The sequence below is a fragment of the Vibrio sp. B1FLJ16 genome (assembly GCF_905175385.1).
Taxonomy (GTDB): Bacteria; Pseudomonadota; Gammaproteobacteria; order Enterobacterales; family Vibrionaceae; genus Vibrio.
In genome coordinates this window covers 2364531-2422201 of sequence record NZ_HG992749.1, presented here as the reverse complement: position 1 = coordinate 2422201, position 57671 = coordinate 2364531, and the positions used below count along the sequence as shown (strand labels likewise).

Below are 57671 nucleotides of genomic sequence, written 5' to 3'. Positions count from 1 at the left end.
CGCCAATTTCTGCAAAAGCGCTATCTCACACACTGCTTATGTTTGATGCTTTCTATGACGTAGAAGAGAAAGCAAAAGCAGGCAATACTTTTGCACAACAAGTTTTACAATCTTGGGCTGATGCGGAATGGTTCCTGTCTAAGCCTCAGCTGCAAGAAAAAATCACTCTGACTGTATTTAAGGTTACTGGTGAAACTAACACCGATGACCTGTCTCCGGCACCAGATGCATGGTCTCGCCCTGATATCCCAGTTCACGCTCTTGCAATGCTTAAGAACGAGCGTGAAGGCATTAACCCAGATCAGCCTGGTAGTATCGGTCCGATCAAACAGATCGAAGAACTGCAATCTAAAGGTCATCAGCTGGTTTATGTCGGTGACGTAGTAGGTACAGGTTCTTCTCGTAAATCTGCAACTAACTCAGTGCTTTGGTTCATGGGTGATGACATCCCTAATGTACCAAACAAACGTGCTGGCGGTTACGTACTGGGTGGTAAGATTGCTCCTATCTTCTTTAATACAATGGAAGATGCAGGCGCACTGCCAATCGAAGTTGACGTATCTAAGCTGAACATGGGCGACGTGATTGATGTTTACCCGTTCGAAGGCAAAGTATGTAACCACGAAACCGGTGAAACTCTGGCTGAGTTCAAACTAAAAACAGACGTACTGATCGACGAAGTACGTGCTGGTGGTCGTATCCCACTGATCATCGGTCGCGGTCTGACTGACAAAGCTCGCCAATCGCTGGGTCTGGAAGCTACTGATATCTTCCGTAAGCCTGGTGACGTTGCTGATACAGGCAAAGGTTACTCGCTTGCTCAGAAGATGGTTGGTAAAGCGTGTGGCGTAGAAGGTGTTCGTCCGGGCACTTACTGTGAGCCTAAGATGACTACGGTAGGTTCTCAGGATACAACGGGTCCTATGACGCGTGATGAGCTGAAAGACCTTGCGTGTCTTGGCTTCTCAGCAGACCTTGTTATGCAGTCTTTCTGTCATACATCGGCATACCCTAAACCAGTTGATGTGAACACTCACCACACATTACCTGATTTCATCATGAACCGTGGCGGTGTTTCTCTGCGTCCTGGTGACGGTGTTATCCACTCGTGGCTAAACCGTATGCTTCTGCCTGATACTGTTGGTACAGGTGGCGACTCGCATACTCGTTTCCCTCTAGGCATTTCATTCCCAGCAGGTTCTGGTCTTGTTGCATTCGCAGCGGCTACAGGTGTTATGCCTCTGGATATGCCTGAGTCAATCCTGGTTCGTTTTAAAGGTGAAATGCAGCCTGGTATCACACTACGTGACCTGGTACATGCAATCCCTTACTACGGCATCAAGCAAGGCCTACTAACGGTTGAGAAAGCAGGTAAGATCAACGAATTCTCTGGTCGCGTTCTAGAGATCGAAGGTGTTGAGCACCTAACGGTTGAGCAAGCGTTTGAACTTTCTGATGCGTCAGCAGAACGTTCAGCGGCTGGCTGTACTGTTAAGCTGTCTCAAGAGTCGATCGAAGAGTACCTGAACTCGAACATCACTATGCTTAAATGGATGATCTCTGAAGGTTACGGCGACCGTCGTACCATCGAGCGTCGTATCACTGCAATGCAAGAGTGGTTAGATAATCCAGAGCTTATGGAAGCTGATTCGGACGCAGAATATGCGCACGTTATCGAGATTGATCTGGCGGAAATTAACGAGCCAATCTTATGTGCTCCTAATGACCCAGATGATGCTCGTCTGCTTTCAGAAGTGCAGGGTACGAAAATCGATGAAGTCTTCATCGGTTCATGTATGACCAACATCGGTCACTTCCGCGCAGCAGGTAAACTGCTTGAGCAGTGGGGTGGTCAGCTAGATACACGTCTATGGGTGGCTCCGCCAACTAAGATGGACCGCGATCAGCTAACGGAAGAAGGCTACTACGGTATCTACGGCCGTGCTGGTGTTCGTATCGAAACTCCGGGATGTTCACTGTGTATGGGTAACCAGGCTCGTGTAGCTGACAAAGCGACAGTAATGTCGACGTCAACGCGTAACTTCCCGAACCGTCTGGGTACAGGTGCGAACGTTTACCTGTCTTCTGCAGAGCTTGCGGCAGTCGGTGCAATCCTGGGTCGTATTCCGACTAAAGAAGAGTACTTGGAGTACGCAGCGAAGATCAACGCGACAGCAGCGGATACATACCGTTACCTGAACTTCCACAAGATGGATCAGTACACTAAGAAAGCGGATACGGTTATCTTCCAAGAGCCTGCATAAGTAGCATTCGATAAATGCACCAATAGAAAGCACCTCCGATGAGGTGCTTTTTTTATGGCTATCTACCGCGCTCTACCCTGAGCTCAGGTTATTCTGCAAGTCGTTTGGAGGATCACGGGTTCATTCGCTATACTCCGCACCAAATTGATACGAAAAGGCTATCTCGATGGAATTTGAATTCATCCGCAATACTTTGATGGGCGAGTATTACGTCAAATGCAGTATGGGGCATGAGATTGTAGGGCGCTGGCTTCAAGAAGAAATTGGTAAAGACCCTGCAAAAATTCATCTGGTTGAAGCCTTGATTGAACAGTCTTTTTCTTCGCCTTCTCAAGAGCATAGCTTAACTGGTACAGAAATCAGTGTGTCTATTCATGGTGATGAAGTATTAGTGCAGGAAAACATCCTGGCACACAGTTATGACTTAGAGCTGGAGAGTGAGTTTGATTTCTACGATTCGGAGAGTACTGCAAGTTGCGGTATCGAGGATTTCGTGACCCTTATAGAGCAATGGAAAGATTTTTTGAACATTTGATGCACAGTTTTGGGTAAGTAACCTTCACTTGCTTTAAATTTGTGAAAGGGGCGCACTGTAATGGTGCGCCTTTTTGGTTTTTAGAGTTTGATTTTAAGTATTGTTATTAAAAATCAATAACTTAAAAACTTGGCACGTAGATTGGATTATTAGAAGCGTATCAGGATGAATGGAATGCTTCGGAGATAATTTAATGAAAATAATCAATGCCATTATAAAGCCGTTTAAGTTAGACGATGTTCGTGAGGCGTTAGCTGACGTCGGCATCGAAGGAATGACAGTATCAGAAGTTAAAGGTTTTGGTCGCCAGAAAGGTCATACCGAACTGTACCGCGGAGCTGAGTACCAGGTTGATTTTCTGCCAAAAGTGAAAATCGAAATTGCTACTCACGCTGACAATGTGGAGCGCGTAGTAGAAGCTATCACTAAAGCGGCACAAACCGGAAAAATCGGTGACGGTAAGATTTTTGTATACGACCTGAGCCAAGCTGTGCGTATCCGTACTGGTGAGATGGACGCAGAAGCACTTTAAGTATTCAAAGGATTGGAGACATTATTATGGAACTAGCAACAACTGTAACGGAGTTGCGTTATGCACTTGACACCTTTTTCTTCCTCATTTCCGGTGCATTGGTTATGTGGATGGCAGCTGGCTTTGCCATGCTCGAAGCAGGTCTAGTGCGCTCAAAAAACACAACAGAAATTTTAACTAAAAACTTCTGTCTATACGCGATTGCCTGCACCATGTACTTGGTTGTAGGTTACCACATCATGTACGTTGATAACGCTGAAGGCGGTTGGCTGCCATCATTTGGTGGTCTGATTGGCTCACAAGCGGAAGGCGCAGACCACTCGCTAGAGTCAGACTTCTTTTTCCAGGTTGTGTTCGTTGCAACAGCAATGTCTGTAGTTTCGGGCGCAGTTGCAGAACGTATGAAGCTTTGGTCATTCCTAGTGTTCTCAGCAGTTCTGACAGCATTCATCTACCCGATGGAAGGCTACTGGACATGGGGCGGCGGCTTCCTTTCAGAAGCAGGTTTCAGTGACTTTGCTGGTTCAGGTATCGTACATATGGCCGGTGCTTCTGCAGCACTAGCAGGTGTTCTGCTTCTTGGTGCCCGTAAAGGTAAATACGGTAAAAATGGTGAAATCCACCCAATCCCAGGTTCAAACATGCCGCTTGCTACACTTGGTACGTTTATCCTTTGGTTCGGCTGGTTTGGTTTCAACGGTGGTTCTCAGCTGATGGTTTCTGATTTTGAGAACGCGACAGCAGTAGGTCAAATCTTCCTTAACACCAATGCAGCAGCAGCAGCGGGTTCAATCGCAGCGCTACTAGTGTGTAAGACTACTTGGGGTAAAGCTGACCTGACTATGATCCTGAACGGTGCTTTGGCTGGTCTGGTTGCTATCACTGCGGATCCACTATCTCCATCACCACTATGGTCTGTTGCAATCGGTGCAGTTTCTGGTGCAATCGTTGTATTCAGCATCATCGGTCTGGACAAGCTTAAGATTGATGATCCAGTAGGTGCGATTTCTGTACACGGTGTGTGTGGTTTCTTTGGCCTGATGGTTGTGCCTCTAAGCAACAGCGATGCGACATTCGGTGCTCAGCTTCTTGGTGCTGCTGTTATCTTTGCTTGGGTATTTGGTGCAAGCCTGGTTGTTTGGGGCATTCTGAAAGCAACAGTTGGTATCCGAGTAAGCGAAGAAGAAGAGCTGGAAGGTATGGATATGCATGATTGTGGCGTAGGCGCTTACCCAGAGTTCGTAACTGCGAAATAATATCCCATGTAGCATATTGTTACATTCTCGCTAACAAAAACCTGCTATTGATAGCAGGTTTTTTTGTATTGGTCGTTGTCTTACCATTGAAGATACATATAATAATGCAACTGATAAACGTTATCATTAATTCTGGTAAAGGATTCAACAATGAAAAAACTGTTCGCTCTTTCAGCACTTGCTTGCTCAACTTTAGCCCCTACAGCAATGGCTGCTGAAGAAGTAAACGTCTACTCTTACCGTCAACCGTTCTTAGTAGAACCTATGTTTGACGAGTTTACTAAAGAAACTGGCATTAAAGTAAACGTGAAGTTTGCTAAAACAGGCATCGCAGAAAAACTGGCTCAGGAAGGTGAATACAGCCCAGCAGACGTTCTGCTGACAACTGATATTAGCCGTCTTGCAGAACTTACTAACAAAGGCCTGGTTCAGAAAGTAGACAGCAAAATCATTGAAGAAAACGTACCTGCTCAATACCAGGACAAAGAAAATGAATGGTTTGCACTGACGCTACGTACGCGCAGTGTCTACTCTTCTCGCGACCGCGTTGGTAAGCTAGGCGCTGATTTTAACTATGCAGATCTGGCTAAGCCAGAGTACAAAGGCAAGATTTGTACGCGTAGCGGTAAGCATCCTTACAACGTTTCTCTAGTGTCATCAATGATTGCTCACTACGGTGAAGCGGAAACCAAGCAGTGGCTGGAGGGTGTCAAAGCGAACCTGGCTCGTAAACCACAAGGTAACGACCGTGGGCAAGTGAAAGCGATTAAAGAAGGTCTGTGTGACGTTTCTTTAGGTAACAGCTACTACCTGGGTAAAATGGTTAATGATAAAGAGCAGAAAGCCTGGGCTGATGCGGTTTATATTAACTTCCCTAACCAGGAAACCACGGGTACTCACGTGAACATTTCTGGTATGGCGATGGCAAAATACGCGCCAAATAAAGAAAATGCGCTGAAGCTGATGGAATTCCTGACAGGTGATGTTGCTCAGAAAATGTACGCTGAGATAAACTTCGAATATCCGGTTAAAGAAGGTGTGAAGCGTTCTGAACTGGTGGAATCTTGGGGCGACTTTAAAGCGGATACACTTTCACTGGATGATATCGCATCTCACCATGAAGCTGCGATTAAGCTGATTGATGAAGTGAAATTTGACCTTTAATCCCTTGTGGGGGTATAACAGTACCCCCATTTGATTAAAGGATATGAGATGTATTTGCAGCCGCATCTATATTTCATGCAGCCTTGCAGTAATTAGGCAATGAAAGACAAACATTCTTCATGGAAAACCAGTAGTGGAGTGATAACTTTATTACTGGTTTTGCCGATCTTAGCGATCTTCTACACCGCAATTGGTGAAACGGATGAGCTGTTTGCCCACCTGATGGCAACGGTTATGCCGACCTATATCTTTAATACTGTCGCGCTTACGGTTGGTGTGATGGTGTTGTCTTTAATCTTTGGTATTCCGTGTGCATGGTTAATGGCCATGTGTAAACTGCCGTCGGAAAAGTGGTTGCAGTGGGCTTTGGTGCTGCCTCTGGCGATGCCTGGGTATATCATCGGCTATATTTTTACCGACTGGTTTGATTTTGCCGGACCGATACAAATTTTCTTACGTGAGATAACCGGATGGGGACCAAGAGAATACTGGTTCCCTGATATCCGTACATTATCTGGTGCGACATTTGTACTTTCTCTCGTTTTATATCCGTACGTGTATCTCCTTTGCCGCGCTGCATTTATGGAGCAGAACGTTTCGCTGCTACAAAGTGCCCGCCTGCTGAAGTGCTCTCCGTGGGAAAGTTTCTGGCGTATTTCGTTGCCGTTAGTGCGTCCGTCTATAGCTGTTGGTCTGTCGCTTGTCGCGATGGAGACTATTGGTGATTTTGGTACTGTCAGTTACTTTGCAGTTAATACTCTGACGACCGCGGTCTATGATACCTGGCTTGGTTATTCCAACCTTAATGCTGCCGCTAAGATTTCTGCGATCATGCTGGTGATCGTTGTATTGCTGCTGAGCACAGAACGATACAGTCGCAGAAAGCAGAAGTTGTTTCAGAGCCAGTTTAATAGCCATGAAGACTTTCGTTATGAGTTGACGGGGTGGAAAAAATGGGCCGCATTGATCTGGTGCTGGGGATTGGTTTTAATCGCATTCATTCTGCCATTGATGCAATTGATTGATTATTCGATTACTTACTTCTCTCAAAGCTGGACGCCTCAGTTCCGTGAATATGCCTGGAACAGTTTGGTTGTATCTGTCATTGCTGCCATCATCGGTGTCGCTGTAGCGCTGGTCGTGAACTTTACCAACCGGGTGAGTGGTAGACCTAGTACACTGGCATTCATGCGCTTATCGTCAATGGGTTATGCTGTTCCGGGGACGGTACTGGCAATTGGTGTCATGGTAGCGGTTTTGTTCATGGATCACAGAGTGAATGATATTGCGAAAGCGATGGAGTGGGGAAGGCCTGGGTTGATTTTCTCTGGCTCAATGTTTGCGTTGATTTTCGCCATGGTGGTGCGTTTCTCCGCGGTAGCAATTGGTAGTATCGAGAGTAACTTAAACAAAATCTCTCCTTCGCTGGATATGGCATCTCGTACGATGGGTTGTACGCCGAATGTGATGCTGTGGCGTGTGCATTTCCCCCTGGTTAAACGTGGTGCGCTTATTGCTGCGCTGCTGGTGTTCATTGAGTCAATGAAAGAGCTCAACGCCGCATTGTTGCTTCGTCCATTCAACTTTGAAACCCTTGCTACTTATGTTTATAACTTCGCCTCGGATGAGCATTTAGAATTGGCAGCTTTGCCTGCTGTACTGTTAGTTCTTGTCGGACTAATTCCGCTTGTTGTCGTTAACCGTTCACTGGAGCAAAATCACTGATGAGCTGCGCATTATCAATTAGAAATTTGACCTGCCAATATGATGATCAGACCGTTTTAGAATCTTTGTCATTAGAGGTCGAGCAAGGTCAGATAGTGTGTTTGCTAGGCGCCAGTGGTTGTGGCAAAACTACTTTGCTAAAAGCCGTTGCGGGTCTGTTACCCCTGTCTTCCGGTCAAATGAGCCTGAACTGCGTGACGATTGATGACGGTGAAAACTGGTTACCACCTGAGCAACGTAATATCGGTATGATTTTCCAGGATTATGCCTTGTTTCCTCACTTAACGGTTGCTGAGAACATCGCTTTTGGCCTTAAGAATGAAACCGCTCAGCAGAAGCTTTTTAAAGTCGAAGAGATGCTGGGATTAGTGCACCTGAAAGGTTATGGAGAGCGTTACCCGCATCAGCTTTCTGGTGGCCAGCAACAACGTGTAGCGATCGCACGTTCGCTCGCTTACAAGCCGGATCTGCTATTGCTTGATGAACCCTTCTCCAACATTGATACCCAAGTTCGCCACGAACTGATTCGTGAGATTCGAAAGATCTTTAAGCAACAGGGTGTAACGGCAATCTTTGTTACTCACAGCAGGGAAGAAGCTTTTGCTTTTGCGGACAAGATGGCAGTGATGAATCATGGTGTTATCGAGCAATATGGCACTGCTTCAGAATTGTATTACCGACCATCGAGTAAGTTTGTTGCTGATTTCTTAGGTGGCGGTAGCTATCTGGCTGCTACGCGAGTTTCAGAATCTGAGTTCGAAACTCATTTAGGTGTGGTAGAAGCGAGTGCGCAGCAGGATATTCAGATACAAGCTGATTGTGCTTTGTTGCTGAGGCCACAGCATATACAAATTCAGGCAGATCAGGATAGTGCGGTGAAAGTGTTAGAGCAGCACTTTATGGGAGATCACTGTCGCTATGTTATTGATGTCAATGGTGATCGTTTGTTAGCGACCTCTTCACAAGCTTTGAACATTGGTGATAGTGTTGCAGTAAGCGTGGATACGCAGGGCGTGCTGGCTTTCGCTTAAATTGATCTGTACCAAGGCATGTGTACCGAAAGAAAAAATGTACAGAAAGGAAAAAGGCCCGGCGGTGATGCCGGGCAAGTGTCCTTCGTCCTTAGCTTAACTTAGTCAGAATAACCAAGCTTTCGCCGACGTGCTTGAAGCGGGCACAAGGTCAGTTATAAAGACAGGAAGTCTTTGAACTGCTGAAGAACACGTTCCGCATTGTCTTTGTCTTGCATCTCTGCAAAAATACGTAGTAGAGGCTCAGTGCCTGAGAAGCGAGCGATGATCCAGCCCCCATTCCTGAAGTAGACTTTTGCGCCATCATCGTAGCTGACTTTTTCAATCTCAAATTCGAACCTAGGAAGCTGCTTCTCAACATATATCTTGTTGAACAAGGCTTCTTTTTGCGCAGGTTTGAATTTGCAATCGCCTTCTGCCATATAGGCGTAGCCGTACTTACCGTAAATTTCATCTAACAGTTCAGATAGCTTTTTACCGGTAACAGAAATCATCTCTACCAGCAGGCTGGAAGCGAAAACACCATCTTTGCCTTTAATGTGGCCGCGAATAGTCAAACCACCAGAGCTTTCACCGCCGATAAGAGAATCATCGGCTTCCATTTGTGAGCTGATGTGCTTAAAGCCTACCGGAACCTCAAAGCATTTTTCACCATGATCTTCTGCAATCTTATCTAGCAGATGTGTCGTTGCGATGTTACGTACTACAGAGCCTTTCCAGCCTTTGTATTTGAGTAAGTAGTAGTACAGTAAGATCAGTACTTCATTTGGATGAATAAAGTTACCTTTTTCATCAATGATACCTAAGCGGTCGGCATCACCATCGGTACCGATACCAATGTCATAACCTTCCTGAGCGACGAGGTGCATCAGACGGTAAAGTGTGGCGGCACTCGGTGAGGGCATTAAGCCACCAAAGTCCGGGTTTTTGCCATCATTAATCACGTCTACTTCACAGCGGCCGTTAATCAAGACCGTTTGCAGCGCATTTTTTGCTACCCCAAACATAGGGTCGATAAGTACGCGAAGGTTGGCTTTTTTGATTGCTTCTATATCGACAAAGTTAATAATCGAATCAACGAATTCGTTCATCGGATTAATAACCTGAATAAGCTGATCTTCAACAGCCTGATCAAAGTCGATGCTTTTGACATCGTTTGCCGTGAGTGTCGCGATTTGCGTTTCAATCTTCTGAGTAATGATTTCATCAGCGTCACGACCGCCTTCGATAAAGACTTTGACTCCATTGTAGTCCGCAGGGTTGTGTGAAGCGGTAATACAAGCAGAGTAAGCACAGTTCATCTCTTTCGCCTGGAACATGACGATTGGTGTCGGAACGAACTTATCTATGAAGCTGACAACCACACCGTTGGCAGCCAAAACTTCAGCAAACCAGCGACCAGCCTTGTCAGAAAGGAAGCGGCGGTCGTAGCCGATAACAAAGCCACGCTCTGCTACAGATTCAGCATTAGTGATGTTTGCAACCGCTTGAGCAACCAGACGTACATTCTCTTTGGTGAACTCTTCACCTATAAATGCACGCCAGCCGCCTGTACCAAATTTGATCATAATTTGATCCTCAATAAGAGCGGCAATACGCCGCATCTCAAAATATTTATAATGAAAATCTGTTGCTAGCGAATCCACTACAGTGACTCTAGGTGAGCAAATGCAGTGGACTTATGTAAAATGGATTAACCCAAAGTACCTTACCCTAGAGTAACAATGACTTCGTTAACTGAACCTTCAGCTTGCACAGGTACTGATGCCTCATTAACCGCTTCACCGTTAAGAGTGATAGATTTCACCCCTTTGCTGACAGAATTCGGGTTAACTACTTTGATGTTGTAGGTAGCACCCAGCCACTGACGAGTTACTTCAAATCCAGGCCAGTCGGTCGGGATACACGGGTCGATAGTCAGGCCATCGAAACCAGTACGTACACCAAGAATGAAGTTCGTTACTGCGAAGTAAGCCCAGCCAGAGGTACCTGTCAGCCATGGGTGATTTGCACGACCATGATCCTGGTGGTCACGCCCCATGATGAACTGAACGTAGGAGTATGGTTCAGCGATACGTTTTTCGATGATGTCGTTCTGGTTGTACGGGTTTAGCGCGTCGTAGAACTTCATTGCACGATCACCACGGCCCAGCTTCGCTTCTGCTACCCAAGCCCATGGGTTTGGATGAGAGAAAATAGCGCCATTTTCTTTAACGCCCTGGTATACGCGAGTTACGAAACCAATGTCGTCGTTTGGTGTTGCAAAAGAAGGTGAGTTCAGGTGCAGGCCGTATTCAGAGAACAGGTTCTCATCGACAGCATCCATTGCTTTCTCACCGCGTTCCTGAGATACCGCGCCAGAAAGGACTGCCAGAGTATTTGACTCAAGATGCACACGGCCTTCTTTCTGTTGTGCAGTACCGATCTTGTCGCCGTTCTTCGTTAGACCACGGATGTACCAGCCGCCTTCTTCATCCCACAAGTGCGTTTCACACGCTTCGCGAACGTTAGCCGCCATAGCCGTGTACTTCTCTACGTCGGCATCTCTACCCAGGTATTTCGCCAGATCGATGAACTCTTGCAGTGCCCAAAAATGCAGGAATGACACCATTGAAGATTCGCCACCACCTAAGTTCAGGCAGTCGTTCCAGTCGGCACGTAGGCCTTTACAGATACCGGTCTGACCTACGTACTCTGCAGAGAAGTCTAACGCTGCTTTCATATGGTCATATACAGTTGCGTCACCGCCATCTGCGTATGGAATCACTTCTTCAAAGAAACTGTGTTCGCCGGTTTCCATCACGTATTTACAGATGGTTGGTACTAACCATAGATGGTCATCAGAACAAGTATCTTCGATGCCATGGATCTTGTCTTCATCTGAAGGTGTTGGAACAACGGTTGGTGATTTAGATGGTTTAACATCTGCTTTCTCAGGATCGAACCAGTCTGGATCGAACAGGTGTAGACCATAACCTGCTTTCACTTGACCGCGTAGAAGATCAACGATACGTTTGCGCGTCATTTTCGGGTTAGCGTGAGGTACTGAAATTGCGTCTTGCGCCGTATCGCGGTAGCCAAGACCTGTACGACCGCCAACTTCGATAAAGGAGGCAAAGCGAGACCAAACTACACAAGTTTCTGCTTGGTATAGCGTCCAAGTGTTGATCATGGTATCCAGACCTTCATTTGGTGATTTCACCTGGAATTTTCCACAACGCTCATCCCAGTGTGCTTTAATACCCGCGAATGCGTTATCCACTTCTGCCAGGTTCTGGTATTTAGCACGCAGACGTTCGCCGTTACCTTTACCGATACCGAGGATGTAAGCGAAACGTACTTCTTCACCCGGTTGAATAGTGAACTGCTTGTGTAGAGAACCACAGTGGTTGTAACAAGTTTGCGCACTGTTGAAGCATTTCCCTTGCTCAACGGCTAGTGGGTTTGCTTCATCACGGTACAGACCCAGGAAGCTGTCACGCTGACCATCGTATGAATCTGGATCGAACGTAGATGCCAGGTAATAGAAGCCTTCGAAGTCATTAGTGTTGTAGTACAGATCGTATTCAATCACGCCATCTTTGTACGCCGTTCCTGCTGAATAGAGTGACATCTGATGGTTTTGGTTGTCTGACTGAATATGGCTGAATGAGAACTCAACAAATGAGAACGCACTGATAGTTCGTGGTTTGTCTGAAGTGTTTTTAATCACCACATCCCAAACTTCCGCGTCTTCGCCTTTTGGTACGAATAGCGTTTTAGTTGCTGAGATGCCGCTGTACTCACACTTAAACTTAGAGTAAGACAGACCGTGACGAACTTCATAGCTAGCTTCATCTAAGCTCTTAGCGACTGGCTGCCATGAGATTGACCAGTAGTCTCCCGTTTCATCATCACGAAGATAAACGTAGTGTCCAGGGCGATCGAAAGTTGCATTTGGACGAAACTTAGTAACACGGTTGTATTCTGGAGAGTTGTAGAACGAGTAGCCACCAGCGTTATTTGAAATAACTGTACAGAACTTTTCCGTACCTAGGTAGTTAGTCCAAGGTGCTGGTACATCTGGGCGAGTAATGACGTATTCACGATTCTCGTTATCGAAATAGCCGTATTTCATTTGTGTATTTCCTTTTTACAAAGCTGCCCTAGCAGCCAAAATTTAAAAATTATTGAAAGCTCAGCGTGTGGTGTATGGCGCTACGTTACTTCCATGGTTTACGGTAATTCACGCCTTGCAACTCGAGCAGAGGAAGGTGTCCTTTCAGGCGTGATAAATAGTCGGTCCAGTCCCGGTGTGGTTTATCGGTCCAGCAAGCTTCTGCTATTGCGGTCAGGCGCGGGAATACCATGTATTCCAGACGTGACCGGTTGTTGACAATTTCGCACCAAAGGGCGGCCTGAATGCCCCAGATACGTTTTCTTATCGGGTCATCATCTGCCACTTGTGAGAGTGGTTCATAGTTGTAGGCCGTTTCCAGTGGTATTGGGTTTGCCCAGTCCACTCCTGGCTCTTCTGGCGCGTAATCCTGGGTCATATCTAGGTAAGTGGTTTGCGCTGGTTGAAGTACCACATCAAAGCCCTGACGTGCGCAGTTTAGAGCTGCGTCTTCACTCAACCAGGAGTAAATAACCGTATCTTTACTCACTTTGTCGCCATGCTGAGCTTCCTCCCAACCGAGCATGCGCTTGCCAAGCTTGCGAAGTTTGTCTTCCGCGTAACGTAAAAAGTGGCCTTGCAGCTCTTTGTAATCGTTGTAGCCCAACTGCTCCATCAGGGTCTGGCAGGCGGGACTTTTCGACCATACGCCGTGTGGCACTTCATCTGCTCCGATATGTAAATAAGGGGCAGGGAAGAGTTCAGCAACTTCTTCCAGTACTTTATCGAGAAACTCGTAGCTGCCCGGAAGGGCTGGGTTAAGTACATTATCGCTATAGTGCTGAATACTGCGGTATTCGGTCGTGTCATCTTTGTCCACTAACAAATGTGGTAGTGACTTGATGGCGGCACGACAGTGACCCGGAACATCAATTTCTGGTATGACGGTGATGCCACGCTGTGATGCGTAGGCCACCACTTCTTTAATTTCTTCCTGGGTATAGAAGCCACCATAGCGCTGAGAAAAGTGTGTGTACTGAGGCTCAATGGTTTCATCTAATCCACGCCATGCGCCGATGTCTGTCAGCTCGGGCAGTGACTTTATTTCTATACGCCATCCTTCATCATCAGTGAGATGCCAGTGGAATGCATTGAGCTTGTAGTGGGCTAACTGGTTAATAAGACGCTTTACCTGCTCTACAGAGTGAAAATGGCGAGCACAATCGAGCATCATTCCGCGATAGCGGAAGCGAGGACGATCTTTAATCGAGCAGCAAGCGACTTCCATAGCATCACCTTGAGCACTTCTCTTGATAAGTTGCAGCAAGCTGGCACAGGCGTGAATAAAGCCTGATGATGAACCTGCTTCGATTTTAATCGATGCTTCGGTCACTTTTAGTTTGTATGCACCTTCATCTAGCGTCGGGTTGCCTTTGAAGATGATCTGACTGTTATTGGCAGTAGAAATCTCAAACTGGTGAATGCGCTGAAGTTCCTCGATCAACCATTCTTTGGCTGAACCTGCTAAATCCGAGTAAACGGAAATACCGGCTTTTTCAGTCAGCGTGAAGTAATTGTCATCCACTTCAATGAAGTTAGGTTTTGGTAGTAATGGTTGTGGGTGAGCATTACTAGACGGAATTTCACTGCGCTCGCGGTAAGGTGACGCCAGGACAATAGGTGTTACATCAACCTCAGCGCGTTGGGCGTTTCCGTTGAGGACAAACTCAACCAGAGCTTCATTAAAGCCGTCGGAGTAGTAGCGGAATGGGTTTGAGCCAATACTGAACTCACAGTAAAAGTTGTGATTTGCTGCTAATACCATGCCTTCGGGTTTTAAAGTACAAAAGCTGCCCACTTGTTTAAGCAGGCCATGGGATACACTGTCGGGCAGAGTGTATCGGTCAAAAGCAAAAGTAAGTTGCCAATCGTGAAGATCCTGATCACTTAGATTATGAAAAGTCAGGCCAAATCGGCAGTTTTGTTTTTGTTCTGATAGAACAACAAGGTCAAGACGATATTCCATATCTACTCCTACTTTACCGTTAACGAGTAAAGGTTGTGCTCCGGTTTTCCGGCGAACATGATCGCGCCGTCAATCGCGTCAAACTGAGGCTCGACGATCCACTGCTGAACGGGTGGAGAAAGCCAGTGCAAAATACGTTCGGCAATACTGCCCATCAGGCAAATGCGCGTAGCGCCACGTTTGTTTAATGCCACAAGAAACATTTCTATGTCGGAGGCGGTCTGTTTCAGCATTTCAATCGCCAGTTCATCGCCTCGTTGTGCATATTGAAAGATTGCTGGAGAAAACTGCCCGTAATCTCGGGGCAGGGCTTGTTTGGACCAAGCCACCACGTTGTCTACGTCGTTTTCGAAATGTGCCATTACGTATTCGGCAAGTGGCGTTTTTTCTCGGATGCCATCTTGTGCCAACAGAACCTGCTGTATCAGGTGTAGGCCCATTACTGCTCCACTGCCTTGATCTGAGATAGGAAACTCCCGGCCGCCCACCACATGCTGTTCAAGCCCTTTCAGGTAGATACCGCAGGAGCCGGTTCCTGCAATCATGATTGCGCCGTCTTTACCGTTATGCGCGCCAAGACAAGCACCGTACGCGTCGGTATTTAACGTCATGCTGGCAAACGGGTGGAGAAGAGACATAAATGCTTGCCAGGATGCTTTGTGCTCAGCACCTGCCAATGCAAGGCCTACGTGCATGGATGAAAAGTCTTGCTGAGACAAGCCACCTTGCCCTGCCGCTAAAGTAATGGCGTCGATTATTGAAGCCATTGCAGTTTCAGCACCCAACATGATGTTGGCACTGCCGGTTTTGGCTTCACCCAGAAAATTACCTTGAGCGTCTTTAATGCGGGCGCGGCAGGAGGTGCCACCACCATCGATACCTACAAAATACATACCCATGACTACTGCTCCTTCATTTCTTGAGCTATCGCTACACTTGAGCAGTGTTGCGCCTGGCTCATGATAGCGAGTAAGTACCAGGCACCATGGGGGATCCATTGTTCTCCCCAGCGCCAGTTTTGCAGCATGTCGTCTTTTTGTGCTGGTGGATTGAAGGCAATGTCTTCTTCATCTTCGAAGCCGCCTGTAATGCCATTGCACACACCACCTTTAGCATTGAAAAAACCATACTGCGGCAGATAATCCGGGTTATTATGACCGTGTCCGTCTAGCATGCACATATCGTAAGGGTTGAGGCCAACGATCCAGTTGAGTGCGTTTTGTGCAAAATGCAGCAGCTGTTGTTGTGTCTCAGGTGACTTAATATAGGGCATAGCCAGGAACGCCATTGATGCTAAAGAGCCCAAGCGTGCGTTCTCACCTTGCCACCAGTAGCCTGATTCATTGTTATGCGCAACAAAGAACGCTTCACGCTTGGCCTCATCGATTCCCTTGACGTACTGACGAGGGTAACCAAATGGGTTGGTGGTGTTATTGGTGATCGCTAACTCAAATTCACAGGCCAGACTGACAACCTGGCTGATGGACTCAACTAATTCTGCGTCGTCTTCAATGGACAGATACTCACACAGCGCAATAACCGGTAATCCTGCTTCTGCTGCATGGAAATAAGGTCGGCTGCCATCCCGGTTAGCAGACCAGTAGTATTCGATATTTTCATCGCTCATCTGGCGATTGGCTAAGCGAGCTGCCCATTGGCGGCTTTCTTCCAGATAACGGGGTTCTTTAGTGGTTTTAAACAGTTCAGTAGTCGCTAACAGAGCACAGTATTCATCAATGATGTTTTCTTCTCCGTCATTGAGATATTGCTCGTTGTACTCTTTCAGGTGCCAGTAGCCGTTCTCTGCAGCATTCAGGTATTTCTGCTGATCGAACTCACCATGAACGTCTAAGCGAGATGCTGCCGCGAGTGAGGCAATTGCGACACCGCCGCCTTGCCTGAAGCCTGCTTGATAGTCATCGAACTTATGTCCGAGTTGCGTTTCGTACGCACAAATTTCTCGCTGAGCGGTATCTTTACTCCATTTATCAAACACGGTCATGTAAAAGAAACCTTGTTCGTTTTGCATACGAACAAGAAAATCTGCGCCAAACAGCGCTTCTTCAACAAGACGTGTACGTGTGAACGCAGCGATACTTTCGCTGTCCTCAAGTAAAGAAAGTCCCTTAAGCATATTCCAGACGACCATCGGTGTTTGCTGAGGGTTCAGGTAGTTGGCGTAAGAGAGGTGGCTCAAATATTTGCTGACATCACCCGAGGCGTCGTACCAGCCGCCGTGAACATCGGCAGTTTGGTCGGAATTTAAGATTGGGGCTTGGCGATCACTCTGATCAAAAATGCCACCACAACGCTGAGATTTAAAGTAATGGATCACATCAGACAGGGTTCGGTCCAGCAACAGTTGCTCACCGATTTCGAACTGGGATGAACACACATCTTTAAATTGAAGATAATAGTGGCCCGGAGTGACAACCGAAGAGAAGTCAATGAGATAGAAATAGCCCTGATGCCAGTTTGCTACTTTACCTTGCTCTTGTAACTTAAATGTCGCTACTGTTTGCGCGCTTTCAGCACATATTAATAAAACACTGTCATCTGACAAATGAGGTTGTTCGGTCTGGATGACCGCTTTTTTCTGGCCCAGACGCTCATAACCAATGTGATTGGTGAGTAGCAGCATTCAATGTCTCCGCGAAACAAAAAAGATAGAAATGGGTCAGTTTTAACCTGACCCTTATGTGTAATGGCGTTTGTGGTTAGTCTTCAAATAGGTAACAACGAACAAAGTGGTTGTCTGAGAGCTGGGTAATACCAGGTAACTGCTGACGACATTTGTCTGTTGCATGTACGCATCGGCCTGCGAATGGACAACCAACTGAGTCCGGAGTCCAAAGCGGTATCTCTCCTTTGTTACCTTTTAGTTTCTCGTGAATCGATTTCGATGGATCCGGAACCGCAGACACGAGCAGCTGGGTGTACGGGTGTTGAGGATCATGAATGATTTCCTCTGTGTCGCCCCATTCAACCATGTGACCAACGTACATCACTGCTAAGTCTTCTGCGATGTAACGTGCTGTAGCGATATCGTGGGTGATGTACAGCAGAGACATTTGTTTTTCGAACTTCATCTCTTCCATCAGGTTGAGAACACCTGCACGAATCGATACATCCAGCATGGAAGTCGGTTCGTCAGCCAGGACCACTTCTGCCCCAACCGCGATGTTACGAGCGAGGTTGACACGCTGCCGCTGACCACCAGAAAGCTGGTGAGGGAATTTTTGTGCGGTCTCTTTCGGTGGAATAAGACCTACTTGTTCCAGTAAGTCATACACGCGTTCTTCCAGCTCTTTCTTGTTGCCTGGCGATACTTTCTTATGAATGAGCAGTGGTCGCGCAATGTGGTGAAAGATATTGTGTGTTGGGTTTAGCGAACCAAAAGGGTCCTGCCAGACCATTTGTACGCCTTCACGGTAAGTCATCAGATCGTGTTTAGATTTGATGTCTTGAATATCGCGACCCTTGTATTCGATGATGCCATCAGACGGGGCATACATTTTTGCGATCATTTTCGCAGTCGTAGATTTACCTGAACCAGATTCACCAACGACAGACAAACCGCGGCTTTTATACATTTTGAACGATACGTCATTAATCGCACGCATCTTAGACTGCTTGATAGAGTTGCTATTTAGCGGGAAGTCCTTAACGACATTTTTACCCTCAATCAGCAGTTCACCGAGTTGTTTGCTCATAATTCTCTCCAGTGTAATTTTGTTCGTAGCTAGCGTGATTTCGGGTTGTTAAACCTTAGCTTGAGCAATGGTTTCGCCGTACAAATGGCAGTTTGAGAAACGACCTGGTTCAATCTGGCGCAACTGAGTCGGCACTTTTGTACAAGCTTCATGGACACGATCACAGCGAGCCTGGAAACGACAGCCTTGCGGAATCTCAAGCAAGTTCAGCGGATTGCCCGGGATGCCTGTCAGCTTTGTTTTTGGACCAGTGAGCGGAGGGAAAGAGCTACCCAAACCTTTTGTGTATGGGTGGTAAGGGCTTTGCAGAATTTCTTTCGAAGGTGCAACTTCAATCAGTTCCCCTGAGTACATGATTCCGATGCGGTCAGAGAATTCCACCATCAATGACAAGTCGTGGGTAATGAACAAGATTGAAAATCCGAACTCTTCTTTTAGAGCATAAATCTTTTGCAGGATTTCACGCTGAACAACTACGTCGAGTGCTGTTGTTGGTTCATCCATAATGATCATCTTTGGATTCAGCGCCAGAGCGATCGCAATAACTAAACGCTGACGCATTCCGCCTGAGAACTGGTGCGGATAGTCATTAAGTCGACTCGGGTGGATATCAACAATTTCCAGAAGACCTTCAGCGCGGCGTTTTGCCTGTTCGCGAGTCATGTTGGTATGGCGCATGATAACGTCGCAGAACTGCTCTTCCATAGTGAGTACAGGGTTAAGTGCGTTCATCGCACTCTGGAACACCATAGACATCTCACTCCAGCGGAAAGCCTGCATACGGTCATCACTGTATTTAAGAATGTCTTCACCATTGAAGATAACTTCGCCACCGGTAATGAATGCTGGCGGCTTATGTAAACGCATCAGGGAGAAAGCAACGGTTGATTTACCACAGCCAGACTCTCCAGCCAGGCCAAATACTTCGCCCGGTGCAATATCAAAGCTGACGTTATTACAGGCGCGGACATCGCCCGCATCGGTAATGTAATCTACGCATAGGTTACGGATAGAAATTAGTGGTGCAGTCATGATTATTTATCTCCGCTCACTAGTGCATTTTGTGTTGCCAGTTCAGGCTCACGTTCTTTCTTGTCTTTCGCTGCTAGCTTTTTCCAGCGCTTCATACCTTTATGAGAGCGAAGTTGCGGGTTAGCAATTTCGTCTACGGCGAAGTTAAGCAGAGCAAGACCTGTCACGAGTACTGTTAGTGCGATACAAGGTGCTAACACTTCCCACCATGCGCCAATCAGCATTGCTGAAGAGGTCTGAACGTTGTAAAGCATGATGCCCCAACTGATGGTATTAGCGTCGCCTAGACCCAGGAACGAAATGACAGCTTCGGTGTTGATAGCCAGCATTACCGAGCCGATAAAGCTTGCGCCAACGATAGGGATAAGGTTTGGTAAAATCTCAACAAATATGATGCGGAATGAAGATTCACCCAGCACTTCAGCTGCTTTTACGAACTCTTTTTCACGCAGTGCCATGGTTTGAGAACGTACAACTCGAGCCCCCCATGCCCAGGACGTACCTGCAATGATTAAGGCGATAGTGAGAGGTCCGGCTTCGCCGATAAATGCAGCGAGTACGAATAGCAACGGATATTGAGGAATGACCAGCATGATGTTCATGGCGGCACTTAAGATGTCATCGACTTTGCCACCAAAGTAACCGGCAGAAATACCGATAACTGTCGCTAAGAAGCAGACGATGATACCTGCGCCAAAGCCAACACCAAGAGATACACGGGCACCGTAAGCGACTTGTGACCAAATATCACGACCCATACGGCTAGTACCTAGTACGTGATCAGCTTTTTTAGACATGATTAACGTACGACGGTCATCAGCTAGATTTTTTGCAACCCAGCCATCAGGGTTGTTTTGTGCTTGTTTTACGACAAAGCTCGGGTATTCATGCGGATTACCCGTCCGTTTGTCTGGGGCGTGTTTTGTAATTAGGGGGGCAGCTACCGCGACGAAAATAAATAGCGTAACAATAGCTAAACCAATACGTGCGAAGGCGTTACCTAAGATTAGTTTAAATAAGTTTTTCATGATTATTTGCCTCCCTTACGTAGGCGAGGGTCTAGAATCATGTACAGCATGTCAGCCATTAGGTTGAAGCAAAGCATGAACATCGTCATGATGATTAGCTGACCTTGCAGTACCTGATAGTCTCGAGCGTGGATAGCGTTCAATAGCACTGTACCCAAACCAGGGTAGTTGAAAATCATTTCAATGATTAGCTGACCGCCAATTGCCATACCCAGTGACATTGAAAGGGCGGTTACACTTGGAAGCAGTGCATTTCGGGCTGCGTAGTTGAATACCACTCGGTTTTCACTCAGGCCTTTACCTTTCGCCATCGTGATGTAGTCCTCAGCCAACAGGTTGATCATGTTGTTACGCATGTTGACAAGGAAGCCACCAATTTGAACGATAGTTGCACAGAAAAGCGGTAGTACTGCGTGGTAGCCTACGTCTTTAATGAACTCCCAGTTCGTCCAGTCTGGTATCGTACCCGGCGTGTAAGCGTAACCAGATGGGAACCACTTCAAGCCGATTGCAAAGGTAAAGAGCGCTAGCATTGCAATAACCATTTGCGGAATAGCTTGAACGATCAGGGTTCCTGGCGTAACAAAAGCATCGTATTTGCTGCCACGTTTCCAGGCTGCAAAAATCCCCAGGACTGATGCGATAGAGAAAGAAAGTACAACCGCAGTGCCGGCAAGGAATAGTGACCAACCAAAGGCACTACCAAGCAACGAGTTTACAGAAAGCGGGTAGAACTGAATTGAAGTTCCGAGTTCCCAGCTAAGAATGTTCTTAATGTAAGACAGGTATTGAATGTAAATAGGACCATCAACAAATCCCAGCAGCTCTTTCATTGCTGCAATTCGTTCTGGTGTTACCTGTACTGAAGCGTTGGCAAACATCATGGTAACCGGGTCACCAGGCATTGCTCGCGGAATAATAAAGTTTAACGTCGCTGCAACTAAGAGCGCGACAAGATAGAACGACAAACGTCTTAAAAAATAACCCATAACTCACACCTTACTCACCCAGATATTTTTCTCTGTTTCTGGTTCCAGGTCGCCCCTAGCGAAATTTAGAGCGAAAAATCCCCTGACGACGTGCGCCATATATTGGTTCCGTTATGAGGGGATTTTATAGGCGGCATACGGAATGCATGCCGCTAGAAATGAACTTCTACTTATTTAACTGGTTTTAGGTCCAGTACGTGTAGTAGACGCTCAGGGATGCCAGCCCAAATGTTTGGACGACCCTTAGGATTTTCTTCGTTCCACCAACCAGTGAATCGAGTTGTGTTGTATTGGTACATGTAAGCACCAGACAGCACTGGGATGGTTACTTGGTCTGCTGCGATGATCTTCTGAATACCATGAGCGATTGCTAGCTGTTCTTGCTTATCAGCTGTCTTGTAGAAGCTGTTAAGTAGTTTGTCTAGCTGGTCATTTTTGTAGAAGTGCATTGCGAAACGAGGCATACCGTCACCAGACTGTAGCTTCGAGTTGTAAGCGCTGTCCCAGTACAAGTGTGGATCTGCACCGTGGAAGTAGTTGGTGTACGCTACGTCGTAAGTACCTTCTAGCATTGCTTGGTTGTATACCGAGAAATCTGGTGTACGAGCACGTGCTTTGATACCAACTTCAGCTAGCTGCTCAACTGCAAGTTGTACTGTGTTGTTAAAGTCTGTCCAACCGTTTGGAGACTGAATCAGAAGCTCAAAAGACTTACCTGATGGAGTGTCAACAAAACCGTCTTTGTTCACGTCTTTAAAGCCCGCTTTAGCTAGAAGGTCTTTAGCACCTTCAACGTTGTACGTGTTGAAACCTTTGTACTTGTTGTGTGTTGCTTCGTCAGACCAAGCTTCAAATGCGTAACCTAGACCTGATGCGAAGTCATTCACCGTGCCGCCACCGTAGAAAGCGATGTCGATGATAGTTTGACGGTCAAGAGCCATAGAGAACGCGCGACGGAAGTCTACGTTAGTTAGAGCTTCGTTTTTCGCTGCATCCGGGTTTTTGAAGTTCACTACGAACGCCTGAGTACCTGCTGGCGGGTACCAGTAGTGGTGGTTAGGGCTCGCAGCTGCGTACGTACGGTCAATGTCAGGTACGAATGAAGACGTCCAGTCCATCTCGCCGTTTACAACTTTACCCAGGAACTGGTCGTTGTTCGCGATTTGAGGAACTCGCAGACAGTCAACGTCCAGGTTGTCAGCATCCCAGTAATTCGGGTTTTGACATTGGATGTAAAGTTGAGGAGTGAAAGTGTCGATTACTGTGAAAGGACCTGAACCTACAGGGTTTTCGTTAGTAAATGTTGATGGGTCTTTCACTTTGCTCCATACGTGCTTAGGTACAACCGGTACTTTAGCAATTTCGTAAGGAACGTTTGAGTTTGCTTCGGCTAAGCGGAACTTAACTTGGTAGTTGTTAACTTTCTCTACGCCAGTAACCCAAGAGTTGATACCTGATTGGTCTAGTTCAGGCTTCTCTTTTACCAGGTTGAAAGAGTAAACAACATCGTCAGCAGTAAACGCTTGACCGTCAGACCATTTCACGCCTTTACGAATGTCGAAAGTTACGCTCATCAGGTCGTCAGCCATTTGGAAGTTTTCTGCTAGACGAAATACAGGTGTGTTACCGTGCATTTCGTTGAAAACAACAAGCGGCTCGTAGATAAAGTCGGTTGTTGTGTGCAGGTTAGTAGCACCCAAGAAAGGGTTAAAGTTACGAACAAAAGTCGTAAACTCTTTAGGGTGGATAGTCAGTTCACTGCGTTCAGCCGCAGTAGCTACCGATGCAAAACCTGTAGTAGCGGTAGCAATAATTGCTGTTGCTAGTGCTGTTTTTTTAATATTGGCAAGCATAGCTGTTCCTTACTGTTTGCTTCATTTCACTAAATGGAATTGAATGTCATCAATTGATAAACACTCGCCAAGACCTACCTCTTAGTTTTTCGCAACTTATGCTATTCGCATAACCTCACGCTAAGAGTGGCCTGTAGGCCTTTGGCAGGACTAAGAAAACACCTTATCCATAAAATAATCAAACTCGCATCCCGTCAAAAACGTTAAAAAGACCTTTCTCTACGTTATAAACGTCATTTTGTCTGCTTTTAAGGCAGTTTTGTTAGAAAAGTTAATGTTGATATGTGTCGCAGAGTGTGTCCTTATGAAATTTATGGGTTAGTAGTTGCTAACCATTTATGCCTCGTTCGTAGAGGGGTTTTATGGCGTTGTGTGGTTCGGCGATCTGGCTCACACGAGTAAAGTATGTTAATTCTTCAGATGAAATTTAATCTGCCGTTCTGTTGTGATTGAGTTCGCAATCTGTGTCAATTGTTTGTCAACTTACTGTTGCTTAGTGAATTGGCTCAGGTTTTCATCACTAGTTTATTACTCTTTGACATCCTTTTTTTATGATGAGAATGAAGTGTCGGTTTGCGCTTTCGCAAGTGAAATGATGACCGAAGTTTCAAAGGTTGTTTCTTTGCGACTGACTTATCTTTGAATAGTGCATTGAAACTCTGGCACACAAGACGAGTAAGTATTAACAAGAAAAGCTACGGGGTTAGTGGTTCTTGATTCTGAGGAAGATGGAGCCAAAGGCGATTAGAGTGGCAAAGGAAAATTATTTTCTTTGTATTGCTTAAAGGTCAACAGATCCTAACATTTGTGCGAACAACTACCTGGCTATAGCAAAGAGCCCCGCTCAGGCGGGGCTCATATTATTTAGTAATAACTTTTTGTATTTATTCTTAGCTGGTTAGCAACCTTTGTAACTTGTCGCGCTGAGCTTCAATATAAGCGCGTTCCGGGCTTTGCTCTTTGCAATGTTCGAGAATGTATTCGATTGAACTCAGAACCGTTCTCCAGCGCGGTGTTTTAGGCAATGTCTCGATTCTCATGTACTTATCTAAAGTACGTGTTTGTAGGGTGCTCCGGTCAAGGTACACCCGCCACAGGCCACTTTGTTCAGCAAAGGCAAACTTACTTTCTCCGGTTGCGGACTCCCAGTATTCAAGAGCGTGCGTCATTACATCTACCAACACCTCGCGCATCAGATCCTGCTTGTCTTTTTTGTTGCCTAGTGCTTTGTCTGCTAAACGAGTGAACTCGCCCCCCAGTTCTTTCAGTTTCTGCAGCTGATCTCGGTCACCGTCGAATGCGTAACTTGAAAGAACTTCTACCGCAGTTTCCAGGTTATGTATACGAGCGGTGTTCGCGCCACCGCCGACATTAAAGATGTACATAACGTCCAGACCGGATCCTTCAGGTAACTTAAGAATATCCGCTTCAATATTCTGACGAATATCCTCAATGTAAATATCAATTTTTCCGCAGTAATGTGGCTGCTTGACAGTCAGATATTTAGGCGCAATCAGTTCATCGGCAGAAGAGCGTTTTATTTGCTCTAAACTGCGCTTGAATAGCTTGCATGCGGCTTCGTTGGCAAATCGGATTCGCTGGTCTTCGCGTAAGCAGATTATGGCTTCAGGTGCTGACTCCAGTTGTTCGAGCAGGCGGCCCTGAGTTTCGAGCAGGCTTGCTTCTACTTGTGCTCGTTGACGAAGTTCAGATTCGAGTAACTTGTTTTCGATATGGCGCATTTCCGCTTTGCTTGCGGTTAAATGTGCCTGAATTCGCGCCGCGAGTTCTTGTTTGTTAAACGGCTTGGATAGGTAATCATTTGCTCCGGCTTCGAACCCTCTGACGCGATCTTCGGTCTGGCTCAGCGCGGTCAGCATGATGATTGGCAGTTCAGCATGGTCATAGGTCTGGCGCAATTCGCTACACACCTGATAGCCACTCATCCCCGGCATCATAATATCAAGTAGCAGAAGCTCTGGTTTCTCCTGTTCAATGAGTTCCAGTGTTTCAGGCCCGTCTGAAGCCGTGCGGACCCGGTAGCCTTCCAGGCGTAAAAAGCTTTCAAGTACGCGAAGGTTTACCGGCTCATCGTCGGCTACATACAGAAGCGGGCCGTCCGGGTTTTCAGGCAAAGACAGATCATCTGTATTGTTTATGTTGATTTCAGGTATCTGGAAATGGCCACGGGCAGCTAGAGTCTTCGAGGCCACGACCTCTTCTTCACTGGCCAGCGGAAGCGTGAAACTAAAGGTGGTACCTACCATTGGTTGACTGCTGACATACAGTGAACCACCCATCAGCTCAATTAACTGGCGGCTGATAGACAGGCCTAATCCAGCACCCTGGCGGTAGCGAGTCTCATCTTGTCCGGCCTGAATTAAGGGCTCGAAGATGTGTTCAAGGTGTTCTGCGGGGATACCCTGACCGGTATCGACGACCTGAACCCGGACATATTCGTCAACCACACTGGCAGAAATGACAATTTTTCCCTCTGAAGTGTATTTGATTGCGTTACCGATCAGGTTGTAAAGAACCTGCTCAAGCCGTTGTGGATCTGCGGATACCGCTTTTAGATCATTAGGCACCTGGTTAATTATGCGGATGGTTTTATTGCCGAGCAGATGGCTCGATAGCTCAAGCACCAGTTGCGTAGAGCTTGCCAGACTGACAGCGGATTTTTGTATGTCCATGCTGCCATAGCGCATTTTGTGGTAATCCAGCAAGTCATCAACAAGATTGGCCAAGCGCTGACCACTTTTAATAATGATATCAAGCTGGTACTTTTGGCTCGCAGGAACGGCACCATTCGCACCGGAGATTAAAGTCTCTGCAATACCGACCATGCCATGTAAAGGTGTTCTTAGCTCATGGGAGGTCGTTGCCAGAAACTCATCTTTGAGTTTATCGGCAAGTTGCAGCTCCTCATTCTGTTTCTGAATCAGGCGGATATTACTTTCCAGCTCTTCGTTTTGCTTCTTGATGGTCTGGATTTTTTCACGAATTGATCGTTGCATACGCTCAAAGCTAATAGCTAATCGTCCAATTTCGTCTTTACGTTCGGTATTGAATCTTGTTTCGTCAAGATCACCGGCAGATACCCGCTCTGCAGCCCAGGTTAATTTCAGTAACGGAGAAGTGATGAAGTTAGATAAGTAATGAGAGGCAATGACCACCAGAATAAATGCCGTCAACATCGCAATGACGAACAGTTTTTCTAACTGATGAATACGAGAAAAGGCTTCTTTTTCTGGTAGCTGAACCACCAGAGCCCAGTTCATTCCACGAGCTTTAATTGGCGAGTAGGCGGCAATGATCTTTTCACCTAATCCATTTGAATATGTCCCTACGCTCTTGTTTCCTGAAAGTGCCTGCTCAATAACCTCCAGGCTGTTTTGGATATTATCTTGTTTGGTGTTAATCGTTCTGGGCTTATGATCGCTTCCGACGAGCAAAGTTTCGATGGAGGATTCCCGGTTCTGATCGGCAATCAGTTTAGTGATGCCATTACTCGGCAAGCTGAACATGGCATAGCTATGCAGGTAGCCTTGCTGAACGATCGGCGCTCCTAACCAAGCGACTTGTTTACCATTTTCCAGCTCAAAATCTGAGACAATTACAGGCGTGTAGTCCTCATTCACTTTACGGCGTTCAGTTACATCTTCAGACAAACGCTGAAACGCTTTGCCCAGCGCTGAATCTTTATATCGGCCAGATAGGAGGTTAGTACCGTAATTGTCGTCTTTCTTGATCGAATAGGTCACATTGCCGTTGATATCGACCAGCAAAATATCTCTGAAGTCCGAGCGTTTGAGCAGTTCTGTATAAGACCAGTGATAGCGTTTGTGTAATAGCCGGTAACGTTCACTACCGACAAAGTTGGAAGACTCCGGCAAAATTGATGTTTTTATTTGGTCGCCGCTGCCTTCAATATAGCGTTGCTGTGCATTTTCACGAGACTCCTCAATATCGTTGCCTAAGCGGTTAAATGCATTGACCAGACCGTAAAAACGTCCGCCACTGGCGTAGGCTAATTCAGAGCGTACAAAGCCCATTACTTCAGTTTCCCGAGCTTCGAAGTAATCAGCAATTTGTTGTTGTTTAGTCTCTCGCACAGAAAGCAGGTGTGATGTGCTCTGTTCTTGCAGATCCTGGCTGTGAGCGTGCAGGAAGAAAATTGCGGTAATGGTTAAAGGCGTGAGACTGACGACAAGAAACGCAGTCATCAGCGTACTTTGAAGGCGCTTAAACTTCTGTTTTTTGTAGAATTTGAACATGAATAAGATAGCAACTCGTCAAGGGCAGCAGAATGCGGCTGCCAGGGTTCTCGTTAAAAACGGATAAGAAGGAAAACTCGGTAAAATGACAAATTTAACGAGTTTTTTTTCATTGACAAGAAAGTTCATTGCAAAGCGTGCAGAGTCACGCAGTTTTCTTACATTTTGTGCGGTTTTAGTTGAAAAGTGCGCAGACAATGATCTGCGCGGGGAAGGTATTAAGGCTTTTTCGCGTAGTAAATTGAAAACTTATTGTTCTTATTTAGCGTCGCGCAATTATTGAAACCGCTTTCAATAATTGGCGGGTATTTTAAGAAGCTATTGGCAACAATGAGCATTTCTCCGTTGTTCTGAAGGTACTGCGGCGCATTGCCAAGTAGGGTTTCTGCTGCGTTGTAATTAGTATCCAGGCCGCTATGGAATGGCGGATTACTGACAATGAACCGATAGTCGTTTGCCGTATCAGAATAAATGTCAGAAGCAAATACTTTGCCTTTTAACCCATTGGCCTCCAGTGTTGCTTGGCTGGAAGTGATAGCGTAAGCGTTAATATCGCACATTTCGATCTCTATGCCAGGGTTGCTTTTTGCCATAAACGCGCCCAGTACTCCGGCACCACAGCCAAAATCAAGCACTTTTCCTGATAATGGCGGTAACGTTTCCAGTAACAGTTGGCTACCCAAATCGAATTCGCCATGGCTGAACACGCCGGGTAAGCTTTTTACCACCAGTGATTCATTACCTAGGTTTATAGTGTACGACTTAAACCAGTCACTCTGATGGAACGGTGCTGGTTCATTTATACACTGACCCCAGTAAAATGAGCATCGACGTGCCGAGTCATATTTGTTCACCGGACCGTAGGCTCTGAACATTTTTTCTATGCTCTTTATACCCGAACGGTTTTCTCCCACCACCACTATTTCGGTGTTAAGGCCAAGTTTAGCCATCAGCATCGCCAGCAGATACTCAGCCTCAGCCTTGGCTTTAGGCCAGTAAAGCAGCAACATGTCGGCCTGAGTATCGATATCAAATTCAGAACCAAAGTGGCTTTTTACTTTGTCAGAGTTACGGATCTGGCGGTAGTAGCTGTAATTGGACGTGAAAACTTCGACAGACTCACAGTGTGCAGCCAGCTCTAACGGGAAAAGATCTTCGACTTCACCCGCGACTAATACATGTTTGCCATGGAAGTATTCCAGTTGGCGCTGAGCTATTTGGCTAGGAGCGATATAAGCAGACATAAATTTGTTCATCAGAAATAATTTGGGCCAGATTTTCGCATAATCTGGCCCAAGCTTGAAGCAGTTGAGTCGAACGCAGTTTGATTAACTGTTGTCTTGAACATTGAGGAAGTCTTTAAACTCTTCCTCATAAATATTAAACAACACGATAGTGACTGCGAAGATCAGTGGACCATAAATCAACCCGATGAGTCCGAACAGGTGCAGGCCACCTAATAATGAGAAGAAAATCATCAACGTATTCATTCCTGCGCTGCCTTGCATTAAAAGTGGGCGTAGTAAATTATCTATTGAACCGACAACGACCACACTCCAGACCGCAAGGAAGATGGCCCAGGTTGTGTCACCGGTTAGGAACAGGTAGGCCGCCGCCGGAATCCAGATCAAGGCAGTACCAACAACAGGAATGAACGAAGCAAAACCCATCATCGTCCCCCAGAACAAGCCAGGGAAACCAGCCAGCCACATACCAATACCACCAGCAAAGCCCTGGGCAATTGCAGTAAGAAATGACCCCATTACTGCTGACTTTGAAACCTGTTCAATTTCAGTCAGTATTTTGTCTTCCTGACTACGAGAAAGTGGCAGGATATGACGAATAGCTGAAATGATTTTTTCATGATCACGCAGTAAGAAGAAAAGAACAAACAACGTCAGGAAGAAGTTCATCAGAAAGTTCGTTGCATCACCCAATATTTTCGCGCTGATTGAGACAAGGTTGGTGCCAAAAGAGGTAGCAAACTGGGCAATTTTCTCAGCGATGGCATTAGGCTCAATTTTATCAAATGGTAAGTAATTGTTTAGTAAAGATAAACCTTTAACAACTAAGGGGTGCTGGAAAAGATCTTGAATGCCCCCGGTCGTTACCCATTTATAGGTATTCTGTGAAAATACTGAGCCTTGTTGGACAATGGCAGCAAAAACAAACAACAGCGGGATAACTATAATAAAGGTGAGTACAACACAGGAAAGCAGAGAAGCCATGTTCCTGTGTTTCGGCATTTTTTTCTCGAACCATTCATGAATTGGAAACATAAGTAACGAGATGATAAAAGCCATGACGATCGAATTGATGTATGGCTCGACCAGCAAATAGCAAGCAAAAGCAGCGGCGAGCAGAGCGACCATTAGAACACGATGGCTCGACGTGATTTTTACATTGTTTGACATAAGATAAGTCCAACTAACTGATGACGTTTACGGTTTTTAATCTTTAACCGTAGCTATATCGCGTTGTGCCCTGTATTCCTTATAACATCGTCGAATTAGGGCTTAATAGTTTACCTTGTTATAATGACTACAAATCAGCTGGTTATCAATCAAGAGATGAGTATGGGTTGTTGCAACGGTGATAAAAACTGCCAAAGTAAGAACAAAACCAAACGTATTCCGTGGTTTGGTATTGTGATCGGAGTGCTTACTCTGTTAGTGATTTTTAACTGGCAATAAAAAAGGACCGCTCTGGTCCTTTTTGTGTTTGTAGCTTTGGGCTACATGATTACTTGGCTTCAGCAGCCAGGGTAGCAAAACAGCGATCTGCTGCTTCTAGCGTTGCCTCAATCTCTTTTGAGCCGTGAGCCAGAGATGTGAAGCTTGCTTCAAATGCTGATGGTGCAAGGTATACACCATGATCTAGCATTAGGTGGAAGAATCGTTTAAAGCGCTCAACGTCGCACTTAGTTACGTCTTCGTAGCAAGTGACGGATTCCTGGTCTGTAAAGAAGAAACCAAACATGCCACCGACCTGATTTACTACTAATGGAATACCATGTTTGTCCGCCAGTGATTTAAAACCATCGGCCAGCTGCTTAGTTTTTGAAGCCAGACGCTTTTCATTGCCTTCTTCTTTTAGCAAGTTCAGACATGCGAAACCCGCAGCCATTGCTACCGGATTACCAGAAAGCGTACCAGCCTGGTATACAGGACCAGTTGGAGCAACGTATTGCATTACTTCTTTACGGCCACCAAAAGCACCAACTGGCATACCGCCACCGATCACTTTACCTAACGTAGTTAAGTCTGGCTTGATGTTGTAGTATGCCTGAGCGCCGCCCAGTGCAACGCGGAAACCTGTCATCACCTCGTCAAAGATCAGTAGTGCACCTTCCTGGTCACATATTTCACGCAGACCTTCGTGGAAGCCCTCTACAGGAGGGATACAGTTCATGTTGCCAGCTACTGGCTCAACAATAATACAAGCGATCTCTCCCTTATTTGCCGCAAAAAGTTCACGTACTGAATCCAGATCGTTAAATGTTGCTGTCAGGGTGTGTTTGGCAAAGTCTGCCGGTACACCCGGAGAGCTTGGTTGACCAAGTGTCAGTGCACCAGATCCAGCTTTAACCAGTAAGCTGTCTGCGTGGCCGTGGTAACAGCCTTCAAATTTCATGATCTTGTCGCGGCCGGTAAATCCGCGAGCAAGGCGAATTGCACTCATAGTCGCTTCAGTACCAGAGCTTACCATGCGGATTTGCTCCATTGATGGCACAAGTTCAGAAACCAATTCTGCCATTGAGATTTCCAGTTCAGTTGGCGCGCCGAAGCTCAGACCACGTTGTGCTGCATCAATAACGGCTTGGCGAATTACAGAATGGTTGTGACCAAGAATCATTGGCCCCCAAGAACCTACGTAATCAATATACGCTTTACCATCGGCATCAAAAATCAGTGCACCGTCTGCTCGTTCGATAAATAGTGGAGAACCACCAACGCCGTTGAATGCACGAACTGGTGAATTTACACCGCCAGGAATGGTTTTCTGAGCTTTTTGATACAGCTCTGATGATTTGGTCATGGGGTTATCCTCTTATGATTGCTCGGACCAAGTGGAACGCATTGTACCTAGCTATAATCAAGTTATAAACTTTTTGCTAAATTTATGTGTTGTTTAGCCGTGTATTTGCATGAACTGATGGCTTTTCTACTGCGTTATCGGCTTATCAAGTAGAGCAACTACATTTCAAAGCCTCCACCTTGTATAAAAAAAAAACATAAAGTGCTACAAACATCATATATAAAGGTCAACAGACCCTAGATATCCGCACTAATATAAAGAATCGGCGGCGAATACTTGAACGAGTTTGTCAGGTATTGGATAATCGTGTCCAATTAGTACAAATTTGACGTCTCGCTTAAGGCTTGACGCATTACACGAGTGAGAGAGGTCTTCGTGAGCGAAGTAAACGTACCATTATCTTTTTCTGATGCAGCAGCAACACGTGTTAAGGCATTGATTGAAGAAGAAGAAAATCCAGCATTGAAATTACGTGTATACATTACTGGTGGCGGCTGTAGCGGTTTCCAATATGGCTTCACTTTTGATGAAAATGTGAATGACGGCGACACAACCATTGAAAACAGCGGCGTAACACTGGTTGTAGACCCAATGAGTTTGCAATATCTTGTCGGCGGTATCGTAGATTACACTGAGGGTCTGGAAGGAGCTCGCTTCTTCGTTAACAACCCAAATGCAACGACCACATGTGGTTGTGGTGCATCATTTAGCGTGTAATGAACACGATAACGGGCAGCCATCGGCTGCCTGCTCTTTATATAGTTAAAACTGCATAAAGAGGCTCGTTTGCAAGACGTTGCAAGAAAGAAAAAATAATAAGGACTTTTTATGTCTGCTATTTCTTTCAGGCGACAGCTCGCAGAGCGTCCATGGCTAATATCTTTGATTCTTATCGTAGTTCTTGTCGCATGGTTGGCCATTGGCCAGCTCAGCGCTCAAGATGATCTTTCCTCTCCCGAGTCTAAGCAATCCAACCAGCCTCCTGTTGCAAAGGTTATGTTTGACACCTTTGTTGCCCAGCCCACCCATAAAACACTTGAATTGTATGGTCGTACAGCCCCCAATCGTCAGGCGCGTTTAGGTGCAGAAGTTGCCGGAAAGATCGTCAGCCTCAATATAGAGCAAGGGCAAAGTGTTCAGCGCGGACAAGTTATCGCTAATATTGATAAGCGCGATCTCGACATTCAAGTTCAGCGTGCCCAAGCGATGCTGACGGTTAAACAAAAAGAGTTTAATGCAGCAAAATCATTAAAGAACAAAGGCCTGCAGGGTGAAGTTGCGTTTGCGACCGCACAAGCGGCTTTGGTCGATGCCAGGGCCAGCTTAAGTAATGTTCAAACCGCACTTAAAAATACTGAAGTGAAAGCTCCATTTGATGGCATTGTCGACCGACACTTTGTTGAGCTGGGGGATTTTGTTGGTATCGGAGATCCGATAGCCACCGTTATTGACCTTGATACTTTAGTGATAGAGGCTGATGTAAGTGAACGGCATATTCAGCATATAAAAGAAGGGCTTAAGACTGACGTCAGAACTGTTAACGGTCAGGATTATCAGGGTACATTGCGTTATATCGGGCGCGTATCATCTGCTTCAACAAACACCTTTCCTATTGAAATCGAAATAGATAACCGAGACTCGCAGACACCAGCGGGGATTAGTGCTGAAGTGATTCTGCCACTGACTGAAGAGCTGGCAATAAAGATCACCGCTGCCATGCTAGCGTTAGATGAAGAGGGAAATCTAGGGGTGAAAACCCTAGAGGATGATCACGTTAAGTTTGTACCTATTCAATTAGTTAAAGCAGAAGAAGACGGTGTGTGGCTGTCTGGATTAGGCAAGAAGAGTGACATTATCGTTTTGGGGCAGGGGTTTGTCCGGGATGGCGACCCGGTTATCGCGACAAGTGTCGATGATGCGGTTAATGACTCGAGCTCGGAACAATAAGGAGGCGGTATGTATTCGTTGATTGATGCTGCCTTATCCCGCTCACGTACTATGATGACGTTGTTGGTAATGATCCTGATTGCCGGAGTCATTACTTACGTTACGATCCCGAAAGAATCCAGCCCGGATATTACTATTCCAATCATTTATGTCTCTGTTACTCATCAGGGCATTTCTCCCACTGATGCAGAACGTTTACTGGTTCGTCCGATTGAACAAGAGCTGCGTTCAATAGAAGGGGTGAAAGAGATGACGTCCGTAGCCTCGGAAGGTCACGCCTCAGTTACTTTAGAATTCAGTGTGGGCGTTGATCTTGATAAGGCGATGGCAGATGTGCGTGATGCGGTGGACTTAGCGAAGCCTAAGTTGCCCGCTGACAGTGATGAACCAACGGTTAATGAAGTTACGTTTGCGTCCGAAGAGCCCGTTTTAACCGTGGTTCTGTATGGCTCGTTACCCGAGAGAACCATCGTTCAAGTTGCCCGTACGTTACGCGACAGGTTAGAAAGCTTTCGCCAGATTCTTGAAGTTGATATCGCCGGAGATCGGGAAGACATTGTAGAGATTGTTGTTGATCCGCTTTTGATGGAAAGCTACGGGTTAGATCAGGCCGATATTTATAATTTAATTGCGTTGAATAACCGGGTGGTTGCAGCAGGCTTTGTCGATACGGGGTATGGCCGATTTTCTGTGAAAGTCCCGTCGGTGTTTGATTCCTTAAAAGACGTACTAGAGCTGCCAATTAAAGTCGATGGTAAAGAAGTCATTACTTTTGGCGATGTGGCGGCCGTGCGCCGTGCCTTTCGCGATCCTGAAAGCTTTGCCCGTTTAGATGGTGAACCTGCCATCGTGCTTGATGTAAAGAAACGTGCAGGAGAAAACATCATTGAGACCGTGGCGTTAGTCAAAGAAGTGATTGCGCAAGGACAATTGCGCTCGGAGTGGCCAGGTAATTTGCAGGTGAAATACACTTGGGATCAATCTGACGACGTCAAACTAATGCTCAGTGATCTGCAAAACAATATCTTGTCAGCGATTATTCTGGTTGTGATCGTCATTATTGCTATTTTAGGGGTAAGAACCGCTTTATTAGTCGGGATTTCCATTCCTGGTTCATTTTTAACCGGATTGCTGGTGCTTTCCGTGTTTGGCCTCACGGTAAATATTGTTGTGCTGTTTGCGCTTATCATGGCGGTTGGCATGCTGGTGGACGGCGCGATCGTTGTTACAGAGTTTGCAGACCGGAGAATGCAAGAAGGCACACCACGTAAAGCGGCGTACCGGGATGCGGCGAAACGAATGGCCTGGCCTATCACGGCATCGACTGCGACAACTTTAGCGGCATTCGCCCCTTTACTGTTCTGGCCAGATATCACTGGTGAGTTTATGAAGTACTTACCACTCACACTGATAGCTACGCTGGCTGCATCTCTCATGATGGCCTTGCTGTTTGTTCCTGTTATTGGTGGGATTATTGGCAAGCCACAAATCGCCAGTCAAAAAGCCCAGCAAGAAATGGTTGAACTCCATAATGGCAATTTTGAGAAAGCAACGGGGATTACTAAGCTCTACTACAAAACCCTTTTTATCGCTATTCAACATCCCTGGAAAGTGTTGCTAAGTGCGATTTTACTTGCCGTTGGTGTTGGTTTTACCTATAGCAAGGCAGGGCTGGGGGCTGAGTTTTTTCCCGAGGTTGACCCGCCGTTTTTTACCGTAAAAGTACGCTCTTATGGTGATCTCTCGATTAACGAAAAAGATTTGGTGATGCGAGAGATTGAGCTGGTGATGTTAGGGCACGATGAGTTTGAGAGTGTCTACACTCGTACTGGCGCAAGCAACAATGGTGATGAAATCGGACAGATACAGATCACGCCAGTTGACTGGCAATATCGCCGTAGTGTTAAAGCGATTATTGAAGAGTTAAAACAGAAGACAGATCATTTTTATGGAGTTGAGCTGGAATACAAGTTTCCCGATGCCGGGCCTCCGGTAGAAAACGACTTGGTGATAGAAGTTTCCTCGAAAAGCCTGAGCATTAGTGATCTTGACGAGGCGGCCAATCGTGTCAGGATTTGGGCTGATGGTAATCCAGCATTAACGAATCTTAGTGATACTACCAACAAAGATGGGATTGATTGGCAAATTGATATTCGCCGCGACGATGCATCTCGATTTGCTGCCGATGCAACTTTGGTCGGCAATACGGTTCAGTTTGTCACCAATGGTTTGAAAATAGGCGATTACTTACCAGACGATGCGGATGAGGAAGTCGATATTCTGGTGCGCTATCCGCAAGACAAACGAGACATCGGACGCTTTGACCAACTTAGAGTGAAAACGGCGGCTGGTCTTGTTCCAATTACTAACTTCGCGCAAATAAAACCTGATCATAAACAAGATACTATTCGCCGGGTGGATGGTCACAGAGTGATTAACATTAAAGCGGATATGGCAGAAGGTTATAACTTAGCGCTGGAGTTACCTAAGATTGCGCAAGAAATTGATAAGCTGGGGCTGCCAGAAGGGATTGAGTATAAAATTCGCGGGCAGAACGAAGAGCAGGAGCACTCTTCAGACTTCTTAAAAAGCGCATTTATCGTCGCTTTAGGAGTGATGGCGCTTATTTTGATTACCCAGTTCAACAGTTTTTATCAGGCATTTTTGATTTTGAGTGCAGTATTGTTCTCCACTATTGGGGTCTTTGCGGGGTTGCTTATTTTCCAAAAGCCATTCGGTATCATTATGTCTGGTATAGGTGTTATTGCTTTGGCTGGTATAGTGGTGAACAACAATATCGTGCTGATTGATACTTATAACCAAATGCGGAAAAGAGGCCTGGAAAAGAGTGAGGCTATTTTACGTACGGGCGTACAGCGCCTGAGACCCGTTTTATTAACAACAGTGACCACGATTCTGGGTTTATTGCCGATGGTGTTAGAAATGAATATCGACCTGGTGAATCAGAAAGTTGAATTTGGCGCACCTAGCACCCAATGGTGGTCTCAGTTAGCAACTGCAGTTGCAGGCGGGTTAGCTTTTGCAACGTTACTGACATTGGTACTGACACCTTGCTTACTTATGCTCGGGAAAGAGCACTTAGCTGATGAAGAGGCGGATGTGTCTGAAAGGTCAGAAGTGTAATAAATAGAGGCCACATAAGTGGCCTCGTGTTTTCTTTCAGTTGAGCTCAAGTACTTATTTGCTTATTTCATTCATGGTGAGTAGCTCACTGTAGCGGTCGAGTTTAGCCATATTGATTTTTGCGTTAGCCATAAAGGTTTCTCGCGCTTTTCCTGTCAATGATTGCGATTTAGGCAGGTTCACGGTACGCGGGTTTTTATGTACGCCATTGACTAGGAATTCATAATGTAGGTGTGGACCGGTTACTCGGCCTGTACCACCCAGAGTACCAATTGTTTGTCCTTGTTTAACGCGTTGCCCGGTTTTTACGGTGCGCTTAGTTAAGTGTAAGTATTTGGTAATGTAGGTATTACTGTGTTTGATGAACACATAGTTACCATTGAACTTGTTATAGGAAGATTTTTGTACCACCCCATCACCGGCAGCCCAGATTGGCGTACCAACAGGTGCCGCATAATCCGTCCCTCGGTGAGGTCGCACTTTACCTGTCACAGGATGCAGGCGACGAGGGTTAAAGTTTGAGCTAACCCGGCGAAAATCCAGAGGTGCACGCAAAAAGGCCTTCTTCATTGCCCGGCCATTTTCATCGTAATACTTATCGGTTTTTTCATCCAAAATTGCCGTGAAAGTATCACCCTGGTTCTTAAATACGGCTGCGATGATTTTACCGCGGCCAATCACTTCACCTTCTACAACTTCTTCCTGATACAGCACGCGGAAGGTGTCGTTCTTGCGAATATCTAAGGCAAAGTCGATATCCCAACCGAAGATTCCGGCTAATTCCATAATCTGATTGGCGTTTAATCCGGAAGAAATACCAGCGTTCCAGAAGTTGGATTTTATTGTCGCTTCAGCGAAGTTGTACTGGTAATCAACCTCTTTTTTATCAACTTCGGATACGTATTTACCATCCACAAGCTTGATACGGAAGGTTTCGAAAGCACTTAATGTCCGTCTTAACTGAACTAAGTTGCTGGTCTCATCAAAACCGAATTGCAACTTGTCACCGGGACGAAGACGAGTAAGTTGTCGTTCTACTTCCTTATCGGACGAAATCAGTTCATGGAGGAGACGCGCAGAGAGCCCGACTCGACTGAAAAGAATGGCAGCACTTTCCCCGTTTTTAATTTTATGAGTCTCCCAGCGCAAAACTGGAGGGGCAGAAGAAGCGCTATTTAACGTAGCCAGCTCCATAGAAATCGGAACAGGATAATATTGCCCAACTTTTAAACGGCTGTGTTGTGGGTCAAGTTCTTGCGGATCGGGTAAAAAGAACAGTGCAAAGATGATTAGCGCACTAAACAAACCGATCAGTACTTTGTGCAAGAGTGGGAGTCGGACAAAAATTGAATGCATGAGGTACTTGATTGATAAATTAAACGGAAAAAATGACAACTACTTAGTCTAACGTGTTTCAAAATGCATCGCTATTCAAGTAATATGTTCAGCTATTATATTTTGCCAAATCTGTGGGAGTGAACAAGAATGGCGAGCATTGAAGCTGCACTAGCCGAGATTAAGCGCGGTGTTGAAGAGCTGATTCCAGAAGAAGAGCTAATCGCAAAACTAAAAGAAGACCGTCCTCTACGAATTAAATTGGGTGCGGATCCTACGGCACCAGATATTCATCTGGGTCATACGGTCATTTTCAATAAGCTTCGCTTGTTCCAAGAGTTAGGCCATGAAGTTACTTTCCTTATAGGTGACTTTACTGCAATGGTAGGTGACCCAACTGGTAAAAACACCACGCGTCCGCCGCTTAGCCGTGAAGATGTATTGCGTAATGCAGAAACTTACAAAGAGCAGGTGTTTAAAATTCTAGACCCTGCGAAAACTAAGATTCAGTTTAACTCTGAGTGGTTATCTGAACTTGGTGCAGAAGGTATGATTCGTCTTGCTGCTAACCAAACTGTTGCTCGTATGTTAGAGCGTGACGATTTTAAAAAGCGTTATACTGGTGGTCAGCCGATTGCTATTCATGAGTTCATGTACCCACTTCTACAAGGTTGGGACTCTGTTGAAATGAAAACGGATGTCGAGCTTGGCGGTACAGACCAAAAGTTCAACCTATTAATGGGTCGTGAACTGCAGAAATCTCACGGTCAGAAGCCACAAACAGTACTAATGATGCCTCTTCTTGTCGGTCTGGACGGTGAGAAGAAAATGTCTAAGTCTGCAAACAACTACATTGGTATCAGTGAAGCTCCAGGCGAAATGTTTGGTAAGATCATGTCGATCTCTGATGATCTGATGTGGAGCTACTACGAGCTGCTTTCTTTCCGTCCTCTTGAAGAAATTGCGCAGTTTAAAGCTGACGTTGCTGCGGGTAAAAATCCTCGTGATGTTAAAGTACTGCTTGCGAAAGAGATCATCGCTCGTTTCCATAGCGAAGCAGATGCCGATGCGGCAGAGCAAGAGTTCGTTAACCGTTTTGCTAAGAACCAAATCCCTGATGAGATGCCAGAGTTTGACTTTGATGCTGGTACACCAGTAGCAAACCTTCTGAAAGAAGCCGGTCTGTGTGCTTCAACTTCTGAAGCTATGCGCATGGTTAAGCAAGGTGCGGCAAAGATTGAAGGCGAGAAGGTTGCAGATGCGAAATTTGCTCCTGAAGCAGGTACTTACGTATTCCAGGTAGGTAAGCGTAAGTTCGCTCGTATTACGATCAAGTAATTCATGATTTTTAGGTACAAAAAAAGCGCCCAATGGCATTTTTTGTACCTAAAAATGGCAAAAAAGAACAAAGGCCACCTGTAAATATCGATTAACTTTGCTACTATATTTGCGCTGCTAATCAGGGCAGTTATATCGGAGATTTACATGAACAATACCGACCATCCTCCCAGTCGTTGGGTGAGTAAGATTAAGGGAGCGAAATAACCCGCTTCGGTATTGGCGATCTCCGTCTTGCCTGAGTGGTGAGGCATCTTTTCAAACTTTTCTTCTCGTTATTTCCTTCATACATTCTGAATAGACAGTGCCTTTGCATTGGCGAATTTACGTGTTTTTGTCATATATTGGCGTAAAGACGTGATGAGCTTGTGCTTGTGCTTGTGTTGTCGATGGTCGTTACCAATGCCAATCGGGAGATTCGCCATGACGGTAATGAACAACAATTTTATTGAAGTAACACCAAACTTTTCTGAAGTAGAAATTGGTGCAGCTCGCAATGCGTTTTTGAAATACGATCAAGAGCAGCAACTTCATTTGCTCACGATAATGCCAGTTGATGAAGCTGTGGGGATTCTGAGGCACTGTTCTGTGGGGTATGTGAACAGTTTGATGTCTCAACTTGAGCATGCGGGTCATGATAAGCGTGCGCGTCACTATGCGCACCAATTGGGTTTACATGTATCGGAAGTTGATACACCGAATGGTTACTTATCAACCGGCGTATTGGGGCATGTAAAGCAGCGAATTGGCTGGATTATTGCGCTAGCTCTGCTGGGGATCGTTTCTGGGCTCATTATTGCTCAGTATGAAGATACATTGAGCCAACTGGTTTTGCTGGCGGTGTACATGCCGGTGATTGCGGCAGCTGGTGGAAATACGGGAACTCAAGCGGCTACATTAGTCATTCGTGCATTGGCCACTGGCGAACTTAAAAAGCGTCAGTGGTTAGCTGTACTTTGGAAAGAAAGTCGAGTTGCACTGTGTCTTGCGCTGGCAATCGCAATAGTTATGGTTGGACGCATTATGTTTTTTAGTGCAGGACAATCTACGGGTGGTTTTGTACTGACAGACATCGCACTTGCAATCGCAGTAGCTTTGTTTATTCAAGTATCTATTTCCACGACGCTTGGCGGCTTGTTGCCAATAATTGCTCGAGCTTGCAAGCTGGACCCGGCCGTATTGGTGAGCCCTGTGCTTGCATCAATCGTTGATATATCTGGTATGTGGATTTACTTTACAGTGGTGAACTACTTCTTAGGCATCGCCTGACTAAAATTCACGATGTCACGGTAAAATAACTGCTCGAAATGCGTAATAGGGGCAATAACAGGTTGGCTATCGTCCTTTTCTTCTGGGAAATAATCAGAGACAAACTGAACAAAGATAGTGTTAGGTTTGCCTTGTTTATCCAGACCATAGCCTGCCATATTGTGGGTTCCGTACAATGAACCACTTTTCGCAATCAGCTGACCTTTAATTGGTGCGCTACGCATACTTTGACGGTACTGGAGCGTACCAGACTCACCTGATTTAGGCATGTTTGTGATCAGATTCAGCGTTTTGTCATTCTTCCAGATATAGCGCAGTAGCTCCGCCATTTTGGCCGCAGAAATTCGGTTGTTTCTGGATAGTCCTGAACCATCCTCTAGCCGCGCCTGTCGGATATCTACCCCGGTTTTCGCAAAGATAATTTGCTTGATTGCTTCAGTACCATTAGAAAAACTACCCGGCTGAACGAAAAATTTAGCGCCGAGGGTTTTTGTCAGCGTGTCTGCAATCAGATTGTCTGATTCTTTTAACATCTTATCGAGCAAGTCAGGCAGCGGCTTTGATTGATGCTGTGCCACAAGCTTGCGTTGCTTTTGTGGTGCGGAACCAACTCTTACTTTTCCTTTTACCTGAATATTGAGCTCGCTAAGTAAAGTTGCCAGGATCCTAGTCGTGTAACGTTCTGTATCTTGTACCGCAAAGTTAAGTGGCAACGGTTTCTCTCTTTCGATCAGACAACCTTGGAGCTCATAGTGGTTGTCGGGATTAGAAAGCAAGCCCAAATCACAGTGGCGACTTTTTTGAATAGATTTCGATACCGTTTCTACAGAGCTTTTTACTTGTATAGGTTGGTGCTCCGGTACAAAGACCCGGGTTCCCCCATTCTTTTGTGTGTAAATGGAGGCTTGAACGCAGTTTTTGTTTAGTGTTATGGCTGAGGCTGGCGCACTATAACAAACCCCTAGAATATCCCATGGCCAGCCTACTGCGCGGTTGTAACCGGTAAAGACGCTGTTATCGAGCCACAAGTCTCCTTCAATTTTGCTCAAGCCATTTTTCTTAGCAAGGGTGAGAAGCTTCTTTAAGTCTTCTGTTTGTAATGTCGGGTCACCTACAAAATTGATAACGGCGTCAGAGGCAGAAGTTTCTAGCGTGGTGCGAAACCTGAAATCATCACCTAATTCGAGTTTTGCTGCTAACGCGGTAACTATTTTTAGCGTGCTTGCGGGAGGAAATAGCTGTTCTGTCGGGTGAATACCTGCGAGTTCAGTATCGTCACTGAGTTTTTCCGCAACTAAGCTAATACGAACGCCTTCCGGTAGTACTTTCTGATGTGGATAGGCTTGTACGACTAAGGGGCTGAGCAAGGAAAGGAAGAATAGAGACCAACGTAAACGCATAGTGATACTTTTTGAGATTAGGTATGCAGTTGAGTATACCCAAGTTAACTCAAGATGCTAGGCACAGGAGAACTGGTTCTGTCATCATTTACTAAAAAGACACAAAGCGTAAATAAGAAGGCTATATTTGAGGCAAAAAAATGCCCGTAAAAAGCGGGCACTGTATATTCTAGTCAAAAGACAAGAATTAGAAGTCGTAACGTAGACCTAGAGCTAGCTGGTCTTCTTCACCGTCAACAAGGTTGAAGTTGTAAGAAGTGTAGCCACGGAAGTTAGGCTTGAAGTAGTAAGTTGCATCGATTGCAAAGTTCTCAACTTCTGCGTCACCTTCTTCAGCATTGTTGTAAGTAGTAGTGAATACAGTTTGGCCCATAGTGTAAGCCGCTGCTAGTTCGTAACCTGTGTAATCTTTGTCAGAAGAGCCATTTTTCTTCTCGCCAACTAGATCTTCACCGTCAGTGTATACGCCTGCAAAGTACAGGTCGCCAATAGTGTAAGACGTTGCTAGCATGAACTCGTCAGACTCGTCTTGGTCTGCAAAACCAGCACCTACGTTAAGACCAGTATCGCCGAATGCGTAGATTGCAGACAGAGAGTAACCGTCCTGACCATTGTCACCGCCGTTGTTGTTTGCATCAGCGAAGCGGTAGCTTGCTTTAACGCTTAGGTTTTCGAACTGGCCTTTGTAAGACATCATGTTGTCAGTACGGTCAGATACAGCCAGTTTAGCCGCTGCTGAGTTACCGTGGTAAGCCATGATATCTGTGAAATCTGTGATAACGCCTAGCGCACCTTCGTTTTTACCGTAAGTGAACTCACCCCATGCACCACCTAGACCAGCATATAGGTAACGAGTGTTTAGATCGTTATTGCTATCAACGTCGCCTTGTTCGTTAGTAGTGAACTCGCCTTCCCAGAAACCAACGCCGTATAGCTCGTCGCTGATTGCTTGTTTGCCAAGGAAGTTAAGACGAACGCGAGAGTTATCAGTAGCGTCGCCATCTTCCATAGCCAGACGTGCTTCAGCACGGCCGCCCATTTCTAGAGAAGTACCGTCTTGGTTGTAAAGTTCCGCTGCGTTTACGCCAGTCGCCATTGCTGCTGCAGAAACAGAAAGAGCAATTAGAGTCTTTTTCATTTTATTTTGTCCTAGTTAGGTATCAATATTTTTCTGGGGGAGAGGGCTACTCTCTAAGTCGGAAGTCTAAAATTGATTGTTTCGCACAATGGTCTCGTGCTTGTTAATTTTTGATACGTCGACTTGCTGGACACTTTTTACAGGCAAAGTTTCATGATGAGTTAGTAAAATGATATAAATTTCGTTTGTGAACGGCGTTCGATTGCAAGATTTTTATGTGTATATATTTGATTTATAATGTTTTTTGTGTTTCCTTTGCTTTCTTGGAAATTGATTAGTTTTTATTTTTTTTGATAAATTCTTTGTAAAGAACGTCTTTAACTTTCAATGTATTACAATAAAGTTTTCTCAGAAGAGTGAGCTGGCTCATTGAGTTAACAGGGGGCACTGTTACTCTGTATCAAATTAGGGTGATTTCGTTTCTGAGTTTGTTTACACTAGAGAAAACACATCTTCAAACACGCTACCCTGTCCTATTGGCAGGGTAGGGTTTTTTTGTCCAAAGAATATTGGGCTTGAGGTTATATAATGGAAAAAGTTCCTATGACACTGCGTGGCGAAAAAATGCTACGTGAAGAACTAGATCGTCTGCTTAAGCTGCGTCCTCAAATTTCAGAGGCAATTGCTGAAGCTCGAGAGCTAGGTGACTTAAAAGAAAACGCTGAATATCATGCGGCGCGTGAAGAGCAGGGTATTTGTGAAGCTCAAATCCGAGATATCGAATACAAGTTATCTGTTGCTCAGGTTATCGATGTAACCAAAATGGACAACACAGGTAAGGTTATTTTTGGCTCAACTGTTACGTTGATTGACGTAGATACGGACGAAGAAAAAACTTACCAAATCGTTGGTGATGATGAAGCGGACATAAAGTCTGGTCGTATCTCTGTAAGTTCTCCTATTGCCCGTGGTCTGATCGGCAAAATGGAAGGCGATGAAGTGATTATCGAAACCCCGGGTGGTTCGAAAGACTTTGAAATCGATCGAGTAGAATACCTGTAATCAGAGTTTTCTAATTTGCTCGTAAAACGCAAAAAAGGTCGCCAATGGCGACCTTTTCTTCCTACAACGTAAGTGAATGTTACTTACGAGGGATTTCGATCTTACGCTCTTCAGTTTGACGATACAGTACAAGTACTTTACCGATAGTCTGAACTTTTTCAGCGCCCGTCTCTCGTACGATAGCGTCGATGATTAGCTGTTTTGTCTCACGATCTTCTGAAGCGACTTTGACTTTAATCAGTTCGTGATGGTTTAGAGCGATTTCAATTTCTGCTAGCACGGCTTCTGTAAGTCCATTTGCGCCCATTAGCACAACAGGTTTTAAACTGTGAGCTAGGCCTTTCAGGTGTTGCTTTTGTTTGGTGCTTAGGTTCATTACGCGGCCAATTTTCTTTAATATAAGGGTTGAAAAAAGCTATTTTAACGCCATCTATTGCTGAAGACTATAATTTATTGAGCAATAGGTTGTGCCTATTGAAACAATAGCTCCTATTTGTGCTTTGTTAGGATTAAAATGAGTAAACAAAAACATTCGGCTAGTTCTGGTCGCTGGTTGAAAGAACACTTTGATGATAAATACGCGAATGAGGCCCGTAAAAAAGGCTACCGTTCACGCGCTTATTTCAAGATCGATGAGATCCAAGCAAAAGATAAGTTGTTAAAACCAGGTATGACTGTAGTCGATTTAGGAGCAGCTCCAGGTGGTTGGTCTCAATATGCTGCTAAAATAGTAGGTGATACAGGGCAAATTATCGCTTGTGATTTGTTACCGATGGATCCAATCGCTGGTGTAAGCTTTTTACAAGGCGACTTTCGTGACGATGCGGTACTGGAAGCGTTGTTAGACAGAATCCAGCCATCAATGGTGGATGTGGTCATGTCCGATATGGCTCCTAACATTGCGGGAAATAACTCTGTAGATCAGCCTAGGGCTATGTATTTAGTTGAATTAGCTTTAGATATGTGTCGACAAGTTCTAGCGCCTAATGGTAGCTTTGTTGTAAAAGTTTTCCAGGGTGAAGGCTTCGATCAATATGTGAAAGAAGTCCGAGACATGTTTAAAGTCGTAAAAGTCAGAAAACCAGACTCATCGCGAGCTCGCTCTAGAGAAGTCTTTATTGTAGCCACTGGTTACAAAGGTTAACCATTTTGCTCTTATGAGAGCGTGTTAACACTATGGCTACAGTGAATGATCTGTAGTACCCTACTTTTAATTACAATTAGTTATCGAGAGGCTTACACCTTGAGTGACATGGCAAAAAATTTAATTCTGTGGCTTGTTATCGCTGTCGTACTGATGTCGGTATTCCAGAGCTTTGGCCCTGGGGAAAGTAATGGCAGAACGGTGGATTACACCACGTTTGTACAGGAAGTTGGCCAAGGCCAAATTCAAGAAGCAACTTTTAAAGGCGAAGAAATTAGCTTTGTTCGTCGTGGCGGCGGTGCCAAAATGGTCACTTACATGCCAGTGTATGATCAAAAGCTTCTGGATGACCTCATTAACCAAAACGTGAAAGTACAAGGTACGCCTCCTGAAGAGCAGAGCTTGCTTGGTACAATCTTCATTTCCTGGTTCCCTATGATCTTACTGATTGGTGTGTGGATTTTCTTCATGCGTCAAATGCAGGGCGGCGGCGGTAAAGGCGCTATGTCCTTCGGTAAGAGTAAAGCTCGTATGATGAGCGAAGAGCAAATCAAGACCACGTTCGCAGATGTTGCGGGCTGTGATGAAGCAAAAGAAGACGTTAAAGAGTTAGTGGATTACTTACGTGATCCGAGCCGTTTCCAGAAGCTGGGTGGTAAGATCCCGACTGGTGTTCTGATGGTAGGTCCTCCGGGTACTGGTAAAACATTGCTTGCTAAAGCAATTGCCGGTGAAGCGAAAGTACCATTTTTTACTATTTCTGGTTCTGATTTCGTAGAAATGTTTGTCGGTGTTGGTGCATCTCGTGTGCGTGACATGTTTGAACAGGCGAAGAAAGCATCACCTTGCATCATCTTTATTGATGAGATTGATGCGGTAGGTCGTCAACGTGGCGCTGGTGTTGGTGGTGGTCACGATGAACGTGAGCAGACACTGAACCAAATGCTAGTTGAAATGGATGGCTTTGAAGGCAACGAAGGCATTATTGTTATTGCAGCAACTAACCGTCCAGACGTTCTAGACCCAGCGCTACTGCGTCCAGGTCGTTTCGACCGTCAGGTTGTTGTTGGTCTGCCTGATGTTCGTGGCCGTGAGCAAATCCTTAAAGTTCACATGCGTAAAGTCCCTCTAGCGGGTGATGTTGAACCATCTCTGATTGCACGTGGTACACCGGGGTTCTCTGGTGCAGACTTAGCTAACCTAGTTAATGAAGCAGCGCTGTTTGCGGCTCGAGGCAACAAACGCAACGTATCTATGGTTGAGTTCGAGCTTGCGAAAGACAAAATCATGATGGGTGCAGAGCGCCGCTCAATGGTTATGTCGGAAGAGACGAAAGAATCAACAGCATACCACGAAGCGGGTCACGCTATTGTTGGCCGCTTGGTTCCTGAGCACGATCCAGTGTACAAGGTGTCAATCATTCCACGTGGCCGCGCACTTGGTGTGACCATGTACCTGCCAGAGCAAGACCGTGTAAGTATGTCTCGCCAGCATTTGGAATCGATGATCTCTAGCCTGTACGGTGGCCGTCTGGCTGAAGAGCTGATATACGGTGTTGATAAAGTATCGACTGGTGCTTCTAATGATATCGAGCGAGCGACAGACATTGCACGTAAGATGGTGACGCAATGGGGCTTCTCTGAGAAGCTTGGTCCTCTGCTGTATGCTGAGGATGAAGGTGAGGTGTTCTTAGGTCGCAGCGTGACTCAGACAAAACACGTGTCTGATGATACCGCAAAACTTATCGACGATGAAGTTCGCCAAATCATTGACCGCAACTACTATCGAGCGAAACAGATTCTGGAAGATAACATGGATATCATGCACGCGATGAAAGATGCGCTGATGAAGTATGAGACCATTGATGCTCGCCAAATCGATGACTTGATGGAGCGTAAAGAGGAAATTCGTGAGCCTGCTGGTTGGGGAGATCACTCTTCTGACAAACCACAGGGTGGTGATAAGCCTCAATCTGCACCAGAAGAAGCTAAAGAAGAAAGAAAGGCCGATACTGTAACAGATGCAGAGCAGTCAACGACTCAAGAACTGACTTCAGCCGAAGCTCCAGAAAAAAAAAGATTCTGAATAACAATTATTGATATTGATAAACCCCGGGTTCGCTCGGGGTTTTTGTGTTTATTATGATTATTAAAGCAAACAACAAGTCCTTAGACCTTTCTCGTCCGCACGTAATGGCGATTCTTAATGTTACACCTGACTCTTTTTCTGATGGTGGTAAATATCACTCTATTGACCTTGCAATGGCGCAGGTGGAGAAAATGATTGCAGCAGGGGTCAGCATTATCGATGTAGGAGGGGAGTCCACCAGACCAGGTGCACCTGAAGTTTCTTTAGAAGAAGAATTGAAACGTGTTATTCCAGTTGTTCAGGCTATACGTGAAAAATACGATGTCTGGATTTCGGTAGACACCAGTAAAGCTGAAGTGATGCGACAATCGGTGGCCGCTGGGGCTGACTTAATCAATGACATTCGTTCGCTGACTGAGCCGAGCGCGCTGGAAGTCGCTGCAGAAGCTAATGTACCAGTCTGCATAATGCATATGAAAGGTCAGCCAAAGACGATGCAGCAAAATCCGCAGTATAATGATTTGCTGCAGGAGGTCGAAGAGTTCCTCATTGAGCGTATCTCTGCCTGTGAATTAGCTGGTATTGCGCGAGAAAATATCATTCTTGATCCCGGTTTTGGCTTTGGCAAAACGGTAGAACATAACTATCATATGCTGGCTAATCTGGAGAAGTTTCATAAGTATGGCTTACCCGTTTTGGCTGGCCTGTCTCGTAAGTCAATGATTTTCAGAGTACTGGATAAACCGGCAGCTGAATGTACAAATGCGAGCGTGGTTTGCGCTACCGTTGCGGCGATGAAAGGCGCACAAATTATTCGAGTACATGACTTTGAAGAAACGCTTGAAGCGATGAAGCTCGTTGAGATGACACTGAACAATATCTAAAAAATAACAAAGGAATACTTATGTCTGATAAAAGACGTTATTTTGGTACAGACGGCGTGCGCGGTAAAGTAGGACAATACCCGATCACTCCTGATTTTGTACTTAAGCTTGGCTGGGCCGCTGGTCGCGTATTAGCGAAACAAGGCACGAAAAAAGTTATCATCGGTAAAGATACTCGTATTTCTGGTTACATGTTGGAATCTGCTTTAGAAGCGGGACTTGCAGCAGCAGGTCTTAAAGCAACGTTTACCGGCCCGATGCCAACTCCGGCGGTAGCTTATCTGACACAAACGTTCAGGGCAGAAGCGGGTATTGTTATTTCTGCATCTCATAACCCTTATTATGATAATGGCATCAAATTCTTCTCTTCAGAAGGCACCAAGCTACCAGATGACATTGAGCTCGCAATTGAAGCAGAGCTTGATAAAGAGATTGAATGTGTAGAGTCTGCACTTTTGGGTAAAGCAACACGATTGAACGATGCAGCAGGTCGCTACATCGAGTTCTGTAAAAGCACCTTCCCGTCTTCGCTAAGCCTTGCAAGTCTAAAGATCGTTGTTGATTGTGCTCACGGTGCCACCTATCACATTGCACCGAATGTCTTTAGTGAACTTGGTGCAGAAGTTATTGCAATGGGCGTTACGCCAAATGGTACCAATATTAATGATGAAGTTGGTGCGACCGACGTAAGAGCGTTACAAAAACGTGTTATAGAAGAGCAAGCTCATCTGGGACTTGCGTTTGATGGCGATGGTGACCGTATTATCATGGTTGATCACTTAGGCAATAAAGTGGATGGTGACCAAATTGCTTACATCATCGCTCGAGATGCACTGCGCCGCGGTGAACTCAAAGGTGGCGTGGTTGGTACACTGATGACTAACCTAGGCATGGAAAATGGCCTGAAACAATTAGGTATACCATTTGTACGTGCTGCAGTTGGCGACCGATACGTGATGGAACAATTGCTGAAAAAAGGCTGGAAGATTGGTGCTGAAAACTCAGGTCATGTCATTCTGCTCGATAAAGTAACAACCGGTGATGCAATTGTCGCAGCCCTACAAGTGCTTGCATCCGTTGTGGGTAGTGATATGTCGCTAAATGAACTTTCAGAAGGTATGACGCTATACCCTCAGGTGCTGGAAAATGTACGTTTCTCCGGTGATGCAAACCCTCTGGAAGCACAAGCTGTGCTTGATTCAGTCGCTGAAGTAGAAGCTGAATTAGATGATAAAGGTCGGGTACTACTGCGTAAATCGGGTACAGAACCGCTTATACGCGTTATGGTGGAAGGTGAGAATGCAGAACTTGTGCAGAGCTCTGCGCTTAAAATTGCTGAAGCAGTAAAAGCAAGTTTTTAATAACTCTTTGAAATCAAAAAAAGGGCAACTTTTGCCCTTTTTTTGAGCGTTTGGCGTGTTAGCGCTGATTTTTTACTAATTTCCCCTTGTCAGCGTTACTGGCTTTCGCTAGTATTGCACCGCCTCCCGTTAGGAGGTCGCTAGCCTTGTTCATTTAATCATATAGATTATATTTGAGCGGCGCTGGCTCAACAATTAGGACATAGGTGGAAAAAATGTTTCAAGTTCTACTTGTGATTTACCTGTTGGCAGCGCTTGGTGTGATTGGCCTTGTGTTGATTCAACAAGGTAAAGGCGCAGATATGGGAGCCTCGTTCGGTGCTGGTGCTTCAAACACAGTGTTTGGTGCTAGCGGCTCAGGTAATTTCTTAACCCGAACTACTGCTATTTTAGCAACCGTATTTTTTATCGTTAGCTTGTTACTTGGTCGTATGTCAACACACAAAACCGAGTCACAATGGGTAGACCCTACACTTGGTCAACCAGTTGTAGAACAAGTTAAAGATGCAGCGAGTGAAGTACCAGCACCTACTGGTGATGAAATTCCTCAATAAGCTGTAAGGTTTTGATGCCGAGATGGTGAAATTGGTAGACACGCTAGCATGAGGTGCTAGTGCCTTTGGTGTGAGGGTTCGAGTCCCTCTCTCGGCACCATGTATTTACAAACTTGTAAATCACTTGTTTACGAGTATAATGCTCAGCAAGTCGGACGCGGGGTGGAGCAGCTTGGTAGCTCGTCGGGCTCATAACCCGAAGGTCGTCGGTTCAAATCCGGCCCCCGCAACCAATCTCTTTCTGAAAGTCAGAAATAGCAGGTTGGCAAGTTTGCGTAGTGCTAACCACACTACGAGTTAAGAACGGTATTTTTGACTATTCTTAACGTATCAGGGTCCAGCAGCATAAAACCCCGACTATCGGGGTTTTTTGTTATCTGAGTTTTTTAAATATCTCAGATCACTGCTTGGTTTTTTGATTGGGCTCTGAGCCCTTTTTTTGTTTCTGGAGTGGTTTAAATGACTGGTTTAGAAAGACAACTTACTGAAATGCTTGAAGCTCCTGTTGAAGCATCAGGCTACGAGTTAGTTGGATTAGAATTCATTCGAGCAGGCGCGCACTCAACGTTACGCATCTATATTGACCATGAGAATGGCATTAATGTGGATGACTGTGCAGAAGTTAGCCACCAAGTCAGCGCAGTATTAGACGTTGAAGACCCAATTTCGGTTGCCTACAGCCTAGAAGTGTCTTCTCCAGGTTTAGAAAGACCGCTTTTCAAAGCAGCACATTACGAGCAATTTATTGGTCACGAGGTCAGCATCGTTTTGAAAATGGCTGTAGCAAACCGTCGCAAATGGAAGGGTACCATCCAAGGCGTAGATGGCGAAACAGTGACAGTAACTGTTGAAGGCCAGCAAGAAGAGTTTGCTTTAAGTAACATTTCAAAAGCTAACCTGATCCCTAAATTTTAGTTCCCTAAAAAAGTTTAAGCTTAGAGGCTAAATATAATGAGTAAAGAAATTTTAGCGGTAGCAGAAGCGGTATCGAACGAAAAAGCGGTACCTCGTGAGCGTATCTTTGAAGCTCTTGAGATTGCTCTAGCAACTTCTACAAAGAAAAAATACGAAATCGAAATCGACGTACGAGTTGCTATTGACCGTAAAACGGGCGAATTCATTACTTACCGTCGTTGGTTAGTAGTTGAAGACGTTGAGAATCCAACTAAAGAGATTTCACTAGAAGCAGCACAATATGAAGATGACTCAGTTGAGCTTGGCGACTACGTAGAAGACGAAATCGAATCTGTAACGTTTGACCGTATTACGACTCAGACAGCTAAGCAAGTTATCGTACAAAAAGTACGTGAAGCTGAGCGCGCGCAGATCGTTGAACAGTTCATCGACAACGAAGGTGATTTGATCACTGGCGTTGTGAAAAAAGTGAACCGTGACACTATCATTCTTGATCTTGGCAACAACGCTGAAGCTGTGATTTTACGCGATGATCAACTTCCTCGTGAAAACTTCCGTCCGGGTGACCGTGTACGTGGTTTACTATACAAAGTTGCTCCAGAAGCGCGTGGCTTCCAGTTATTTATCACACGCTCTAAGCCTGAGATGCTTGAAGAACTATTCCGTGTTGAAGTTCCTGAGATTGCAGAAGAAATCATCGAACTGAAAGGCGCGGCACGTGATCCTGGTTCTCGTGCAAAGATCGCAGTGAAAACGAACGACAAACGTATTGACCCAGTGGGTGCGTGTGTTGGTATGCGTGGTGCACGTGTACAAGCTGTTTCTGGCGAACTTGGTGGTGAGCGTATCGATATTGTTCTTTGGGACGATAACCCAGCTCAGTTTGTTATCAATGCAATGGCGCCAGCAGACGTAGCTTCTATCATCGTTGATGAAGATGCGCACTCAATGGATATCGCAGTTGAAGCAGACAACCTGGCGCAAGCTATCGGTCGTAATGGCCAAAACGTTCGTTTAGCATCTCAGCTAACTGGTTGGGAACTGAACGTAATGACTGTGGCAGATCTTCAGAAGAAACACGCTGAAGAATCACAAGCTTCTATCGAAAACTTCATGAAGTACCTCGATATCGAAGAAGACTTTGCACAACTACTAGTTGAAGAAGGTTTCTCGACACTAGAAGAAGTAGCTTACGTACCGGTTAACGAGCTGCTTGAGATCGATGGTCTGAATGAAGAAATTATTGAAGAGCTACGTGGTCGTGCGAAAGATGCACTGACAACAATTGCTTTAGCGCAAGAAGAGTCTTTTGAAGGTCTTGAGCCTGCTGAAGACCTGCTTGGTCTTGAGGGCCTGGAGCGCGAAATGGCATTCAAATTGGCAGCAAAAGGCGTAGCAACGCTTGAAGATCTAGCTGACCAAGGTATTGATGATTTAGAAGGTATCGAAGGCCTGACCGATGAGCGTGCAGGTGAGCTAATTATGGCCGCGCGTAACATCTGTTGGTTCGGCGAAGAAGCATAATTCAGCAAGGAGGAAGCGGCATGACACAATTAACAGTTAAAGCACTGAGTGATGAGATTGGTACGCCAGTCGACCGCTTGATTGAGCAACTTGCTGACGCTGGCATTAACAAGGCGAGCTCTGACAATGTCTCAGATGAAGAGAAGCAAAAGCTTCTCTCTCATCTGAAGAAAGAACACGGTGACAAATCTGGCGATTCAGAGCCGACTCGCCTTACGCTACAGCGTAAGACCCGAAGCACACTTAGTGTAAATGCGGGTGGTGGTAAGAGTAAGAATGTTCAGGTTGAGGTACGTAAAAAACGTACATACGTGAAGCGCAGCACTATCGAAGACGATGCAAAACGTGAAGCTGAGGAAGCAGCAAAACGTGAAGCTGAAGAGCTTGCGAATCGTGAGGCTGAGGAGCGAGCCAAACGTGAAGCTGCAGAGAAAGCACAGCGCGAAGCCGATGAGAAAGCGAAACGAGAAGCGGATGCAAAACGTGAAGCTGAAGAACAGGAAAAACGCGCACAAGCTGAAAAGGCTAAGAAACAGATGAATGCAAAAAATGCGGTAGTTAATACGCAAGCGAAGAAAGAAGCAGACGAGCTGAAGCGTCGTCAAGAAGAAGAAGCCCAACGTAAAGCTGAGCAAGAAGCAGCGAAACTTGTAGAAGAAGCGCGTAAACTTGCTGAAGAAAACGAAGCTCGTTGGACTGAAGAAGAGAGCAAGAAGAAAGAACTTGAAAACTCTGATTACCATGTAACGACTTCTTCATACGCTCGTGAAGCAGAAGACGCTGCTGACCGTAACGAAGAAGGCGGTGCGCGTCGTAAGAAGAGAAAACCTTCTCAAAAAGATGATAAAGCACGCAATGTTGGCCGAGGTCAGCGCGGTGGTAAAGGCGGTCGTAAAGGTAAACTAGCTAAGCCAACATCAATGCAGCATGGCTTCGATAAGTCAGCGACAGTTGCTAAACAAGATGTTGTGATTGGTGAAACAATCGTTCTGTCTGAACTTGCTAACAAGATGTCTGTGAAAGCGACTGAAGTTATCAAAGTGATGATGAAGATGGGCGCGATGGCGACTATCAACCAGGTAATCGACCAAGAAACTGCGCAGCTTGTTGCTGAAGAAATGGGGCATAAGGTTGTTCTTCGTAAAGAGAACGAGCTAGAAGAAGCAGTGCTTTCAGATCGTGATACCAATGCGGAAGCGGTTCCTCGTGCTCCGGTTGTAACTATCATGGGCCACGTTGACCACGGTAAAACGTCAACTCTTGACTACATTCGTCGTACCCACGTTGCTTCAGGCGAAGCGGGTGGTATTACGCAGCACATTGGTGCGTACCACGTTGAAACTGAAAACGGCATGATCACTTTCCTTGACACTCCGGGACACGCTGCGTTTACCGCAATGCGTGCTCGTGGTGCTCAAGCGACAGATATCGTAGTACTTGTTGTTGCAGCAGACGATGGCGTAATGCCACAGACTGTAGAAGCTATCCAGCACGCAAAAGCGGCAGGTGTGCCTCTGATTGTTGCTGTGAACAAGATCGATAAAGAAGGTGCTAACCCTGATAACGTTAAGAACGAGCTAGCGCAATACGACGTTATTCCAGAGGAGTGGGGCGGTGAAAACATTTTTGTTCACATTTCTGCGAAACAAGGTACCAACATCGACTCTCTTCTTGAGTCAATCCTTCTTCAGTCTGAAGTTCTGGAACTAACTGCTGTTGCAGAAGGCATGGCGTCTGGCGTAGTTGTTGAATCTCGCCTGGATAAAGGTCGTGGTCCGGTTGCCACTGTACTTGTTCAGTCTGGTACGCTAAACAAAGGCGATATCGTACTTTGTGGTCAGGAATACGGTCGTGTTCGTGCTATGCGTGACGAACTAGGTCAAGAAATCACAGAAGCTGGTCCATCAATCCCAGTTGAGATCTTGGGTCTTTCTGGCGTCCCTGCTTCAGGTGATGAAGCAACAGTTGTTCGTGACGAGCGTAAAGCGCGTGAAGTTGCTAACTACCGTGCAGGCAAGTTCCGTGAAGTGAAACTGGCTCGTCAGCAAAAATCTAAACTAGAGAACATGTTCTCTAATATGACTGCTGGTGAAGTCGCTGAACTGAACGTTGTTCTTAAAGCTGACGTACAAGGTTCTGTGGAAGCAATTGCAGACTCGCTACTGAAACTGTCTACTGACGAAGTAAAAGTGAACATCGTGGGTTCTGGTGTTGGCGGTATCACAGAAACTGATGCAGTACTGGCAGAAGCTTCAAACGCAATCATCCTTGGCTTTAACGTACGTGCGGATGCATCTGCTCGCCGTGCTATTGAAGCAGCAAGCGTTGATCTACGTTACTACTCAATCATTTACCAATTGATTGACGAAGTTAAACAGGCAATGGGTGGTATGCTTGCTCCGGAATTCAAGCAAGAGATCATTGGTCTTGCTGAAGTTCGTGACGTATTTAAGTCACCGAAACTGGGCGCAATCGCTGGTTGTATGGTTACTGAAGGTCTGATTAAGCGTAACAACCCAATCCGCGTACTGCGTGATAACGTTGTTATTTACGAAGGTGAACTAGAGTCACTACGTCGCTTTAAAGATGACGTTCAAGAAGTTAAGAATGGCTACGAGTGTGGTATCGGCGTTAAGAACTACAATGACGTTCGCGTTGGTGACCAAATCGAAGTATTCGAAATCGTTGAAATTCAACGTACTCTAGACTAATAGACTAAAATTACTAAGATTATCTTTGATAGATAAGTAGTAATTGGTTGTTGAATACACCATGGGGGGCTGGCTTTGACCAACCCCCCATTCTTTCTATATAAGAGAAAAGATATGTCAAAAGAATTTAGCCGCACGCAGCGCGTTGCACAGCAGCTGCAAAAAGAACTGGCAATGATCCTTCAGCGCGAAGTTCGTGATTCACGTCTGGGCATGGTTACCATCTCTGATGTGGAAGTCTCTCGTGACCTTGCTTACGCAAAAGTATTTGTGACTTTTCTGTGTGTGGGTGAGCAGACTCCAGAATCATGTTTAGCAGCGCTTCGTGAACACGAAGTTCATATCCGCATGATGCTAGGTAAACGCATTCGTCTGCGCCTGACTCCGGAAGTCCGCTTCTACTACGACAACACTTTAGTAGAAGGTATGCGTATGTCTAACCTGGTTACTGAAGTAGTAAACACTGATAAGCAGAAGCAAAAAAATTCTGGCCGTGAGGATGAAGAATAATGGCTCGTCGTCGTAAAGGCCGTCCAGTTAATGGCGTTATCTTGTTGGATAAACCAACGGGTATCTCTTCCAATGATGCGTTGCAAAAAGTAAAGCGAATCTATTTCGCTGAAAAAGCGGGTCATACTGGTGCATTGGATCCTCTAGCGACGGGTATGTTGCCAATCTGTTTAGGTGAGGCAACCAAGTTTTCTCAGTTCCTATTGGACTCAGACAAGCGCTACCGAGTGATCGCAAAACTGGGTGAGCGTACTAATACTTCGGACTCTGATGGCGAAGTAGTAGAAACGCGTTCGGTAAATGTGGATCTTGAGAAGCTAGAAGCGTGCATTGATAAGTTCCGTGGTGAATCTGATCAAGTGCCTTCAATGTTTTCAGCGCTGAAGTATCAAGGTAAGCCCCTATACGAATACGCTCGTAAAGGTATCGAGGTTCCTCGTGAATCACGTAAAATCACCGTCTACGAAATCGTTCTTCACCGCTTTGAAGGCGACGAAGTTGAGATGGAAGTGCGTTGCTCAAAGGGTACTTACATTCGTACTATCGTTGATGATCTTGGCGAAATGCTAGGCTGTGGCGCGCATGTGACCATGCTTCGTCGTACTGGTGTTGCTAAGTATCCCTACGAGAAAATGGTAACACTTGAGCAATTGAACGAGTTGCTTGAGCAGGCGCATCGTCAGGAAATCGCACCACGCGAGTTGCTCGATCCTCTGCTTATGCCAATGGATACCGCAGTTGAAGACTTGCCAGAAGTAAATCTAATTCCTGAATTAGCAGATATGGTTCAGCATGGTCAACCCGTTCAAGTAAGTGGCGCTGCTACAGAAGGTTCTTTACGCCTGACTATGGGTGAAGAGCGTCTGTTTATCGGTGTTGGCGAGATGAACGATGATGGAAAAATTGCACCAAAGCGTTTGGTGGTTTTCCGTGACGAAGAGTAACTTCGTATCAATATTGAAAATACCGACCATTAGGTCGGTATTTTTATATTGCGTGGATGAGGAAACTTCCTTATAATCCGCGCTTCGCGTAGCGGCTGAATCAGAGATTGGCTGCTACAACTATAAACTTACTCTTATTAGGAGAGAATTATGTCTCTGAATGCAGAAACTAAAGCAGCAATCGTTGCAGAATACGCACAAGGCGAAGGCGACACTGGTTCACCAGAAGTTCAAGTAGCTCTACTTACAGCTTCTATCAACCACCTACAAGGTCACTTCAAAGCTCACAAAGGCGATCACCACAGCCGTCGTGGTCTTCTACGTATGGTTTCTCGTCGTCGTAAGCTTCTAGATTACCTAAAAGGTAAAGATCTAGCTCGCTACCAAGACCTAATCAAGCGTCTAGGCCTACGTCGCTAATCAGCGACTGCATAGCAGTTTGTCAAAAAAGGGGCTTTTAGCCCCTTTTTTGTTGCCCCTTATTTATTTTTGACTGCATAGCTTAGCCAAATCATCCTTAAGCCGTTATAATACTGGCGGCTTAATCTTTTGATACTGTTCTGGATAAGTGATTAGTCGCTGTTCAGTTGGGTATATTAGATTTTTATTAAACTCATAGCATTACAGTCAACCTCGTCGACCAAAAGGTCGCGGCTATTAAAAAGAAATTTAAGAGAGTTTCTTTTCACTAGTCGCGATTCGTAATGCCTTGAGTGTTTATTAACACACCTGAGCGGCTGTATATCAGTGCGCTTAGAAACAAGGAATAACAATGTTCGAAAAACCAGTTGTTAAAACGTTCCAGTACGGTAACCACACGGTTACTCTAGAAACTGGCGTTATCGCACGTCAAGCTACAGCAGCAGTAATGGTAACAATGGACGATACAGCAGTATTCGTTTCA

General features: G+C 45.6%; 43 protein-coding genes and 2 tRNA genes (2 of these 45 cut by a window edge). 27 read left to right on the top strand and 18 right to left on the bottom strand.

Annotation, left to right across the window (positions count from 1 at the left end; genetic code table 11):
• The 7 genes from acnB to KHN79_RS10895 all read left to right on the top strand — a co-directional run.
• A protein-coding gene (acnB, locus tag KHN79_RS10925) for a bifunctional aconitate hydratase 2/2-methylisocitrate dehydratase (RefSeq protein ID WP_182008824.1) crosses the window boundary here: on the top strand, positions 1–2264 show its 3' portion. Its footprint begins 334 nt before the window's first position; only the last 2264 of its 2598 coding nucleotides appear in the window; the start codon falls outside the window, past its left edge; it ends in the stop codon at positions 2262–2264.
• A gap of 166 nt (positions 2265–2430) precedes the next feature.
• Positions 2431–2799, top strand: coding sequence for a YacL family protein (locus KHN79_RS10920; protein WP_182008823.1), 369 nt, complete (start codon positions 2431–2433; stop codon positions 2797–2799).
• Between the two features lie 193 nt (positions 2800–2992).
• Positions 2993–3331: a P-II family nitrogen regulator gene (locus tag KHN79_RS10915; protein WP_182008822.1), complete on the top strand. Its 339-nt coding sequence runs from the start codon at positions 2993–2995 to the stop codon at positions 3329–3331.
• A gap of 26 nt (positions 3332–3357) precedes the next feature.
• Positions 3358–4587, top strand: a complete 1230-nt coding sequence (locus KHN79_RS10910; protein WP_182008821.1) for an ammonium transporter — start codon at positions 3358–3360, stop codon at positions 4585–4587.
• Positions 4588–4737: 150 nt separating this feature from the next.
• Positions 4738–5751, top strand: a complete 1014-nt coding sequence (locus tag KHN79_RS10905; protein ID WP_182008820.1) for a Fe(3+) ABC transporter substrate-binding protein — start codon at positions 4738–4740, stop codon at positions 5749–5751.
• A gap of 99 nt (positions 5752–5850) precedes the next feature.
• Positions 5851–7476 (top strand): iron ABC transporter permease, encoded by a 1626-nt coding sequence (locus KHN79_RS10900; protein ID WP_182008819.1) that lies wholly within the window; start codon positions 5851–5853, stop codon positions 7474–7476.
• Positions 7476–8507 carry an ABC transporter ATP-binding protein gene (locus KHN79_RS10895; protein WP_182008818.1) on the top strand — a complete coding sequence of 344 codons (1032 nt, stop codon included), beginning with the start codon at positions 7476–7478 and terminating at the stop codon, positions 8505–8507. Before KHN79_RS10900 ends, KHN79_RS10895 begins: the two co-directional genes overlap by 1 nt.
• A 155-nt stretch (positions 8508–8662) precedes the next feature.
• Here KHN79_RS10895 and KHN79_RS10890 read toward each other — a convergent pair whose 3' ends face one another.
• The 14 genes from KHN79_RS10890 to hemL form a co-directional block, all read right to left on the bottom strand.
• The gene (locus tag KHN79_RS10890) at positions 8663–10075 is read right to left on the bottom strand and encodes a phosphoglucomutase/phosphomannomutase family protein (RefSeq protein WP_182008817.1); all 1413 of its coding nucleotides are present in this window, start codon (positions 10073–10075) and stop codon (positions 8663–8665) included.
• Between the two features lie 140 nt (positions 10076–10215).
• Positions 10216–12624: a N,N'-diacetylchitobiose phosphorylase gene (locus KHN79_RS10885; RefSeq protein WP_182008816.1), complete on the bottom strand. Its 2409-nt coding sequence runs from the start codon at positions 12622–12624 to the stop codon at positions 10216–10218.
• Between the two features lie 85 nt (positions 12625–12709).
• The gene (locus tag KHN79_RS10880) at positions 12710–14629 is read right to left on the bottom strand and encodes a family 20 glycosylhydrolase (RefSeq protein WP_182008815.1); all 1920 of its coding nucleotides are present in this window, start codon (positions 14627–14629) and stop codon (positions 12710–12712) included.
• Between the two features lie 8 nt (positions 14630–14637).
• Positions 14638–15528 (bottom strand): N-acetylglucosamine kinase, encoded by an 891-nt coding sequence (locus tag KHN79_RS10875; protein WP_182008814.1) that lies wholly within the window; start codon positions 15526–15528, stop codon positions 14638–14640.
• A gap of 2 nt (positions 15529–15530) precedes the next feature.
• Complete coding sequence (locus KHN79_RS10870; RefSeq protein ID WP_182008813.1) at positions 15531–17270, bottom strand: glycoside hydrolase family 9 protein; 1740 nt, start codon at positions 17268–17270, stop codon at positions 15531–15533.
• 76 nt (positions 17271–17346) lie between these two features.
• Positions 17347–18342, bottom strand: coding sequence for an ABC transporter ATP-binding protein (locus KHN79_RS10865; RefSeq protein ID WP_182008812.1), 996 nt, complete (start codon positions 18340–18342; stop codon positions 17347–17349).
• 48 nt (positions 18343–18390) lie between these two features.
• Entirely contained in the window at positions 18391–19374 is a 984-nt protein-coding gene (locus KHN79_RS10860; protein WP_182008811.1) for an ABC transporter ATP-binding protein, read from the bottom strand.
• A gap of 2 nt (positions 19375–19376) precedes the next feature.
• Positions 19377–20402, bottom strand: coding sequence for an ABC transporter permease (locus KHN79_RS10855; protein WP_182008810.1), 1026 nt, complete (start codon positions 20400–20402; stop codon positions 19377–19379).
• 2 nt (positions 20403–20404) lie between these two features.
• Complete coding sequence (locus tag KHN79_RS10850; RefSeq protein ID WP_182008809.1) at positions 20405–21391, bottom strand: ABC transporter permease; 987 nt, start codon at positions 21389–21391, stop codon at positions 20405–20407.
• Positions 21392–21561: 170 nt separating this feature from the next.
• Positions 21562–23244 (bottom strand): ABC transporter substrate-binding protein, encoded by a 1683-nt coding sequence (locus KHN79_RS10845; RefSeq protein ID WP_182008808.1) that lies wholly within the window; start codon positions 23242–23244, stop codon positions 21562–21564.
• 890 nt (positions 23245–24134) lie between these two features.
• Positions 24135–27521 carry a response regulator gene (locus tag KHN79_RS10840; protein WP_182008807.1) on the bottom strand — a complete coding sequence of 1129 codons (3387 nt, stop codon included), beginning with the start codon at positions 27519–27521 and terminating at the stop codon, positions 24135–24137.
• A gap of 218 nt (positions 27522–27739) precedes the next feature.
• Positions 27740–28765 (bottom strand): 16S rRNA (guanine(1207)-N(2))-methyltransferase RsmC, encoded by a 1026-nt coding sequence (gene rsmC, locus KHN79_RS10835; RefSeq protein WP_182008806.1) that lies wholly within the window; start codon positions 28763–28765, stop codon positions 27740–27742.
• 84 nt (positions 28766–28849) lie between these two features.
• Positions 28850–29935 carry an AI-2E family transporter gene (locus tag KHN79_RS10830; RefSeq protein WP_182008805.1) on the bottom strand — a complete coding sequence of 362 codons (1086 nt, stop codon included), beginning with the start codon at positions 29933–29935 and terminating at the stop codon, positions 28850–28852.
• A gap of 328 nt (positions 29936–30263) precedes the next feature.
• Positions 30264–31559, bottom strand: a complete 1296-nt coding sequence (gene hemL / locus KHN79_RS10825; protein WP_182008804.1) for a glutamate-1-semialdehyde 2,1-aminomutase — start codon at positions 31557–31559, stop codon at positions 30264–30266.
• Between the two features lie 375 nt (positions 31560–31934).
• Between hemL and erpA the strand changes: the two genes are divergently transcribed.
• The 3 genes from erpA to KHN79_RS10810 all read left to right on the top strand — a co-directional run bounded on the left by erpA (position 31935) and on the right by KHN79_RS10810 (position 36650).
• A complete protein-coding gene (gene erpA / locus KHN79_RS10820; RefSeq protein ID WP_182008803.1) occupies positions 31935–32276 on the top strand; it encodes an iron-sulfur cluster insertion protein ErpA in 342 nt (113 codons plus the stop codon).
• 111 nt (positions 32277–32387) lie between these two features.
• Positions 32388–33506 carry an efflux RND transporter periplasmic adaptor subunit gene (locus tag KHN79_RS10815; RefSeq protein ID WP_182008802.1) on the top strand — a complete coding sequence of 373 codons (1119 nt, stop codon included), beginning with the start codon at positions 32388–32390 and terminating at the stop codon, positions 33504–33506.
• A gap of 9 nt (positions 33507–33515) precedes the next feature.
• Entirely contained in the window at positions 33516–36650 is a 3135-nt protein-coding gene (locus tag KHN79_RS10810) for an efflux RND transporter permease subunit (RefSeq protein WP_182008801.1), read from the top strand.
• Between the two features lie 54 nt (positions 36651–36704).
• Here KHN79_RS10810 and KHN79_RS10805 read toward each other — a convergent pair whose 3' ends face one another.
• Positions 36705–38006, bottom strand: a complete 1302-nt coding sequence (locus KHN79_RS10805; RefSeq protein WP_182008800.1) for a peptidoglycan DD-metalloendopeptidase family protein — start codon at positions 38004–38006, stop codon at positions 36705–36707.
• Positions 38007–38135: 129 nt separating this feature from the next.
• Between KHN79_RS10805 and tyrS the strand changes: the two genes are divergently transcribed.
• Together tyrS and KHN79_RS10795 are read left to right on the top strand one after the other, a co-directional pair.
• The gene (gene tyrS / locus KHN79_RS10800; protein ID WP_182008799.1) at positions 38136–39323 is read left to right on the top strand and encodes a tyrosine--tRNA ligase; all 1188 of its coding nucleotides are present in this window, start codon (positions 38136–38138) and stop codon (positions 39321–39323) included.
• A gap of 423 nt (positions 39324–39746) precedes the next feature.
• Positions 39747–40592 carry a magnesium transporter gene (locus KHN79_RS10795; protein ID WP_182008798.1) on the top strand — a complete coding sequence of 282 codons (846 nt, stop codon included), beginning with the start codon at positions 39747–39749 and terminating at the stop codon, positions 40590–40592.
• On the opposite strand, the gene dacB is transcribed toward KHN79_RS10795, so the two are convergent.
• Positions 40571–41992 (bottom strand): serine-type D-Ala-D-Ala carboxypeptidase, encoded by a 1422-nt coding sequence (gene dacB / locus KHN79_RS10790; protein ID WP_182008797.1) that lies wholly within the window; start codon positions 41990–41992, stop codon positions 40571–40573. The two genes, KHN79_RS10795 and dacB, sit on opposite strands and share 22 nt — an antisense overlap.
• A gap of 187 nt (positions 41993–42179) precedes the next feature.
• Positions 42180–43130: a porin gene (locus KHN79_RS10785; RefSeq protein ID WP_182008796.1), complete on the bottom strand. Its 951-nt coding sequence runs from the start codon at positions 43128–43130 to the stop codon at positions 42180–42182.
• A gap of 528 nt (positions 43131–43658) precedes the next feature.
• On the opposite strand from KHN79_RS10785, the gene greA reads away from it, so the two are divergent.
• On the top strand, positions 43659–44132 hold the full coding sequence (gene greA / locus KHN79_RS10780) for a transcription elongation factor GreA (protein ID WP_182008795.1): 474 nt from the start codon (positions 43659–43661) through the stop codon (positions 44130–44132).
• 79 nt (positions 44133–44211) lie between these two features.
• On the opposite strand, the gene yhbY is transcribed toward greA, so the two are convergent.
• Entirely contained in the window at positions 44212–44508 is a 297-nt protein-coding gene (gene yhbY / locus KHN79_RS10775) for a ribosome assembly RNA-binding protein YhbY (protein WP_078534446.1), read from the bottom strand.
• Between the two features lie 138 nt (positions 44509–44646).
• Between yhbY and rlmE the strand changes: the two genes are divergently transcribed.
• From rlmE to pnp, 14 genes are all read left to right on the top strand, one after another.
• The gene (gene rlmE, locus KHN79_RS10770) at positions 44647–45276 is read left to right on the top strand and encodes a 23S rRNA (uridine(2552)-2'-O)-methyltransferase RlmE (RefSeq protein WP_182008794.1); all 630 of its coding nucleotides are present in this window, start codon (positions 44647–44649) and stop codon (positions 45274–45276) included.
• A gap of 108 nt (positions 45277–45384) precedes the next feature.
• Positions 45385–47361, top strand: coding sequence for an ATP-dependent zinc metalloprotease FtsH (ftsH, locus tag KHN79_RS10765; RefSeq protein WP_182008793.1), 1977 nt, complete (start codon positions 45385–45387; stop codon positions 47359–47361).
• 56 nt (positions 47362–47417) lie between these two features.
• Positions 47418–48248, top strand: coding sequence for a dihydropteroate synthase (folP, locus tag KHN79_RS10760; RefSeq protein WP_182008898.1), 831 nt, complete (start codon positions 47418–47420; stop codon positions 48246–48248).
• A 20-nt stretch (positions 48249–48268) separates the two neighbouring features.
• Positions 48269–49609: a phosphoglucosamine mutase gene (glmM, locus tag KHN79_RS10755; RefSeq protein WP_182008792.1), complete on the top strand. Its 1341-nt coding sequence runs from the start codon at positions 48269–48271 to the stop codon at positions 49607–49609.
• Between the two features lie 215 nt (positions 49610–49824).
• On the top strand, positions 49825–50163 hold the full coding sequence (gene secG / locus KHN79_RS10750) for a preprotein translocase subunit SecG (protein WP_182008791.1): 339 nt from the start codon (positions 49825–49827) through the stop codon (positions 50161–50163).
• A 16-nt stretch (positions 50164–50179) separates the two neighbouring features.
• Positions 50180–50263 (top strand) — tRNA-Leu (locus tag KHN79_RS10745).
• A 56-nt stretch (positions 50264–50319) separates the two neighbouring features.
• Positions 50320–50396 (top strand) — tRNA-Met (locus tag KHN79_RS10740).
• Between the two features lie 226 nt (positions 50397–50622).
• Complete coding sequence (rimP, locus tag KHN79_RS10735; RefSeq protein ID WP_182008790.1) at positions 50623–51078, top strand: ribosome maturation factor RimP; 456 nt, start codon at positions 50623–50625, stop codon at positions 51076–51078.
• A gap of 36 nt (positions 51079–51114) precedes the next feature.
• On the top strand, positions 51115–52602 hold the full coding sequence (gene nusA / locus KHN79_RS10730; RefSeq protein WP_182008789.1) for a transcription termination factor NusA: 1488 nt from the start codon (positions 51115–51117) through the stop codon (positions 52600–52602).
• A 20-nt stretch (positions 52603–52622) separates the two neighbouring features.
• Entirely contained in the window at positions 52623–55313 is a 2691-nt protein-coding gene (infB, locus tag KHN79_RS10725; RefSeq protein WP_182008788.1) for a translation initiation factor IF-2, read from the top strand.
• A gap of 114 nt (positions 55314–55427) precedes the next feature.
• A complete protein-coding gene (gene rbfA / locus KHN79_RS10720; protein ID WP_182008787.1) occupies positions 55428–55823 on the top strand; it encodes a 30S ribosome-binding factor RbfA in 396 nt (131 codons plus the stop codon).
• On the top strand, positions 55823–56767 hold the full coding sequence (gene truB / locus KHN79_RS10715) for a tRNA pseudouridine(55) synthase TruB (protein ID WP_182008786.1): 945 nt from the start codon (positions 55823–55825) through the stop codon (positions 56765–56767). The genes rbfA and truB overlap by 1 nt, the downstream gene beginning before the upstream one ends.
• Positions 56768–56917: 150 nt before the next feature.
• The gene (gene rpsO / locus KHN79_RS10710; RefSeq protein ID WP_005449146.1) at positions 56918–57187 is read left to right on the top strand and encodes a 30S ribosomal protein S15; all 270 of its coding nucleotides are present in this window, start codon (positions 56918–56920) and stop codon (positions 57185–57187) included.
• 352 nt (positions 57188–57539) lie between these two features.
• Positions 57540–57671, top strand: partial view of a polyribonucleotide nucleotidyltransferase gene (gene pnp, locus KHN79_RS10705; protein WP_182008785.1) — the beginning only. The gene runs 2004 nt beyond the window's last position; the window shows 132 of its 2136 coding nt (coding positions 1–132); it begins with the start codon at positions 57540–57542; its stop codon lies beyond the right edge, outside the window.

What these genes read in the sequence shown, in the direction of transcription:
- KHN79_RS10920 (WP_182008823.1), top strand. Translation starts at nt 2,431, where the DNA reads ATGGAATTTGAATTCATCCGCAATACTTTGATGGGCGAGTATTACGTC.
- KHN79_RS10915 (WP_182008822.1), top strand. Translation starts at nt 2,993, where the DNA reads ATGAAAATAATCAATGCCATTATAAAGCCGTTTAAGTTAGACGATGTT.
- KHN79_RS10910 (WP_182008821.1), top strand. Translation starts at nt 3,358, where the DNA reads ATGGAACTAGCAACAACTGTAACGGAGTTGCGTTATGCACTTGACACC.
- KHN79_RS10905 (WP_182008820.1), top strand. Translation starts at nt 4,738, where the DNA reads ATGAAAAAACTGTTCGCTCTTTCAGCACTTGCTTGCTCAACTTTAGCC.
- KHN79_RS10900 (WP_182008819.1), top strand. Translation starts at nt 5,851, where the DNA reads ATGAAAGACAAACATTCTTCATGGAAAACCAGTAGTGGAGTGATAACT.
- KHN79_RS10895 (WP_182008818.1), top strand. Translation starts at nt 7,476, where the DNA reads ATGAGCTGCGCATTATCAATTAGAAATTTGACCTGCCAATATGATGAT.
- KHN79_RS10890 (WP_182008817.1), bottom strand. Translation starts at nt 10,075, where the DNA reads ATGATCAAATTTGGTACAGGCGGCTGGCGTGCATTTATAGGTGAAGAG.
- KHN79_RS10885 (WP_182008816.1), bottom strand. Translation starts at nt 12,624, where the DNA reads ATGAAATACGGCTATTTCGATAACGAGAATCGTGAATACGTCATTACT.
- KHN79_RS10880 (WP_182008815.1), bottom strand. Translation starts at nt 14,629, where the DNA reads ATGGAATATCGTCTTGACCTTGTTGTTCTATCAGAACAAAAACAAAAC.
- KHN79_RS10875 (WP_182008814.1), bottom strand. Translation starts at nt 15,528, where the DNA reads ATGGGTATGTATTTTGTAGGTATCGATGGTGGTGGCACCTCCTGCCGC.
- KHN79_RS10870 (WP_182008813.1), bottom strand. Translation starts at nt 17,270, where the DNA reads ATGCTGCTACTCACCAATCACATTGGTTATGAGCGTCTGGGCCAGAAA.
- KHN79_RS10865 (WP_182008812.1), bottom strand. Translation starts at nt 18,342, where the DNA reads ATGAGCAAACAACTCGGTGAACTGCTGATTGAGGGTAAAAATGTCGTT.
- KHN79_RS10860 (WP_182008811.1), bottom strand. Translation starts at nt 19,374, where the DNA reads ATGACTGCACCACTAATTTCTATCCGTAACCTATGCGTAGATTACATT.
- KHN79_RS10855 (WP_182008810.1), bottom strand. Translation starts at nt 20,402, where the DNA reads ATGAAAAACTTATTTAAACTAATCTTAGGTAACGCCTTCGCACGTATT.
- KHN79_RS10850 (WP_182008809.1), bottom strand. Translation starts at nt 21,391, where the DNA reads ATGGGTTATTTTTTAAGACGTTTGTCGTTCTATCTTGTCGCGCTCTTA.
- KHN79_RS10845 (WP_182008808.1), bottom strand. Translation starts at nt 23,244, where the DNA reads ATGCTTGCCAATATTAAAAAAACAGCACTAGCAACAGCAATTATTGCT.
- KHN79_RS10840 (WP_182008807.1), bottom strand. Translation starts at nt 27,521, where the DNA reads ATGTTCAAATTCTACAAAAAACAGAAGTTTAAGCGCCTTCAAAGTACG.
- rsmC (WP_182008806.1), bottom strand. Translation starts at nt 28,765, where the DNA reads ATGTCTGCTTATATCGCTCCTAGCCAAATAGCTCAGCGCCAACTGGAA.
- KHN79_RS10830 (WP_182008805.1), bottom strand. Translation starts at nt 29,935, where the DNA reads ATGTCAAACAATGTAAAAATCACGTCGAGCCATCGTGTTCTAATGGTC.
- hemL (WP_182008804.1), bottom strand. Translation starts at nt 31,559, where the DNA reads ATGACCAAATCATCAGAGCTGTATCAAAAAGCTCAGAAAACCATTCCT.
- KHN79_RS10815 (WP_182008802.1), top strand. Translation starts at nt 32,388, where the DNA reads ATGTCTGCTATTTCTTTCAGGCGACAGCTCGCAGAGCGTCCATGGCTA.
- KHN79_RS10810 (WP_182008801.1), top strand. Translation starts at nt 33,516, where the DNA reads ATGTATTCGTTGATTGATGCTGCCTTATCCCGCTCACGTACTATGATG.
- KHN79_RS10805 (WP_182008800.1), bottom strand. Translation starts at nt 38,006, where the DNA reads ATGCATTCAATTTTTGTCCGACTCCCACTCTTGCACAAAGTACTGATC.
- tyrS (WP_182008799.1), top strand. Translation starts at nt 38,136, where the DNA reads ATGGCGAGCATTGAAGCTGCACTAGCCGAGATTAAGCGCGGTGTTGAA.
- KHN79_RS10795 (WP_182008798.1), top strand. Translation starts at nt 39,747, where the DNA reads ATGACGGTAATGAACAACAATTTTATTGAAGTAACACCAAACTTTTCT.
- dacB (WP_182008797.1), bottom strand. Translation starts at nt 41,992, where the DNA reads ATGCGTTTACGTTGGTCTCTATTCTTCCTTTCCTTGCTCAGCCCCTTA.
- KHN79_RS10785 (WP_182008796.1), bottom strand. Translation starts at nt 43,130, where the DNA reads ATGAAAAAGACTCTAATTGCTCTTTCTGTTTCTGCAGCAGCAATGGCG.
- greA (WP_182008795.1), top strand. Translation starts at nt 43,659, where the DNA reads ATGGAAAAAGTTCCTATGACACTGCGTGGCGAAAAAATGCTACGTGAA.
- yhbY (WP_078534446.1), bottom strand. Translation starts at nt 44,508, where the DNA reads ATGAACCTAAGCACCAAACAAAAGCAACACCTGAAAGGCCTAGCTCAC.
- rlmE (WP_182008794.1), top strand. Translation starts at nt 44,647, where the DNA reads ATGAGTAAACAAAAACATTCGGCTAGTTCTGGTCGCTGGTTGAAAGAA.
- ftsH (WP_182008793.1), top strand. Translation starts at nt 45,385, where the DNA reads ATGGCAAAAAATTTAATTCTGTGGCTTGTTATCGCTGTCGTACTGATG.
- folP (WP_182008898.1), top strand. Translation starts at nt 47,418, where the DNA reads ATGATTATTAAAGCAAACAACAAGTCCTTAGACCTTTCTCGTCCGCAC.
- glmM (WP_182008792.1), top strand. Translation starts at nt 48,269, where the DNA reads ATGTCTGATAAAAGACGTTATTTTGGTACAGACGGCGTGCGCGGTAAA.
- secG (WP_182008791.1), top strand. Translation starts at nt 49,825, where the DNA reads ATGTTTCAAGTTCTACTTGTGATTTACCTGTTGGCAGCGCTTGGTGTG.
- rimP (WP_182008790.1), top strand. Translation starts at nt 50,623, where the DNA reads ATGACTGGTTTAGAAAGACAACTTACTGAAATGCTTGAAGCTCCTGTT.
- nusA (WP_182008789.1), top strand. Translation starts at nt 51,115, where the DNA reads ATGAGTAAAGAAATTTTAGCGGTAGCAGAAGCGGTATCGAACGAAAAA.
- infB (WP_182008788.1), top strand. Translation starts at nt 52,623, where the DNA reads ATGACACAATTAACAGTTAAAGCACTGAGTGATGAGATTGGTACGCCA.
- rbfA (WP_182008787.1), top strand. Translation starts at nt 55,428, where the DNA reads ATGTCAAAAGAATTTAGCCGCACGCAGCGCGTTGCACAGCAGCTGCAA.
- truB (WP_182008786.1), top strand. Translation starts at nt 55,823, where the DNA reads ATGGCTCGTCGTCGTAAAGGCCGTCCAGTTAATGGCGTTATCTTGTTG.
- rpsO (WP_005449146.1), top strand. Translation starts at nt 56,918, where the DNA reads ATGTCTCTGAATGCAGAAACTAAAGCAGCAATCGTTGCAGAATACGCA.